At 71.8% G+C, this 55,394-nt stretch carries 53 protein-coding genes, 2 tRNA genes and 3 pseudogenes (1 of these 58 running past the window's edge); 26 read left to right on the plus strand and 32 right to left on the minus strand.

Annotated features, from left to right (window positions below; all coding sequences use genetic code 11):
* Positions 1-958, minus strand: a pseudogene (locus ACFPZN_RS34365) (hypothetical protein); the annotation flags it as partial.
* Between the two features lie 914 nt (positions 959-1,872).
* On the opposite strand from ACFPZN_RS34365, the gene ACFPZN_RS34370 reads away from it, so the two are divergent.
* Positions 1,873-3,888, plus strand: coding sequence for a protein kinase domain-containing protein (locus tag ACFPZN_RS34370; protein ID WP_378286489.1), 2,016 nt, complete (start codon positions 1,873-1,875; stop codon positions 3,886-3,888).
* A gap of 3 nt (positions 3,889-3,891) precedes the next feature.
* On the opposite strand, the gene ACFPZN_RS34375 is transcribed toward ACFPZN_RS34370, so the two are convergent.
* A complete protein-coding gene (locus ACFPZN_RS34375; protein WP_378286490.1) occupies positions 3,892-4,725 on the minus strand; it encodes an SDR family oxidoreductase in 834 nt (277 codons plus the stop codon).
* Between the two features lie 88 nt (positions 4,726-4,813).
* On the opposite strand from ACFPZN_RS34375, the gene ACFPZN_RS34380 reads away from it, so the two are divergent.
* Positions 4,814-5,407, plus strand: a complete 594-nt coding sequence (locus ACFPZN_RS34380; RefSeq protein ID WP_378286491.1) for a TetR/AcrR family transcriptional regulator — start codon at positions 4,814-4,816, stop codon at positions 5,405-5,407.
* A 36-nt stretch (positions 5,408-5,443) separates the two neighbouring features.
* Here the strand turns inward: ACFPZN_RS34380 and ACFPZN_RS34385 are convergent.
* Positions 5,444-5,611 (minus strand): annotated as a pseudogene (locus tag ACFPZN_RS34385) (encapsulin); the annotation flags it as partial.
* Here ACFPZN_RS34385 and ACFPZN_RS34390 point away from each other — a divergent pair.
* Positions 5,551-5,925, plus strand: coding sequence for an MmyB family transcriptional regulator (locus tag ACFPZN_RS34390; RefSeq protein ID WP_378286492.1), 375 nt, complete (start codon positions 5,551-5,553; stop codon positions 5,923-5,925). The pseudogene ACFPZN_RS34385 and the gene ACFPZN_RS34390 overlap by 61 nt on opposite strands.
* 8 nt (positions 5,926-5,933) lie before the next feature.
* On the opposite strand, the gene ACFPZN_RS34395 is transcribed toward ACFPZN_RS34390, so the two are convergent.
* Entirely contained in the window at positions 5,934-6,404 is a 471-nt protein-coding gene (locus ACFPZN_RS34395) for a MarR family winged helix-turn-helix transcriptional regulator (protein ID WP_378286493.1), read from the minus strand.
* Positions 6,405-6,537: 133 nt separating this feature from the next.
* Between ACFPZN_RS34395 and ACFPZN_RS34400 the strand changes: the two genes are divergently transcribed.
* Positions 6,538-8,775 carry an LLM class flavin-dependent oxidoreductase gene (locus tag ACFPZN_RS34400; protein ID WP_378286494.1) on the plus strand — a complete coding sequence of 746 codons (2,238 nt, stop codon included), beginning with the start codon at positions 6,538-6,540 and terminating at the stop codon, positions 8,773-8,775.
* A 501-nt stretch (positions 8,776-9,276) separates the two neighbouring features.
* Here ACFPZN_RS34400 and ACFPZN_RS34405 read toward each other — a convergent pair.
* Positions 9,277-9,359 (minus strand) — tRNA-Leu (locus ACFPZN_RS34405).
* 128 nt (positions 9,360-9,487) lie between these two features.
* On the opposite strand from ACFPZN_RS34405, the gene ACFPZN_RS34410 reads away from it, so the two are divergent.
* The 7 genes from ACFPZN_RS34410 (at position 9,488) to pknB (ending at position 19,227) form a co-directional block, all read left to right on the plus strand.
* Positions 9,488-10,240, plus strand: a complete 753-nt coding sequence (locus ACFPZN_RS34410) for an FhaA domain-containing protein (RefSeq protein WP_378286495.1) — start codon at positions 9,488-9,490, stop codon at positions 10,238-10,240.
* 11 nt (positions 10,241-10,251) lie between these two features.
* The gene (locus tag ACFPZN_RS34415; RefSeq protein WP_378286497.1) at positions 10,252-10,728 is read left to right on the plus strand and encodes an FHA domain-containing protein FhaB/FipA; all 477 of its coding nucleotides are present in this window, start codon (positions 10,252-10,254) and stop codon (positions 10,726-10,728) included.
* The gene (locus ACFPZN_RS34420) at positions 10,725-12,317 is read left to right on the plus strand and encodes a Stp1/IreP family PP2C-type Ser/Thr phosphatase (protein ID WP_378286499.1); all 1,593 of its coding nucleotides are present in this window, start codon (positions 10,725-10,727) and stop codon (positions 12,315-12,317) included. Before ACFPZN_RS34415 ends, ACFPZN_RS34420 begins: the two co-directional genes overlap by 4 nt.
* Before the next feature lie 4 nt (positions 12,318-12,321).
* Positions 12,322-13,908 (plus strand): FtsW/RodA/SpoVE family cell cycle protein, encoded by a 1,587-nt coding sequence (locus ACFPZN_RS34425; RefSeq protein ID WP_378286500.1) that lies wholly within the window; start codon positions 12,322-12,324, stop codon positions 13,906-13,908.
* Positions 13,909-14,037: 129 nt separating this feature from the next.
* Entirely contained in the window at positions 14,038-15,513 is a 1,476-nt protein-coding gene (locus ACFPZN_RS34430) for a peptidoglycan D,D-transpeptidase FtsI family protein (RefSeq protein WP_378286501.1), read from the plus strand.
* Positions 15,513-17,399, plus strand: coding sequence for a serine/threonine-protein kinase (locus ACFPZN_RS34435; RefSeq protein WP_378286502.1), 1,887 nt, complete (start codon positions 15,513-15,515; stop codon positions 17,397-17,399). The genes ACFPZN_RS34430 and ACFPZN_RS34435 overlap by 1 nt, the downstream gene beginning before the upstream one ends.
* Before the next feature lie 22 nt (positions 17,400-17,421).
* Positions 17,422-19,227 carry a Stk1 family PASTA domain-containing Ser/Thr kinase gene (pknB, locus tag ACFPZN_RS34440; protein WP_378286503.1) on the plus strand — a complete coding sequence of 602 codons (1,806 nt, stop codon included), beginning with the start codon at positions 17,422-17,424 and terminating at the stop codon, positions 19,225-19,227.
* Positions 19,228-19,475: 248 nt separating this feature from the next.
* Here the strand turns inward: pknB and ACFPZN_RS34445 are convergent, their stop codons facing one another.
* The 4 genes from ACFPZN_RS34445 to ACFPZN_RS34460 all read right to left on the minus strand — a co-directional run bounded on the left by ACFPZN_RS34445 (position 19,476) and on the right by ACFPZN_RS34460 (position 21,757).
* Positions 19,476-20,096 carry an anthranilate synthase component II gene (locus ACFPZN_RS34445; protein WP_378286504.1) on the minus strand — a complete coding sequence of 207 codons (621 nt, stop codon included), beginning with the start codon at positions 20,094-20,096 and terminating at the stop codon, positions 19,476-19,478.
* An 8-nt stretch (positions 20,097-20,104) separates the two neighbouring features.
* Positions 20,105-20,314, minus strand: coding sequence for a hypothetical protein (locus tag ACFPZN_RS34450; RefSeq protein ID WP_378286505.1), 210 nt, complete (start codon positions 20,312-20,314; stop codon positions 20,105-20,107).
* 41 nt (positions 20,315-20,355) lie between these two features.
* The gene (locus ACFPZN_RS34455) at positions 20,356-21,003 is read right to left on the minus strand and encodes a class E sortase (protein WP_378286506.1); all 648 of its coding nucleotides are present in this window, start codon (positions 21,001-21,003) and stop codon (positions 20,356-20,358) included.
* Positions 21,004-21,076: 73 nt separating this feature from the next.
* Entirely contained in the window at positions 21,077-21,757 is a 681-nt protein-coding gene (locus tag ACFPZN_RS34460; RefSeq protein ID WP_378286507.1) for a DUF881 domain-containing protein, read from the minus strand.
* 146 nt (positions 21,758-21,903) lie between these two features.
* Between ACFPZN_RS34460 and ACFPZN_RS34465 the strand changes: the two genes are divergently transcribed.
* Positions 21,904-22,161 carry a cell division protein CrgA gene (locus ACFPZN_RS34465; RefSeq protein ID WP_378286563.1) on the plus strand — a complete coding sequence of 86 codons (258 nt, stop codon included), beginning with the start codon at positions 21,904-21,906 and terminating at the stop codon, positions 22,159-22,161.
* Between the two features lie 365 nt (positions 22,162-22,526).
* Here ACFPZN_RS34465 and ACFPZN_RS34470 read toward each other — a convergent pair whose 3' ends face one another.
* On the minus strand, positions 22,527-23,429 hold the full coding sequence (locus tag ACFPZN_RS34470) for a rhomboid family intramembrane serine protease (RefSeq protein ID WP_378286508.1): 903 nt from the start codon (positions 23,427-23,429) through the stop codon (positions 22,527-22,529).
* A gap of 37 nt (positions 23,430-23,466) precedes the next feature.
* Entirely contained in the window at positions 23,467-23,997 is a 531-nt protein-coding gene (locus ACFPZN_RS34475) for a peptidylprolyl isomerase (RefSeq protein ID WP_378286509.1), read from the minus strand.
* Positions 23,998-24,155: 158 nt separating this feature from the next.
* On the opposite strand from ACFPZN_RS34475, the gene ACFPZN_RS34480 reads away from it, so the two are divergent.
* Together ACFPZN_RS34480 and ACFPZN_RS34485 are read left to right on the plus strand one after the other, a co-directional pair.
* Positions 24,156-24,608, plus strand: coding sequence for a hypothetical protein (locus tag ACFPZN_RS34480; protein WP_378286510.1), 453 nt, complete (start codon positions 24,156-24,158; stop codon positions 24,606-24,608).
* 143 nt (positions 24,609-24,751) lie between these two features.
* The gene (locus ACFPZN_RS34485; RefSeq protein ID WP_378286511.1) at positions 24,752-25,516 is read left to right on the plus strand and encodes an acyltransferase; all 765 of its coding nucleotides are present in this window, start codon (positions 24,752-24,754) and stop codon (positions 25,514-25,516) included.
* A 588-nt stretch (positions 25,517-26,104) separates the two neighbouring features.
* On the opposite strand, the gene ACFPZN_RS34490 is transcribed toward ACFPZN_RS34485, so the two are convergent.
* Together ACFPZN_RS34490 and ACFPZN_RS34495 are read right to left on the minus strand one after the other, a co-directional pair.
* Positions 26,105-27,637, minus strand: a complete 1,533-nt coding sequence (locus ACFPZN_RS34490; RefSeq protein WP_378286564.1) for a DEAD/DEAH box helicase — start codon at positions 27,635-27,637, stop codon at positions 26,105-26,107.
* A 360-nt stretch (positions 27,638-27,997) separates the two neighbouring features.
* On the minus strand, positions 27,998-28,459 hold the full coding sequence (locus ACFPZN_RS34495) for a rhodanese-like domain-containing protein (protein ID WP_378286512.1): 462 nt from the start codon (positions 28,457-28,459) through the stop codon (positions 27,998-28,000).
* Positions 28,460-28,530: 71 nt separating this feature from the next.
* Here ACFPZN_RS34495 and ACFPZN_RS34500 point away from each other — a divergent pair, with 71 nt between their 5' ends.
* The gene (locus tag ACFPZN_RS34500; RefSeq protein ID WP_378286514.1) at positions 28,531-29,535 is read left to right on the plus strand and encodes a helix-turn-helix domain-containing protein; all 1,005 of its coding nucleotides are present in this window, start codon (positions 28,531-28,533) and stop codon (positions 29,533-29,535) included.
* On the opposite strand, the gene ACFPZN_RS34505 is transcribed toward ACFPZN_RS34500, so the two are convergent.
* The 3 genes from ACFPZN_RS34505 to ACFPZN_RS34515 form a co-directional block, all read right to left on the minus strand.
* Positions 29,468-30,148: a hypothetical protein gene (locus tag ACFPZN_RS34505; protein WP_378286515.1), complete on the minus strand. Its 681-nt coding sequence runs from the start codon at positions 30,146-30,148 to the stop codon at positions 29,468-29,470. The genes ACFPZN_RS34500 and ACFPZN_RS34505 overlap by 68 nt on opposite strands.
* Before the next feature lie 208 nt (positions 30,149-30,356).
* Positions 30,357-30,977 carry a DUF1707 SHOCT-like domain-containing protein gene (locus ACFPZN_RS34510; RefSeq protein WP_378286516.1) on the minus strand — a complete coding sequence of 207 codons (621 nt, stop codon included), beginning with the start codon at positions 30,975-30,977 and terminating at the stop codon, positions 30,357-30,359.
* A gap of 44 nt (positions 30,978-31,021) precedes the next feature.
* Positions 31,022-32,023, minus strand: coding sequence for an adenylate/guanylate cyclase domain-containing protein (locus ACFPZN_RS34515; RefSeq protein ID WP_378286517.1), 1,002 nt, complete (start codon positions 32,021-32,023; stop codon positions 31,022-31,024).
* 33 nt (positions 32,024-32,056) lie between these two features.
* Here ACFPZN_RS34515 and ACFPZN_RS34520 point away from each other — a divergent pair, with 33 nt between their 5' ends.
* The gene (locus ACFPZN_RS34520) at positions 32,057-32,887 is read left to right on the plus strand and encodes a MerR family transcriptional regulator (protein WP_378286518.1); all 831 of its coding nucleotides are present in this window, start codon (positions 32,057-32,059) and stop codon (positions 32,885-32,887) included.
* Positions 32,888-32,902: 15 nt separating this feature from the next.
* On the opposite strand, the gene ACFPZN_RS34525 is transcribed toward ACFPZN_RS34520, so the two are convergent.
* From ACFPZN_RS34525 to ACFPZN_RS34535, 3 genes and pseudogenes are all read right to left on the minus strand, one after another.
* Entirely contained in the window at positions 32,903-34,828 is a 1,926-nt protein-coding gene (locus ACFPZN_RS34525; protein ID WP_378286519.1) for a sigma factor, read from the minus strand.
* Positions 34,829-35,046: 218 nt separating this feature from the next.
* A complete protein-coding gene (locus ACFPZN_RS34530; protein ID WP_378286520.1) occupies positions 35,047-36,657 on the minus strand; it encodes a long-chain fatty acid--CoA ligase in 1,611 nt (536 codons plus the stop codon).
* A 1,071-nt stretch (positions 36,658-37,728) separates the two neighbouring features.
* Positions 37,729-38,211, minus strand: a pseudogene (locus ACFPZN_RS34535) (SigE family RNA polymerase sigma factor); the annotation flags it as partial.
* Between the two features lie 315 nt (positions 38,212-38,526).
* Here ACFPZN_RS34535 and ACFPZN_RS34540 point away from each other — a divergent pair.
* Both ACFPZN_RS34540 and ACFPZN_RS34545 read left to right on the plus strand, forming a co-directional pair.
* Complete coding sequence (locus ACFPZN_RS34540) at positions 38,527-39,777, plus strand: hypothetical protein (RefSeq protein ID WP_378286521.1); 1,251 nt, start codon at positions 38,527-38,529, stop codon at positions 39,775-39,777.
* Positions 39,778-39,779: 2 nt separating this feature from the next.
* Positions 39,780-40,679 (plus strand): MauE/DoxX family redox-associated membrane protein, encoded by a 900-nt coding sequence (locus ACFPZN_RS34545; RefSeq protein ID WP_378286522.1) that lies wholly within the window; start codon positions 39,780-39,782, stop codon positions 40,677-40,679.
* A gap of 234 nt (positions 40,680-40,913) precedes the next feature.
* On the opposite strand, the gene ACFPZN_RS34550 is transcribed toward ACFPZN_RS34545, so the two are convergent.
* Positions 40,914-41,045: a hypothetical protein gene (locus ACFPZN_RS34550; protein ID WP_378286523.1), complete on the minus strand. Its 132-nt coding sequence runs from the start codon at positions 41,043-41,045 to the stop codon at positions 40,914-40,916.
* A gap of 115 nt (positions 41,046-41,160) precedes the next feature.
* On the opposite strand from ACFPZN_RS34550, the gene ACFPZN_RS34555 reads away from it, so the two are divergent.
* Positions 41,161-41,322, plus strand: a complete 162-nt coding sequence (locus tag ACFPZN_RS34555) for a hypothetical protein (RefSeq protein WP_378286525.1) — start codon at positions 41,161-41,163, stop codon at positions 41,320-41,322.
* A gap of 186 nt (positions 41,323-41,508) precedes the next feature.
* Here the strand turns inward: ACFPZN_RS34555 and ACFPZN_RS34560 are convergent, their stop codons facing one another.
* The 3 genes from ACFPZN_RS34560 to ACFPZN_RS34570 form a co-directional block, all read right to left on the minus strand.
* Entirely contained in the window at positions 41,509-41,808 is a 300-nt protein-coding gene (locus tag ACFPZN_RS34560) for a hypothetical protein (RefSeq protein WP_378286527.1), read from the minus strand.
* Between the two features lie 302 nt (positions 41,809-42,110).
* Entirely contained in the window at positions 42,111-43,298 is a 1,188-nt protein-coding gene (locus ACFPZN_RS34565) for an AAA family ATPase (RefSeq protein WP_464043904.1), read from the minus strand.
* 313 nt (positions 43,299-43,611) lie between these two features.
* Positions 43,612-44,622 (minus strand): pirin family protein, encoded by a 1,011-nt coding sequence (locus ACFPZN_RS34570; protein ID WP_378286529.1) that lies wholly within the window; start codon positions 44,620-44,622, stop codon positions 43,612-43,614.
* 143 nt (positions 44,623-44,765) lie between these two features.
* Between ACFPZN_RS34570 and ACFPZN_RS34575 the strand changes: the two genes are divergently transcribed.
* A complete protein-coding gene (locus tag ACFPZN_RS34575; protein ID WP_378286530.1) occupies positions 44,766-45,227 on the plus strand; it encodes a MarR family winged helix-turn-helix transcriptional regulator in 462 nt (153 codons plus the stop codon).
* Here ACFPZN_RS34575 and ACFPZN_RS34580 read toward each other — a convergent pair.
* A complete protein-coding gene (locus ACFPZN_RS34580; RefSeq protein WP_378286531.1) occupies positions 45,224-45,631 on the minus strand; it encodes a hypothetical protein in 408 nt (135 codons plus the stop codon). The two genes, ACFPZN_RS34575 and ACFPZN_RS34580, sit on opposite strands and share 4 nt — an antisense overlap.
* A gap of 164 nt (positions 45,632-45,795) precedes the next feature.
* Here ACFPZN_RS34580 and ACFPZN_RS34585 point away from each other — a divergent pair, with 164 nt between their 5' ends.
* Positions 45,796-46,524: a M15 family metallopeptidase gene (locus tag ACFPZN_RS34585; protein ID WP_378286532.1), complete on the plus strand. Its 729-nt coding sequence runs from the start codon at positions 45,796-45,798 to the stop codon at positions 46,522-46,524.
* A 1-nt stretch (position 46,525) separates the two neighbouring features.
* On the opposite strand, the gene ACFPZN_RS34590 is transcribed toward ACFPZN_RS34585, so the two are convergent.
* The gene (locus ACFPZN_RS34590) at positions 46,526-46,696 is read right to left on the minus strand and encodes a hypothetical protein (protein WP_378286533.1); all 171 of its coding nucleotides are present in this window, start codon (positions 46,694-46,696) and stop codon (positions 46,526-46,528) included.
* 108 nt (positions 46,697-46,804) lie between these two features.
* On the opposite strand from ACFPZN_RS34590, the gene ACFPZN_RS34595 reads away from it, so the two are divergent.
* Positions 46,805-46,897: transfer RNA gene (locus tag ACFPZN_RS34595), tRNA-Ser, on the plus strand.
* A 68-nt stretch (positions 46,898-46,965) separates the two neighbouring features.
* On the opposite strand, the gene ACFPZN_RS34600 is transcribed toward ACFPZN_RS34595, so the two are convergent.
* Positions 46,966-47,337 (minus strand): hypothetical protein, encoded by a 372-nt coding sequence (locus tag ACFPZN_RS34600; protein WP_378286535.1) that lies wholly within the window; start codon positions 47,335-47,337, stop codon positions 46,966-46,968.
* A gap of 24 nt (positions 47,338-47,361) precedes the next feature.
* Entirely contained in the window at positions 47,362-47,622 is a 261-nt protein-coding gene (locus ACFPZN_RS34605; RefSeq protein WP_378286536.1) for a hypothetical protein, read from the minus strand.
* 41 nt (positions 47,623-47,663) lie between these two features.
* Here ACFPZN_RS34605 and ACFPZN_RS34610 point away from each other — a divergent pair, with 41 nt between their 5' ends.
* Positions 47,664-47,945: a hypothetical protein gene (locus ACFPZN_RS34610; RefSeq protein WP_378286537.1), complete on the plus strand. Its 282-nt coding sequence runs from the start codon at positions 47,664-47,666 to the stop codon at positions 47,943-47,945.
* A 282-nt stretch (positions 47,946-48,227) separates the two neighbouring features.
* Here the strand turns inward: ACFPZN_RS34610 and ACFPZN_RS34615 are convergent, their stop codons facing one another.
* Together ACFPZN_RS34615 and ACFPZN_RS34620 are read right to left on the minus strand one after the other, a co-directional pair.
* On the minus strand, positions 48,228-49,607 hold the full coding sequence (locus ACFPZN_RS34615) for an alkaline phosphatase PhoX (protein WP_378286538.1): 1,380 nt from the start codon (positions 49,605-49,607) through the stop codon (positions 48,228-48,230).
* A gap of 1,146 nt (positions 49,608-50,753) precedes the next feature.
* Positions 50,754-51,206 (minus strand): DinB family protein, encoded by a 453-nt coding sequence (locus ACFPZN_RS34620; RefSeq protein ID WP_378286539.1) that lies wholly within the window; start codon positions 51,204-51,206, stop codon positions 50,754-50,756.
* Positions 51,207-51,498: 292 nt separating this feature from the next.
* On the opposite strand from ACFPZN_RS34620, the gene ACFPZN_RS34625 reads away from it, so the two are divergent.
* Positions 51,499-51,834, plus strand: a complete 336-nt coding sequence (locus ACFPZN_RS34625; protein WP_378286540.1) for a hypothetical protein — start codon at positions 51,499-51,501, stop codon at positions 51,832-51,834.
* A gap of 144 nt (positions 51,835-51,978) precedes the next feature.
* Here the strand turns inward: ACFPZN_RS34625 and ACFPZN_RS34630 are convergent, their stop codons facing one another.
* Entirely contained in the window at positions 51,979-52,389 is a 411-nt protein-coding gene (locus ACFPZN_RS34630) for a spore-associated protein A (protein WP_378286541.1), read from the minus strand.
* Positions 52,390-52,600: 211 nt separating this feature from the next.
* On the opposite strand from ACFPZN_RS34630, the gene ACFPZN_RS34635 reads away from it, so the two are divergent.
* On the plus strand, positions 52,601-53,341 hold the full coding sequence (locus ACFPZN_RS34635; protein ID WP_378286542.1) for an inositol monophosphatase family protein: 741 nt from the start codon (positions 52,601-52,603) through the stop codon (positions 53,339-53,341).
* On the opposite strand, the gene ACFPZN_RS34640 is transcribed toward ACFPZN_RS34635, so the two are convergent.
* A complete protein-coding gene (locus ACFPZN_RS34640; RefSeq protein ID WP_378286543.1) occupies positions 53,277-53,630 on the minus strand; it encodes a DUF6191 domain-containing protein in 354 nt (117 codons plus the stop codon). The genes ACFPZN_RS34635 and ACFPZN_RS34640 overlap by 65 nt on opposite strands.
* 23 nt (positions 53,631-53,653) lie before the next feature.
* Between ACFPZN_RS34640 and ACFPZN_RS34645 the strand changes: the two genes are divergently transcribed.
* Positions 53,654-54,439 (plus strand): metallophosphoesterase family protein, encoded by a 786-nt coding sequence (locus tag ACFPZN_RS34645; protein ID WP_378286544.1) that lies wholly within the window; start codon positions 53,654-53,656, stop codon positions 54,437-54,439.
* On the opposite strand, the gene ACFPZN_RS34650 is transcribed toward ACFPZN_RS34645, so the two are convergent.
* Positions 54,384-55,394 carry the 3' portion of a hypothetical protein gene (locus ACFPZN_RS34650; protein ID WP_378286545.1) on the minus strand. The gene runs 42 nt beyond the window's last position, so 1,011 of the gene's 1,053 nt are visible here — the last part of the coding sequence; its start codon lies off the right edge, out of view — the gene reads right to left on this strand; the stop codon is at positions 54,384-54,386. The genes ACFPZN_RS34645 and ACFPZN_RS34650 overlap by 56 nt on opposite strands.

Below are 55,394 nucleotides of genomic sequence, written 5' to 3' on the forward strand. Positions count from 1 at the left end.
CGGACGCCGCGAGCCCGGCGGGAAGCCCTTCGGGGCCGGGCCGCTCGTCCAGGCCGAGCAGGGACAGCACTCCGGCGGGCCGCTCCCCGGCGGACTCCGCGAGCCTGGCGCGGCCGGTGGTGCCGCGCGCGTCGCCCTGCCAGCCGGGCGTGGTCTGACCGGTCTGTGGGAGCCGGGCGCGGCCGGGCGTGGGGCGTGCGTTGCCCCGCCAGCCGGTCGAGGCGTCGCCGGCCGGCCGGGCGCCGGTGCGGCCGGGGGCGGGGCGTGCGTCGCCTCGCCATCCGTACCTGGTCTGGTCGGTCGGTGAAGTGCCGTTACGGCCGGGGGCGGGGAGGGTGCCGCGGGCAACTCCACGCCAGCCGGTGTCGGCGAAGGGCTGCCGGACGTTACCGGCTCGCGGAGCCGCCGAGCCGGGACGAGCCGAGTCCGCCCCGGCACCGAGCGTGGGCCACGCGCCTCGGCCACCGCCGGGAACCGGCCCGGACCGGGTGAAGCGGACCCCGCCTCGCTGTCCCTCACCGAACTGCCACCCGTGACCCCGGGACCACCGGGCCCGGTCGAGTTCCTCGGCCGCCGCGACGGACCGGTAGAAGTTCACTCGGGCCCGGGTCAGGCGGCGGTCGGCCGTCCTGCGTGCGACGGGGCCGTTGGCGCGTTGAGCCGCCGACTCCGCGGCCTGCACACGTTGCCAGCCCTCGGTCAGTCCCAGCCTGGTCCTGTCGACCTGAGTCTGGCGCTGCTGTGCCAGAGCACGGTTGGCCGCGACCAACTCGCGCTGCGCCATCTGCCGGGCCCAGGGGCTCATGTCCTGCGCTCGGATCACCTGTCGCTGGGCACTGGCGACGCGCTGTTCGGCACGCACGAACTGGCTGGCCTTGTACGTGTCCAACCATTCTTTGGCGAACTCCGCGGCCAACGTCGTGGACGTCCACCCGCTGCTGAAGCCGGGGCTGGTCACGAGGGAAGGCAGTGACCTTGCGAAGTGCAACGTCGTGTCACCGCCCACGAAGCTCGGGCTTGACGCGAGCCGGAGCTGGGTCAAGTAGTACGTCTGCTGTATCCGGTTCAAGCGCGGCTCGTCGCTCGGGCGCGGAGGCAGCGGCCGGGGCCGTGGACGTGGCGGGAGGGGGCGGCGCGGCGGTTCTCCGCCGGCCCGCGCTCGCTCACCGGGACGCGCGAGGCCGGGGGTTCGCGGCGCGGTGGTCGACCGCCCGTCGCCCTCGCCGGGAGTGGTCGAGACCGTCCGTCCCGGAATCGGGAGCACGGGCACGACGGGAAGCGGGGGGAGCCCCGGGGGCGGGGTCTCCGGCGGCATGGCAGGCGCGGGAGACACGGGAGCCTCGGGACGCCTGTCGCCGGGCCCCGGACTCTTCGGCTCGACCTGCCGGGGCGCGCGCGGCTTGGGCTTCGATCGTTCTGAGGATCGCGGCGCCTGGCGGGCCTTCGGCTTCGAGCGCGTCTTGGGTGCGGAGGATCGTGGCTCGGAGGAGCGGGGAGGCCGCGCGGACCCCTGCTCGTTGCGCGGCGGTGATGGCGCCTTCACCGGCGGCATCCAGTGATTCGGGTCGCAGAACTCCGGTGGGAACCAGGGCTGGTCCTGGCAGGCGGGCGGGGGCGCGTTGGCGGGTTGCGCCGCATAGGCCTCCTCGGCGGTGAACGTGTCATAGGCCATGCCGCCGAAAACGGCGAAGGACAGGCCCCCGACGGAGGTGAGGCCCATCCGGACGAGACGGATCATGGCGAACACAGTAAGACACCAGTGTCTATTTAAGGATTACGATCAGATACCCGATCAGTAAGCCGTCGGTCACCCCGTCTTCGGCGGCCGTTAACGGACGCGCCTCCCGCCCACGGCCAAGGCATGCTGAGCAGATGGAACCGCTGGGCCCCTCCGACCCACCCCGCGTCTCCACCTACACCCTCCTCAACCGATTGGGCTCCGGCGGCATGGGCCGGGTCTACCTGGCCCGCTCCCAGGGCGGCAGGCTCGCGGCCGTCAAGGTGATCCACGCCCACATCAGCGACGACCCCCGCTTCCGCCGCCGGTTCCGCCGTGAGATCGAGGCGGCCCGCACGGTCAGCGGCCACTACACCGCCCCGGTCATCGACGCCGACCCCGACGCCGACCCGCCGTGGCTGGCCACCGCCTTCATCGACGCCCCGGACCTGGGCGCCGTCGTCTCCGCCGAGGGCCCGCACCCTCCCGCCGCCGTCCTCGCCCTCGCCGCCGCCCTGGCCGAGGCCCTGGAGGCCATCCACGCCGCCGGCCTGGTCCACCGCGACCTGAAGCCGTCCAACATCCTCTGCGCCCCCGACGGCCCCCGCGTGATCGACTTCGGCATCGTCCGCGCCCCCGACCACACCGAGATCACCCAGGGCCTCCTCGGCACGCCCGCCTACATGTCCCCCGAACAGGCCGACGGCCGCCCCGCCGGCCCGCCCAGCGACATCTTCTCCCTGGGCGGCGTCCTCTACTTCGCCGCCACCGGCCGCCCCCCTTTCGGCACGGGCCCGTTACGCCCCCTCATGGCCCGCGTCGCGAACGCCGTCCCCGACCTGACCGACGTTTCCCCCGCCCTCCACACCCTCATCGGCACGTGCCTGGCCAAAGACCCCCAAGCCCGCCCCACCGCCACCACTCTCCTGAAAACCCTCGCCGCAGAACCAGAGCCGCCCCCCACCGCAGAACCGGAACCACCGATCACACGCCACCGCACCCGAAGATCGAGGGCGGCTCTGGCCGGCGTGATCGTCCTGGCGGCCGCCCTGGTCGTGATCGTCCTGGAGCGGCGGGACGACCCCTGGTCGGTCGATGACGTCCAGAGCAGTCCGGTCGTCGCCGGCGGGCTGGTGTACGTGAGCCACTCCGACGGGACGGCCGCCTATGACGCCCGCACCGGGCGCCGCCGCTGGTTCTCGCCCGGGGCCGACCAGTACGTGACCGCCGTCCGCGACGGCATGCTGATCGCAGGCGGCGCACGCTCCATGTCGGGCCTCCAGGCCACGACCGGCACACGCCGCTGGCACGTCCCCACAGCCGAGCGCTACTGCGGCCACCTGATCCCGGGCGGCCCGATCGTGCTGAAGGAACCGTCCGCCTCGGACCTCAAGGTGTCCGTTCTCAACCCGTCCACGGGCGCCCGCACCTGGACCAAGGTTCTCCCGAAGGCGAACTGTGCCGCCCAGGCCGGCGCCAACGACACGACCAGGGTCAACGTGCCCGACGAAACCGGGATGGTCTCCTACGCCCTCGCCTCGGGAAAGAGCTGGCGCTTCACCGAGGAGACCCAGAACGCCACCTCCGACGCCACGAACGTCTACATCCTCACCGAGAAGAACCGCCTGCACGCCAGGGACGCCGAGACGGGACGCCCGCGCTGGGAGGCCGCCCTCCCGTCCACCTCCACCACCGACCCCCATCCGTCCCTGACCGTGACCGGTTCCACCGTGTACGCCCTGGCCGAGGACGGCGTGCACGCCTTCGACACCGCCAGCGGCAAGCGCCGCTGGCGACTGCCTCTCCCCTGGGTGAGCGGCGGATTCATGCACCGGGACGGCACCACCGCCTACGTGGTCCAGCGAGGCGCGTACACCGTCTCGGCCGTCGACCTCAACACCGGCCGCCGGCTCTGGCACCGTCAATGGGAGATCGACACCGAGGTGATCGCGGCGGGCGAGACCCTCTACCTCACCTCCGAGGACGACCGCTTCCTGCGCCGTGACGTGCACCGGCTCACGGCCGTCGACCCCCGTACCGGCAAGGAGCGCTGGCGCGACGACATGGAGGTCAAGGGGCTGGCCACCACGGGCACCGCCGCCTACGCCGTCGACCAGAAGGGCACGCTCAAGGCCCTGGACGCCAACACCGGCCGACCCCTCACGGACTAATGATCACCCGCAGGAGAACGGAGAAGGATAGTGCGGACGGAGACCGGCCGCGAGGACGCGGTCGAGGAGCCGGTCGGGCAGTACCCGCGACAGGCGCGTGATCAGGGCCGCGTCACGGCCGACGGTGTAGCGGGTGCGAGGCCTTCCGGTGGTCACGGCCTCCGCGATCACCCGGGCCGCGTCGTCGGCGGGCCTGCCCCTTCGGGTGTGGGCGGCGGACTGCGCGTTGACCGCCCGGACCAGCCTTCCGTAGCGGTCGCGCTGTTCCGGTGACATGGCATCGGTCAGCCGTTCCGCGGTGGCGATCACCCGGTCCGCCATCTCCGTGCGGACCGCGCCGGGCTCGACGACGACCACCTGCACGCCCAGCGGCGCCAGTTCCCGCCGCAGCGAGTCGCTGACCGCTTCGAGGGCGAACTTCGTGCCCGCGTAGGGACCGTACGTGGCCATGGCGATCCGCCCGCCGACCGAGCTGACGTTGACCACCCGGCCCGAGTGGCGCAGCAGCGCGGGCAGCAGCGCCTGGGTGACGGCGATGTGGCCGAAGAGGTTGACCTCGAACTGCCGGCGCCACTCGCTCAACGGCAGGGTCTCGACAGGGGCGTTGATCTGGATGGCGGCGTTGTTCACCAGCGCCCGCAGCGGCTCATCGCCGAGGTGGGCGGCCAGCCGCGCGATGTGGTCCGGCTCGGTGATGTCGAGGATGACCGGCTCGATGCCGTCCGCGCGAAGCGCGTCGGCGTCACGCTCCCGGCGGACTCCGGCGATGACGTGGAACCCCCGGCGAGCCAGTTCGCGTGCGGACGCCGCGCCGATCCCGGTCGAGGCTCCCGTCACGACGACGCGTCCCCGGATTTCAGATGACATTGTCACCTGAAACAGGCTAGGTATCTCAGATGACACTGTCAACTGTAGGCTGGCCGGCATGGTCAGTCGCGTGGAATCGGCGGCCGCGACGCGCCGCGCCCTGCTGGATGCGGCCGCCGAGCTGCTGGACATCGGTGGCCCGGACGCGGTGACGCTGCGCGCCGTCGGGGCGCGAGCGGGCGTCAGCCGCGGCGCGCCGTACCGGCACTTCCCCGACAAGGACAGCCTGCTGACCACCATCGCGGCCGGGGCATTGGACCGGCTCGCGGATCAGGTGGAGGCCGTGCGCGCCGATCCGCGGATGCCCCCGACCGACAGGCTGCACCGCGCCCTGTCCGCGCTGATGACGGTCGGCCGCCGTCAGCCGCACCTGTACCGGCTGATGTTCGCGTCCCCGGTCGGCGACCCGGCCGCGATCCACGCGGCGACCCGGGCGGCCGAACGCGCCCAGGACGAGTTCCTCGCCATCGTCGGCGATCTGGTCGGCGCGCAGCATGCCGGCCGATTCGCCGCGCTGCTGTTGACCAGCGCGCACGGCATCACGGACATGGAGGTCAACGGGCACCTCTCCGCGGACAAGTGGCACGCCACGTCCGAGGAACTCGTCTCGACCCTGGTGACCATGATCGACATGCAGGCCCGGCCCGGGTAAGCGGTGCCGCGGACTGCCCTGGGTGGCCGACCCCTCGATCGCGGGCGCCCAGACGATGTCGCCGTCCAGGACCCCGGGCGATGTACTCGTGGCGTGGTCCGAGGTCTCGTTCACGGCGGTGTAGGCGTCGGCGCTGAGCACCAGTGCGTACGGGCCGGCGACGCCTGCCAGTCGCAGGGGGCACCGACTGGGACCTCGCGGCACGCGAAGCGATCGCCGTTCTCCGCCTCAACGCGGCCCGTCATCCGCGTGACCCGGCCTTGGCCGCGCTGCTGGACGCAGGGGGGAGCGCGGAGTTCCGCCGTATCTGGGACGCCCATGAGGTGGATGTCGGCAGAAGCGGCCGCCGCCGCTACCGCCACCCGGTCGCCGGCGAGATCGAGCTCCACAGTGAGCGTTTCGACAGCAGGGATGAGCCCGGTCAGGTGCTCTTCACCTACAGCGTGGTGCCGGGCTCAGCCTCCGATGCCGGCCTCCGCAGGCTCACCGATGCCGACACGGCCGGACGTCGCACGTAGCCGGGATCTCACGCGTCGTCGATGGAGCCGAGGCCCGCCACCACGCGTTCGGAGACCTTGATGAGGACGTCGCGTTCCTCCGGGGTCAGCAGGTCGAGGTAGTGCTCGCGGACGTACTGCGCATAGGGAGCGAAAGCGTCCTCGACCGTCGCGCGGCCCGCGGGCGTCAGGGCGAGCAGGGAGCTGCGGGCGTCGTCGGGGTTGGGTTCGCGGACGATGAGGCCGCGCTGCTCCATGCGCCGGACCTGATGGGACAGGCGGCTCTTCTCCCAGACCAGCGTGCGGCGGACCCGCAGGGAGGTCATGCGCCCGTCGGGCGAGGTCGCCAGCGCGGCGAGGATCTCGAAGTCGGCTCCGGACAGTCCGCTGTCGCGGGCGAGGCGGCGAGCGAGGCCGGCGCTCAGCAGGGCGTGCACGCGCAGGTGTGACCGCCAGGTCAGGCCCTCGTCAGGGGTGAGGTGGTCCGGTTCCAGCGGCATGCCTCCAGCGTAGTCGGCGGTTGACACGTCACCCGCAATCAGAGTGATGCACATCACCTAAAAGGTTGACATATCATCCAAAGCTCGCGGTGTTGAGACGGACATCGACCAGCACGTCCCGGAGGCACACCCCATGTCCCACTACGGTCACGATCTTCGATTCGGCGCCTTCCTCAACCCCACCGCCCACGATCCCGAGCAGGTCGTCGAGCTCGCCGTCCTCGCCGAGGAGTCCGGCCTCGACCTCGTCACCTTCCAGGACCACCCCTACCAGCCCGGCTTCCTCGACACCTGGACGCTCCTGACCTGGGTCGCGGCGCGCACCTCGCGGGTCGAGATCTCCGGCAACGTCCTGAACCTGCCGCTGCGCAACCCCGCCGTCCTGGCCCGTGCCGCGGCCTCCCTCGATCTGCTGTCCGGCGGACGGGCCGCACTCGGCATCGGCGCCGGCGCGTTCCTGAACGCCGTCACCGCGATGGGCGGCCCCGCCCTTACCCCGGGCCAGTCCGTGACCGCCCTGGGCGAGGCGGTGGAGATCATCCGCGGAATGTGGCAGACCGGCGACCGCACCTCGCTGCGCGTCCGCGGCGAGTTTCACCGCGTCGACGGCGCCAAGCGCGGCCCGGCCCCCGCGCACGACATCCCGCTCTGGCTCGGCGCCTACAAACCCAGAATGCTGCGGCTCGTCGGCGCCGTCGCCGACGGCTGGCTGCCCTCACTCAACTACATCGACACACCCACCCTGAAGGAGAGCAACGCCATCATCGACGAGGCCGCCCGCGAGGCCGGACGCGACCCGCGCGAGATCCGGCGGCTCCTGAACATCCTGACGAGCGAGCGCCTGTCCACACAGGAATGGGTTGACCGGCTCGTGCCGCTCGCCCTCCAGGACGGCGTCTCCACCTTCCTGCTAGGCAGCGACGACCCGGACGCCATCGCCGCGTTCGGCCGAGAGGTCGCCCCGGCCGTCCGCGAGGCCGTCGCCCGCGAACGCGCCCGCGCCGGCATGCCCACCGGCGCCGTCCGGCCCGCCGCCGCACTCGCCCTGCGCGAACCGGGGATCGACTACGACGCGGTCCCGCCGTCCCTGGCGGCCCGCGCCGTCGAGCCCGGCGACCGGGAGTACGAGGACCTGCGCTCGACCTACATCTGGAAGGGGACGCCCGGCCTGATCCTGCGGCCCGCCGATGAGGCGCAGGTCGCCGACGCGCTCGCGTTCGCCCGCGCGCAGGACGTCCCGCTCGCCGTCCGCAGCGGCGGGCACGGCCTCAGCGGCCGCGCCACCAACGACGGCGGCATCGTGCTGGACCTGTCGGCCCTCGACTCCGTCGAGGTCCTCGACCGCGACCGGCGCCTCGTCCGGGTCGGGGCCGGCGCCCGCTGGGGCGACGTCGCCGCCCGCCTGGCCCCGCACGGCCTGGCGATCAGCTCCGGCGACTACGGCGACGTCGGCGTCGGCGGGCTCGCCACCACCGCGGGACTCGGCCTGCTCGCCCGCTCCTACGGCCTGACCATCGACCACGTGAAGGCCGCCACCGTCGTCCTCGCCGACGGCCGCACCGTACGGGCCGACGCCGACCACCACCCGGACCTGCTGTGGGGGCTGCGCGGCGCGGGCGCCAACCTCGGCGCCGTCACCTCCCTGGAGATCGAGGCTGCCGGGGTCGGCGACGTCGTCCTCGCCGTCTTCCTCCACGACGCCGCCGACACCGCCGACTTCCTCCAGCGCTGGGGCGAACTGGTCGAAGGCAGCCCGCGGGAACTGACCGCGTTCCTCACCCTCACCCGCCAGGGCGGCACGATGGTGGCACAGACCCTCGCGATGTGGGCGGACGCCGACACCGACGCGGCCGTCACCGCCCTGCAGCCCTTCCTCGACCTGGCGCCCGTCCTGGACCAGCGGGCCCACCTCACCCCCTACGCCCAGGTCATGGCACGCGCCCACAACCCCCACCGGGGCCAGGGCTCCGGACCAGGCGAGCTGCACTCGCGCTCGGCGCTCGTCCCGCACCTTGACGACCGCACCGCCAAGGCGCTGGCCGCGATGTTCGACGACGGGTACACCGGGCTCGCGCAGATCCGCTCGATGGGCGGTGCCGTGGCCGACACCCCCGTCCAGGAGACGGCGTTCGCCCACCGCGACCGCGCGTTCGCCCTGTCGGCGGTGCTGCGCACGCGCCCGGGAGCGCAAGAGGCATGGGACGAGGTCGGCGACGATGCCATCTACCTCAGCTTCGAAACCCACGACCACGACGCGATGCTCGCCCGCGCGTTCCCACCCGCGACGCTGGAGCGGCTGCGGCAGGTGAAGCGGATCTACGACCCCGACAACGTGTTCCACGGCAACTTCACCGTCACTCCCGCCCCCTGAGCAACCGCCTTGCGCCCAGGGATCAGACAGCCTCTGAACGCAAGACTGATCAGCGCCGCCCAGCCCCTCCTGCCGCACAAGACAGCCGAGCCACCGGGCAGCTGGACACTCACCGGGCATATCGCCCCGCCCGGAGGCACCCACCAAGGCACTCTCCAGGCCCTGGACGAGACACCGGCCGACCCCTCACGGGGTGGCGATCACACGCACCAGGAGGGAGAGTAGGAGGAAAGCAAAAACCGAAGCCACCCAGGCCCCGAATGCAATGAGGGACCAACCCCGGCCCCGAACAATGCGATCAAGACCAACTGCCGCAGCCCCGCACCATTCCGGGGGTTCCAGGGGGTCGCCCCCCTGGGCGAACACGGCGAGGAGGAGCGGTCCGCGCTCTGCCGCGACCCCGCACCATTCCGGGGGTTCCAGGGGGTCGCCCCCCTGGGCGAACAAGACGAGGAGGAGCGGTCCGCGCTTTCCGCGGACACACTCCCCTTATCCTCCGAGTGGGCGAGGAGGGATTTGAACCCTCACGTCCTTGCGGACACACGGACCTGAACCGTGCGCGTCTGCCGTTCCGCCACCCGCCCGGGTGAGCGTCCCCTTGTCGGGGTGCTCGAAAAGGCTAGCACGGTCGTGGGAGTGGTTAGGTATCCAGATACTCCGAGCGAACCTTCGCACCGATACGATCGTCTACCAGTGGGGAAGGGAGGTGCCCGTGGGCGTCATTCAGCGCTTCGAGCGACGGCTCGAGGGCATGGTCGAAGGAGCCTTCGCCCGGGCCTTCAAGTCGGAGCTGCAGCCGGTCGAGGTGGCCAGTGCTGTGCAGCGCGAGATGGATGACCGGGCCGCGATCGTGGCACAGGGGAGGACCCTGGTGCCGAACGACTTCGTCGTCGAGATCTCCCAGCAGGATGGGGAGAGGCTGCAGGTGTACGCCGACAGCCTGAGCCAGGAGCTGGCGAACTTGGCGCGGGAGTACGCGAAGGAGCAGGGGTACTCCTTCGTGGGGCCGGTGCGTGTACGTTTCGAGAACGCCGGCGATCTGGCCACGGGCATGTTCCGTATCCGGTCCGGGGTGATCCGGGGCTCGACGGTCGAGGGCGGGGAGATCCGCAGACCGGTCAGTGACGTCCCGCAGGGGCGGGGCGGGGTGTTCGGCGGCCATCCGCGGCTGCTGGTCACCACGGCGGTGGAGGGGGGCGACGCCACCCAGCGCACCTATGAGATCAATACGCCGGTCACGCTGCTCGGCCGCGGTACGGACTGCGACCTGCGGCTTGTCGACCCGGGCGTATCCCGGCATCATGCCGAGATCCGTGTAGAAGGTCCCGAAATCGCTCTCGTCGATCTAGGGTCGACCAACGGCTCCTTCGTGAACGGTCAGCCGATCAGGCGGGTCACGCTCGTCGACGGCTCCCGCGTCACGATGGGCCGGACGACACTCGTGTTCCGCCGCGACAGGGAGTAACCCCGACTCCGATGACCCCACTCACCCTCACGCTCATCAAGCTGGCGTTCCTGGCGGTGCTCTGGCTCTTCGTCATCGCGGCCGTCGGCGTGATCAGGGCTGACATGTTCAGTTCGAAGGCCGCCGAGCGGGCGGCCCGGCCGCGTCCCGCGAAGGCGGCGAAACAGCCCAAGGCGCAGCGGACGCCGCAGCGCAACGTCCCGACCAAGCTGGTGGTGGTCCAGGGCGAGCGCACGGGGACCGTCATCGACCTCACGGGGGCCCCCATCACGGTCGGGCGGGCGAATGACTCCACGCTCGTCGTGACAGACGACTACGCTTCGACCCGGCATGCCCGACTTTTCGCGCAGGACGGTCAGTGGATCGTGGAAGATCTCGGCTCGACCAACGGGACGTTTCTGGGTCGTACCAAGGTGTCCCGCCCCATGCCGGTGCCTCCGGGGGTGCCGGTCCGTATCGGTAAGACCGTGATCGAGCTTCGCAAATGACTCTGGGAATCCGCTACGCCGCGCGCTCCGACGTCGGCATGCTGCGCGAGGGCAACGAGGACTCGGCGTACGCGGGGGCGCACCTGCTCGCGGTGGCCGACGGGATGGGCGGCCATGTCGGCGGCGAGATCGCCAGCGCGGCGGCGATCTCGGAGCTGCGGAAGCTGGACAAGGACCTGCCCGCGCCGGAGCTGCTGGCCGCGCTGGAGCACACGGTCAAGGCGGCCAACGACAACCTGCACCGGATCGTGGAGTCGGATCCGGCGCTGCAGGGCATGGGCACGACGCTGACGGCGATGCTGTGGGCGGGCAACCAGGTCGCGCTGGTGCACATCGGCGATTCCCGGGCGTACCTGCTGCGGGACGGCAGCCTGTTCCAGATCACCCACGACCACACGCTGGTGCAGTCGCTGGTGGACGAGGGGCGGATCAGCCCGGACGAGGCGGCCTCGCATCCGCAGCGGTCGCTGCTGCTGCGGGCGCTGGACGGGCGCGGCGAGGTCGATCCGGACCTGTCGCTGCGAGAGGCGAAGGTCGGCGACCGCTACCTGCTGTGCTCGGACGGCCTGTCCGGTGTGGTGACGGCCGAGACGATCTTCCAGGTGCTGACCGATGTGGACGATCCCGAGCAGGCCGTCCGGCAGCTGATCGATCTGGCGAACCGCGGCGGCGGCCCGGACAACATCACCTGCGTGGTCGCGGACGTGGTGGACCTGGGGCAGGCGCCGCCGGCGGCGGGTCCCGGGCACGCGGTGGGCGCGGCGGCGAACGCCCGCCCGCCGGAGGCCCCCGGTAATCCGGGCAATCCCGGTCCGCCTCCGCCGACGACGCCCGACACGCCGGCGGGGCGCGCGGCGCAGTTGCGCGACACGATGCCGCAGCCGCCGGTGGTGGTGGACGAGATGCCCGCCCCGGCTCCGGCGCCGATGCCGATGGGCGAGCCGCGGTCCGCTCCGCCGCAGGCCGGGCCGATGGCGCCGCCTCCGGCGGGCCGCCCGCGCGGCGGGGCCCGCAGGTGGGCGTGGCTGATCGGCGCGGCGGGGCTGGTGGTGGTCGGGGTGGCCGCGGTCGGGTTCGTGGCGCTGCAGAACGTCAAGGGCGGCTACTACATCGGCCAGGAGGGCGGCCAGGTCGTGCTGTTCCGCGGCACGACGCAGAAGGTGCCCGGGTTCGACCTGTCCCGGAAGGCCGACGCCAAGGACCAGCCCAATCCGCCGATCATGGTGGCGGATCTTCCGCAGGACAAGCAGCAGCAGGTGAAGGACACCTACTCGGTGAACGGCCCGGCCGGTGTCGAGGAGCTGCGGAAGATGGTCTGCAAGTACGTGCTCACCGACGAGGGCGGCAAGGTGGTCATCGTCAAGGGCCGCGGCCAGCAGGACTGCCAGCAGGCCAAGGTGAAGAACAGCGAGATCCCGCTGAGCGACCTGCCGGAGAGCGACGCCACCGCGGTGAAGCAGGGGAAGCGCGCCTACCCCGGGCTCGCGGCGGCGGAGGCCGAGCTGAACCGGCTGAACGGGCGGCGGGCCGAGTGCAAGTCGAACCGTCCGGCGATTCCGGACTGCCCGGCGTCCGGCGGGGGTGGATGAGTCGATGAGCTCGATCGGGGAGCAGATCCGGGCCCAGTTGCCGTACCAGCGCCGCAACGCGGCGTCGCTGATCCTGCTGATCTTCGCGATGGTGCTGACGCTGTCGGCGTTCGCGGAGGTGGGGCTGGCCCGTGACGGGAACATCCCGGCGGGCCTGTTCGGTTACGGCGGCGGCCTGGCCGTGCTGGCCTTCGCCGCGTACTTCGTGCAGATGAGGTTCGCGCCGTACGCCGATCCGCTGCTGCTGCCGCTGTCGGTGGCGCTGAACGGCATCGGGCTGGCGATGATCTACCGGCTCGACCTGGACACCAGCAAGGACAAGCTGGACGCGGTCGCGGCGGGGCAGAAGCTGGCCGAGGACGAGGCGTCCGCGTCCGGGCAGCTGATGTGGACGTTCGTGGGCATCGCGATGTTCGTCGCCGCGGTGATGATCATGCGGGACACCGACAAGACGGACGCGCCGCTGTCGTTCACGCCCAAGACCGCGCAGCGCTACACGTACCTGATCGGGCTGACCGCGATCATCCTGCTGCTGCTGCCGATCGTGCCGGGGCTGGGCGGCGAGGTGAACGGCGCCCGGGTGTGGATCTTCATCGGGCCGTTCTCGGTGCAGCCGGGCGAGTTCGCCAAGCTGCTGCTGGTCGCGTTCTTCGCGGGCTATCTGGTCAACAAGCGGCAGGCGATGTCGCTGATCGGCAAGAAGATCGGCCCGATGAGCCTGCCCCGGGCCCGCGACCTGGGCCCGATCGTGGTCATCTGGATCTTCTGCCTCGGCGTGCTGTTCATCCAGAAGGACCTGGGGACGGCGCTGCTGTACTTCGGCCTGTTCGTGTCGATGCTCTACATCGCCACGCAGCGGGTCTCGTGGGTGATGATCGGTGTGGGGCTGCTGGCGGTCGGCATCTTCGTCGCCACGCTGCTGCCGTTCATGGGGCACGTGAACCAGCGGATCGACATCTGGCAGAACCCCAAGCCGTACTTCGACGGCGGGTGCCTGCTGGAGGACGGCCGGGTCATCCCGGTCAACCCCGACACCGAGATCTACAAGAAGGAGCAGGCGGCGGGCAGCGCCGGGCCCGGGTTCACCGCGTGCGCGAAGATGGGCGGCGAGTACTCCGACAGCGGGCAGCTGATGAAGGGCCTGTACGCCCTCGGCCAGGGCGGGGTGCTCGGCACCGGCCTCGGCCAGGGCGAACCCTGGCGCACGCCGCTGTCGTTCAGCGACTTCATATTCGACTCGCTCGGTGAGGAACTGGGGCTCACCGGGCTGATGGTGCTGCTGCTGATATACGCGTTGATCGTGCAACGCGGTATGAAGACGGCCGTCGCGGCGCGGGACCCGTTCCTGAAGCTGTTCGCGGGCGGTGTGTCGTTCGTCCTGGCGCTCCAGGTGTTCGTCATCGTCGGAGGTGTCACCAAGCTGATCCCCCTCACGGGTCTGACGACGCCGTTCCTGTCCCAGGGCGGTTCCTCCCTCATGGCCAACTGGATCCTCATCGCGATCCTGGTGCGGATGAGCCACGACGCGCGCAAGCCCGCGCCGCAGGCCATCCAGGACGAGGGCATGACGCAGATCGTGAGTGTGAGGTGAGCTCGTCCCGATGACCATCGAGCACGCGCGGAGACGGACGGGCGGGCACGCTCCGGGTGGTTCCGGGGGGTCCGCGGCTGGCGGGGCAGGGTTGCGCGGGGGCGCCGAGCGCGAGCGGAGCGAGGCAACATGAACATGGACAAGCCGCTGCGGCGGGTCGCGATCTTCGCGCTGCTGCTGTTCTTCGGCCTGATGGCCCAGGTCAACTACGTCCAGGGCAGCCAGGCGGAGAGCCTGCAGAACGACGACAAGAACTCCCGGCAGTACGCCGAGGTGTTCAACAACCCGCGCGGGCAGATCACCGCGGGCGGGCAGGTGCTGGCCCAGTCGCAGGAGACGGGCAAGGACAACCCCAAGTACGGGCGTACCTACAAGGACGGTCTGATCTTCTCCCCGGCGACCGGTTTCTTCAACGGCGGCGCGTCCAAGGTGGAGATGGCCTACAACTCGCTGCTGGGCGGCAAGGACAAGCGGATCACCCAGCAGCGCTGGTTCGACACCTTCATCGGCAAGCCGGCCGAGGGCGCGAACGTCGAGCTGACGATCAACCCGCGGGCGCAGCAGGTCGCGTACTCGCGGCTGAAGGGCAGCACGTCCCGCCGCGCGGGCGCGGCCGTGATCGACATCAAGACCGGCGCGATCGTGGTGCTGGCGTCGTTCCCGTCGTTCGACCCGAACGAGGTGGCGCCGCAGCAGGGCCTCAAGGGCGGCCGGCGGCTGGAGCAGCTGGAGAACCAGCCCGGCGTGCTCAAGCCGCTGATCGACAACGCGATGAGCCAGACGTTCCCGCCGGGGTCGTCGTTCAAGACGGTGACGGCGGCGATCGCGATGGAGCAGCAGAACCTCAGCAGCGGCAGCGTCGTGCCGACCGGCCAGCTGGTCCTGCCCGAGTCGGGCCGGCCGCTGCCGAACTCGCACGACACCGGCAACTGCGCCGGGTCGGCGTCGCTGCGGGGCGCGTTCGCCGAGTCGTGCAACACCACCTTCGGCAAGATGGCCATGGACATGGGCATCGAGAGGCTGAACCAGGGCGCCAGCAAGTTCGGGTTCAACAAGAGGCTGGAGCTGGAGCCCGACCTGTTCGCGGCCGAGAGCGACGTCCCGGTGTCGGTCCGCAACGCGCAGACCGGCGAGACCATCCAGACCGGCAAGGACGGCACGGCCCGTTCCGGCATCGGCCAGGAGAACGTGCGGGCGACGCCGCTGCAGATGGCGATGACGGCCGCGGCCGTGGCCGACGGCGGCAAGATCATGCACCCGTACCTGGTGCAGAAGGTCCGGGCCAAGGACCAGAGCGAGCTGTACAGCGCCAACCCCAAGGAGTACTCGCAGGCGATGAAGGAGGGCACGGCCGAGCAGCTCGAGGACATGATGCGGGCCGTGGTCACCGAGGGCACCGCCAAGAACGCGGCGGCGTTCAACATCGCCGGCAAGACCGGCACCGCCGAGCAGGGGCCCGGCAACCCCAACGCCCGCTGGTTCGTCGGGTTCTCCCCGATGCAGAAGCCGCGGTACGCCTTCGCCGTGGTGACCGAGGGTTCGGGCAGCGGCGGTGAGGCGGCGGTGCCCGTGGCCGGGGCCATCATGCAGGCGGTGCTGCGGTAGTGGGTCATGACCTCGTCCTGAACGACCGGTACCGGCTGGTGGAGCGGCTGGCGACCGGCGGGATGGGCGAGGTCTGGCGGGCCGCCGACGAGGCGCTGGCCCGCGAGGTCGCGGTGAAGCTGCTGCGGCACGAGCTGATGTCGGACGTGTCGGCGTGCGAGCGGTTCCGCGCCGAGGGCCGGTTCGCGGCGTCGCTGCGGCACGGCGGGATCGCCCGGGTGTACGACGTGGGCACGGTCCGCGACGAGGAGCTCGGCGAGGGCCGCGCCTACCTGGTGATGGAGCTGGTGCGCGGCGAGCCGCTGGCGGAGATCATCGCGCGGGCGGGGGCGCTGCCGGCGGAGGCGGTGCTGGACGTGGTCGCCCAGGCCGGGCGGGCGCTGGCCGCCGCCCACGCCGCGGGGATCGTGCACCGCGACATCAAGCCGGCCAACCTGATGGTGACCGTGGACGGCACCGTCAAGATCACCGATTTCGGCATCGCGCGGCAGCTGGCGGCGGCGTCGCAGACCCAGACCGGGATGGTCATGGGCACCGCGTACTACATCGCGCCCGAGCAGGCGTCCGGGCAGGGGGTGACGCCGGCGGCCGACCTGTACTCGCTGGGCGTGGTGGCGTTCGAGTGCCTGGCCGGGCGGGTGCCGTTCGACGCGGCGACGCCGGTCGAGGTGGCGCTGCAGCATGTGCGGGACGCGCCGCCGCCGCTTCCGGAGCGGGTTCCGGTGCGGCTCCGGGAGCTGGTGGACGAGCTGCTGGCCAAGCGTCCGGCGGACCGTCCGGCGGACGCGGACGAGGTGGCCGACCGGGCGCTGGTGATCCGCGACGCCGCCGGGCTCTCGTCACCGGGGCTGAGCCGCTGGACGCGCTTCCCGGGAGGGCCCGGCAAGGCGCCTCCCGGCACGCCGCCGGGGCAGGTCTCGGGTGGGCCGGTCGCGGGATCCGGCGATCCGATCGCGGACACCCCGGACGGCCCGGACGCTCCGGGCCGTGCCGACGGCCGGGGCAGAACCACGGGACGGGTCGCCGGCCCGGCCGTTCCGGGTGAGGGCGGTCAGGCGGGGCCGGTCGGCGGGCCTGACGGCTTCGGGACGGGTTCTTTTTCCTTGCCCGCCGGTGAGGCGTGGCTGCCCGGCGGCAGGCCCGTACAGCGGGCGCGCGCGGAAGGGCACGCGGAAGGATGGACGGCGGCGGGCGGGCCCCCGCACGAGCCGTACGACTTCTTCGGAGCGAGCGGCGCCCACACCACCGCACAGGGCCCCCAGCACACCCCCGCACAGAGCAGCGGCCGGTACACCCCCGTACAGGAAGGCCCGTACGCCCCTGGAGCGAGCAGTTCGCACACCCCCCGGACAGGCGGCCTCCGCGCCCCTGGTACGTTTCCTCACCGGCCGGGTTTGCCGGAATTTGACGATGACCACACTCCGGATAGCCTCGGCCAAGGGCGAACGGCCGCGCGACGGCGCACGGCACTGACCTACGCCTCGGTCACCGCCGGGAGCCTGTTGCTCGGCGTCATCGTGGTGGGCACAATGTGGCGGGGGTTCGGTACGGCCGAGCCCCAACGGGAGAACCAGGAGAGGCTCCCGGCCGTACAACCGGGCGAGGGCGACCCCGCCCGGCATCTCCCGGCCGACCCGGCGACCCGCCTGCACGAACGCCGCGGCCAGGAGAGCAAGCCCTCCCCGTCCCGCGACCGACGTACGTCAACGCCCCGGTATCCACGCGCGTCCCCTTCACAGAAGCCAACCAGGAAACCGCCCCGGGCGACTTCCACCGCCCCAGATCCAACACCGCGACCGACGGACAGCACCACGACTCCGTCAACTCCGAGCCCGGATCCCTCACCTACCGAGAGCGGGGAGCTAGGTTCGGAGGACAAGGTGTAGAGGTACGAGGGAAAGTACACATATGAGCCAACCTCGGCTGCTCGGCGGTCGCTACGAGCTCGATACCGTCATCGGGCGCGGCGGCATGGCCGAGGTCTACCGTGCCAGAGACCTGCGCCTCGATCGCGTGGTCGCGGTCAAGACCCTGCGGTCGGACATGGCGCGCGACCCGACGTTCCAGGCCCGTTTCCGGCGGGAGGCGCAGTCCGCGGCCTCGCTCAACCACCCCTCGGTCATCGCCGTGTACGACACCGGCGAGGACGTCATCGGCGACACCCCGATCCCCTACATCGTCATGGAGTACGTCGACGGCAGCACGCTGCGCGACCTGCTCCGCGAGAACCGCGCGCTGCTGCCCGAGAAGGCCCTGGAGATCACCGACGGGATCCTGCGGGCGCTGGACTACAGCCACCGCGGCGGCATCGTGCACCGTGACATCAAGCCCGCCAACGTGATGCTGACCCGCGGCCACGAGGTCAAGGTCATGGACTTCGGCATCGCCCGGGCCATGGCCGACTCGGCGGCCACGATGACGCAGACCGCGCAGGTGATCGGCACGGCCCAGTACCTGTCGCCGGAGCAGGCCCGCGGGGAGCGGGTGGACGCGCGCAGCGACATCTACTCCACCGGCTGCGTGCTGTACGAGCTGCTGACGGGCAGGCCGCCGTTCACCGGCGACTCGCCGGTCGCGATCGCCTACCAGCACGTCCGGGAGGAGCCGGTCCCGCCGTCGCAGGTGGATCCGGACATCCCGCACTGGGCGGACGCCATGGTGCTGAAGGCGATGGCGAAGGACGCCGACCACCGCTACCAGAACGCCAACGAGTTCCGGCAGGAGATCCAGCGGGTCCTGCAGGGGCAGCCGGTGTCGTCCACGGCGGCCTCGACGATGCTGATGGGCGCGCAGCCGCAGGGCACCCAGGTGATGGGGGCCGTTCCGGGCGGCGGTCCGGCCCGCACGCAGGTGCAGCGGCCGGGCGGGCACACCGGCTACGACCTGCCGCCCGTCCACTACGACGACCGGCATCCCGAGCGCGCCGGCGCCGGCAAGAAGGTGGCGCTGTGGCTGGCGCTGGCCGCGGTGTTCATCGGCGGCGCGGGGCTGATCGGCTGGGCGGTGACGCGCGACGGCGAGCCCGACACGGTGGCGGTGCCGAGCGCGATCGTGAACGTGTCGCAGGCCGACGCCAAGGCCCAGCTGGTGAAGGCCGGCCTGGAGGTAGGCGAGGTCAAGGAAGACTGGAACAGCGAGGTCAAGAAGGACCACGTCATCAGCACCACACCGGCGCCCGGGGCGAACGTGGAGAAGGGCTCGGCGGTCAGCCTGGTGGTCTCCAAGGGCAGGAGGCCGCCCGCGCTGGTCGAGGTCCCCGACGTCGCGAACAAGCCGTACGTCGTGGCCAAGCAGCTGCTGGAGAGCAAGGGCTTCGACATCGAGCGGAAGATCGCCACGAACGACTCGGTGCCGCGCAACAGCGTGATCCGCAGCGACCCCGGCGGGGGCCAGCGGGTGCCCAAGGGCGAGACGGTCACGCTCTACGTCTCGGCGGGGCCGAGCAACATCAAGGTGCCCAACCTGTTCAACGCCAGCCAGCGGTCGGCGTGCGGCCAGCTGGCGCAGCTCGGGCTGAAGTGCAAGACGGTCGTCGAGCCCGCGCCGCCGGACAAGCAGGTGGCGCCGGGGCAGGTGTTCGCGCACGAGCCCGGCCCGGACGCGACCGTGGCGCCGGGTGACACGATCACCATCCATGTCGCGGCGCGGCCGTCGCCGTCGCCGTCGGAGCCGGGGCCGTCGATCCCGGTCCCGGGGAACGGGGGCGACGAGTGAGGGCCGTCCGGCCGTCCTGAGCCCGTTCTGAACCGGTCCTGAACGCGGACACGGGCCCCGCTCCTCCAGTGCGGAGGGGCGGGGCCCGTGGCGTTGGCAGGCGATCTCCGATGCGGTGAGCCCGGAGAAAAGGAGAGAGCTTCCGCCACTCGGGGGCAATGGCGGAAGCTCTCATCTTGAACTTCGGAGGATGGCGCCTGGATGTTACGGGTTTCTCCGACTTTTTTCTGATTCGACCGGAGACCGGGTCACGGAGGGCCGGGCCGTGCGGCGGATCCGCAGGTCCGGAGCCAGTTTCCGAGGAGGCGGTGGCCCTGCTCGGACAGCACGGACTCGGGGTGGAACTGGACGCCCTCCACCGGCCGGGCGCGGTGGCGCAGGCCCATCACCACCCCGTCCGGGGTGCGGGCGGTGACCTCCAGCGCCCGCCCGGCGGCGGTGGCGGGCGCGATCGTCTCCGGGGCGACGGCGAGGGAGTGGTAGCGCGTCGCGGCGAACGGGTCCGGCAGCCCCTCGAAGACGCCGCGCCCGTCGTGGTGGACGGGACTGGTGTAGCCGTGGACGAGTTCGGGGGCGCGGGCCACGGTCGCCCCGTGCACGTGCGCGATCACCTGGTGGCCGAGGCAGACGCCGAGGAGGGGCAGGCGGTGCCGTTCGGCGTGCCGGACGAGGTCGAGGCAGATCCCGGCGTCGGCCGGGTGGCCGGGGCCGGGGCTCAGCAGCACCCCGTCCACGCCGTCCGCGTCGCCGAGGGCGGCGTGCGACCGGTCGAGCACACGGCAGTCGGCGCCCAGCTCGCGCAGGTACTGGACGATGTTGAAGACGAAGCTGTCGTGGTTGTCCACGACCAGGACGCGGGGTGCGGGCACGGCGGCGCTCAGGGGCGTCCGGTGGTGGTGGCCGGGGCGGGGCCGGGGGAGGCGGGCGCGCCGTGCTCGACGACGCCCCGGTCGAACTGGATCTTGGGTTCCACCCAGGGGAACACCGCGAACCAGAGGACGAGGCAGACGGCCAGGACGAGCCCGAGCGCGACGGCGGTCTTGGTCTGCCACCGGCCGGGCAGGTGCCGCCAGATCCAGGCGTACATCGCTGCTCGCTCCTTCTCCTTTCCCGTGCGGGGCGGCCGGGCTAGCGGCCGCCCTGGGCGGACGCCACCGGCGCGGCCCGGCGCATCTCCGACACCAGCTCACCGAAGATGATCATCCGCTCGGCGGCGGAGTACTTCGGATGGCAGGTGGTGAGCGTGATCAGTTTCTTGGTCGGCCGCTCCTTGGGACGGCCCGGGACGGGCGCGGTGACCTCCACCGCGGTCGGCTTGACGATCCGGCGCCCGGTCACGTGGTAGACGAACTGGCGGTCGCGGGTGTCGATGAGGATCCGGTCGCCCTTGCGCAGCTCGCCGGCGCGGTTGAAGGGCGCCGAGTAGGTGGTGCGGTGCCCGGAGACGACGAAGTTGCCGACCTGCCCGGGCAGCGCGCTGCCGGGGTAGTGGCCGGGCCCCTTGCGCAGGTCGGACTGCTTGACGCCCTCGACGATCACGTACCGGAACTTCGCGCCGAACCGCGGGATGCGGATCATCGCCAGGCCCTCGCCCAGCTTGACCTGCTCCCGGGTGACCTGCGCGGCCCGCCAGGAGTCCATGAGCTCCCGGCCGAGCCGGTCCTGCTGGCCCTGGGTGTAGCGGCCGGTGCCCCACAGCTGGTAGGTCACGAACAGCAGCACGATCAGCCCCGCGGTGATGCACAGCTCGCCCAGCCCACGGATGATCACCCGCACCGCGCATCCCCTTCCGCCGCCCGGCCCGTCCCGGCCGTCCCGTTCGGTCCCGTTCGGTCCCGTTCGGTCCCGGTCAGTTCCGGCCCGGATCGGACGGCACCGTCGCATGCCGCATCGTCACGTTCCCGGTGTACGCGGGCAGCGCCGCGTGCCGCGCGGTGCGCACCGCGTAGCCCAGGCCGTACTCGCGCACATACCTTTTATAGATCTTTACCTCGGGGGAGGCGTCCAGCGCGGCGCGCAGCCGGGCGGGATCGCCGACGGCCGTGATCCGGAACGGCGGCGAGTACACGACCCCCTGGAGGATGAGGGTATTGCCCACGCAGCGCACGGCGCTCGTCGAGATCACCCGCTGGTCCATGATCTGCATCCCGAGCGCTCCGCCCGCCCACAGGGCGTTCACGACGCCCTGGACGTCCGATTCGTGCACGACGAGGTCGTCGGGACCGGCCCCGCGGGGGTAGTCTCCGGTGTGCGGGGCGTCGTCCAGGGTGACGCGCACTCCGGGGCCCGTCAGCGGGGCGAAGCCGGAGCGCGCGGCCAGCCGGTCGGCGCGGGCCCGGGCGTCCTCGACACGGGCGTCGTCGCGGCCCGCGAGACGGGACAGGGCGTCGACCTCGTGCCGCAGCCGCCGGTAGTCGGTGCGGGCCTGGCGGGTGCGGCGCTGCTCGGCGCCGATCAGTTCGGTGATGCGGGTGCGCCCGTCCTCGCGCAGGTCGGTGCCGCGGGACGTGCTCGCGCCGGCCGCGAACAAGGTTCCCGCAAGAAGCGTGAGGGCTGGGATGATGCTTCCCCACGCTGGACGTCGTACGCTGCTCACCAGCGACTACGCTAACCGACAATCCACACATGTGCGGTCCGGCGCTCCGGCCGCCGCCGCCCGAGGAGATCGAAGCCACCGTGGCCAAGTCCAAAGTGCGCAAGAAGGCCGTCTACACTCCGCCGCAGAAGTCCCAGGCGCCGCAGGTCAGCCCGCGCTGGCTGGTCCCGACGATGATCGGCCTGTGGTTGGTCGGCCTGGCCTGGATCGCCACGTTCTACGTGACGGCCAGCACCGGGACCAACGTGCCGTTCATGAGCGATCTGGGCAACTGGAACCTCGGGATCGGCTTCACCGCGATCATTCTGGGCGTCGTGCTGTCCACACGCTGGCGCTGATCGGGTGAACGGCGGCTGGACGGGACGGGGCGTCCCGGGTGCCCGGACCGGTCCCCGGGGTGTCGGACGGCGCCCGGCGGCCGCGGGTACCCGCTTTCCGGCCGGCTAATCCACGATTGTTATCCACAGGCTGGGGATGAGTGCACACGTTATCCCCAGGTTTTCCACAGGTGCGCGGGCCGTGCCGCCCGGGGTGTGGGGTAGCGCCCGGATCGCGCCCTGAGCGCGGAGGGGGCGTGCCGCCCCGCTCCCACGCGACGGCACTCCCCCTGCAGCCCGCTTGTAGCCCGGAGACCGCCGGCCCCTGCCCGTGATCAGGGCGGCCGTGGCGCCGGAGGCATTCCGGTCGGCCGCGGGGCCGCCGGTCAGGACACGCCCGACATCAGCTCGGACGTCTTCACCAGCACCAGCGCCACGAGCAGCACCAGCACGGCCGCGGACGCCGCGACGTGCACCAGTTGCCGCCGGGCCTTCGGCGCGTACGCGTACGCCACGGCCAGCACCGCCCCGGTGGCCAGCCCGCCGATGTGCCCCTCCCAGGAGATGCTCGGCACCGCGAACGTGATCACCAGGTTGAGCACCAGCAGGAACACGATCGGCCCGACCTGCCCGCCCAGCTTCCGGCCGATGACGAAGTACGCCGCGAACAGGCCGAAGATGGCCCCCGAGGCGCCCACCGCCGCGTCGAACGGATCGACCAGGTAGAGCAGCACCGAGCCGCCCAGCCCCGACAGCATGTAGAGCGCCAGGAAGCGCCAGCGCCCCAGCAGCTGCTCCAGCTGCGGGCCGATCGCCCACAGCGCCCACATGTTGAACAGGATGTGGGTGAGGCCGAACCCTCCGCTCTGCGGCGGCTGGTGCAGGAACATCGAGGTGAGCAGGCGGTACCACTCGCCCTCGGCCACCCCGACCAGCGTCCCGCCCTGCATCGCGCCCAGGCCGAGCATCATGAACTCGCGCACGACCTGCTCGGAGGCCACCTCGCCCAGGTAGGCCAGGACGCACAGGCCGATGAGGGTGTAGGTCACCACCGGCGTCTGCGACCCGGAGGCGCGCGCGCCGAGCACCGTGCGCGCCTGGCGGACGCCCTTCTGGCCCTCCGCCACGCACTCCACGCACTGGTGTCCCACCGCCGCGTCCCGCATGCACTCCGGGCAGATGTAGCGATCGCACCGGGTGCAGCGGACGTAGGTCTCCCGGCCCGGGTGCCGGTAGCAGGACGGCACCGGGGTGTCGGGCCCGGGGGCGGGACTGGGATCTGTGCTCATGCGGCGCTCCGTCGGACTTGCGGGGTCTCTCTCAGTATTACGACTGGCGCCGCTCGATCGTCACCGACTCGATGACGACATCGTTCACGGGACGGTCGCCCCGGCCCTTCTGCACGGCCGAGATCGCGTCCACCACGTTGGTGCCCTCGATCACCTTGCCGAAGATGGTGTGCCGGCCGGTGAGGTGCGCGGTGGCCGCGACGTTGGTGGTGATGAAGAACTGCGAGCCGTTGGTGCCGGGCCCGGCGTTGGCCATGGCCAGCAGGTACGGCCGGTCGAACTTCAGGTCCGGGTGGAACTCGTCCTGGAACTCGTAGCCCGGGCCGCCGGTGCCGCGGCCGATCGGGTCGCCGCCCTGGATCATGAAGTTGTCGATGACCCGGTGGAAGATCGTCCCGTTGTAGAGCGGCTCCTGCTTCTTCTCGCCGGTGGCCGGGTGGGTCCAGACCCGGGTGCCCTCCGCCAGGGAGACGAAGTTGTCCACCGTGATCGGGGTCTTGTCCGGGTAGAGCTGCACGACGATCTTGCCGTGGTTGGTGTTGAGCGTCGCAAAGAGTTGTTCAGCCACTGCTGGCCGCCCTCCTCGTCGTCGAATGTGCGCCGTCTCCGGCATGTCTCCCGCACCACCGAGGGTGTTCGTGTGGTAACGCTCCCGATGTTTACCTCCCGCTCGCCGGGAAGGCTGCTGTGCAGGACCTCGCAAACAGGGAGGTTAGCGTGTCCCTAATGATGAGTATCCGCCGGAAGCCGCACGAGGAGGCCCTGACCAGGCTGGGCCGTATGCAGGCGGCGTGCCGCCAGGGCGCGTCGGGCGCGGCCGGGCGGGTCGGGCCGGCGGCGCGGAGCACCCGTGACGTGGCCGCCGGACGTGTTCTGGTCGCCCGCGGCTGGAGTGCGCCGAGATTGCGCAAGGCCGGCACCTACGTCGAGACCGAGCTGGGCCCGCGGATGGGGGCGATGCTGTCGAACGCCGCCCGCCGCGTGGAACCGCCGCATCCCGTCCGCAAGGGCAGGAACGTCGCGATGACGATGGTGGCGGCAGCCTCCGCCGTGGGGCTGGCCGGGGCGCTGCTGACACGACGCAGTGGTGCCCAGGAGCCGGCCGGCCAGGAGTCCGGGCGGTCGTCGGCCACGACGACGGCTCCGGCCGACGCCGACGGCCAGGTACGGACGCCGTAGCCACTGGCGTGAGGGAGGGTCCGGCCGCACGGCCGGGCCTTCTCCCTGTTCGGGACCCTGAAGGGGATTCCGGTCGGGTTCGTTGTTGGTTGTCGGTAATGGGGCGGTTATCCGGCTTGCCTACCAACCGGTACGGTAACGCCATGTCGCCGAAGACCAGCTCGATACGGCAGCGCTTGGCCGCACAGGCCCGCCGTGGCCTGCACTCCGCCGCGCACCGCGGCTGGGAGTGGATCCAGCGGCACGGCGAGATCACCCCCCAGACGCACGGCCGCCGCAGGTTCGCCCACCTGGGCGAGGGCGCCTGCATCGGCTTCCCGGTAGGCGCCATCTACGGCGAGCCGTGGATCTCCATCGGCGACCACACGCTCGTCGGCACGCACTGCACCATCTCCGCCGGGTTCGTGCCCGGCCTGGACCTCGGACCCGACGTCATCATCCGGATCGGCCGCTCCTGCTCACTCGGCCGGGGCACGCACGTCGTGGGCCACCAGTCGATCGAGATCGGCGACGACGTCTTCACCGGCCCCAACGTCTACATCACCGACCAGAACCACTCCTACGGCGACCCCGGCACCCCGATCGGGCGGCAGTGGCCGGAGAACAACCCGGTGGTGATCGGCGACGGCTGCTGGATCGGCACCGGCGCGATCATCCTGCCGGGCACCCGGCTGGGCCGGAACGTGGCGGTCGCGGGCGGCGCCGTCGTCCGCGGCGAGTTCCCCGACCACGCCGTCATCGGCGGCGTCCCGGCCAAGGTGCTGCGCAGCTACGACGCCGAGCTCGGCTGGCAGCCGCCGCTGCGCAACGAGACGATCGTCTCCCTGGAGGAGCTCGCCAAGCTGTCGGAGGACGGCCTCCAGGACCTCCAGATCCTCCAGGACAAACTCCGCGAAGAAGCAGGCTGAGGCAGGCGGGCAGCGACCCTCGCACGGCCCGGCTGACACCAAGGCCGGACTCGAACCCGCCCAGCCCCCGAACCAGGTGGCCGGCTGCGGCGAGCACCGGAGTCGCGGTCGGACGCCGGGGCGGATCGAGGTGGACGAGCCGTACCTTGCGCGCCGGGTCGGGGCGGGCGCGCGGTCGCGGTGAGCACCGGGGGCGTGGTTGGGCGTTGAGCCGGGGCGGATTGAGGTGGATGAGCCGTACCTTGCGCGCCGGGCTGGCGCGGGTCGGGTCGGGCGCGGTCGCTGTGAGCACCGGGGGCGTGGTTGGGCGTTAAGCCGGGCTGAGGTGGGCGACGCGCAGCTCTGCCCAGGCCGGACTCCGGGCCTGGAAGGGCCTGTCTCGTCGTGGCTCGGGTACCGCCCGAGCGCGTTACCTGGCCGGTGAGGCGACGCCGAAGGCGAACCTCACCGGCCAGATCGCGAAGCGATGCCGCGCTTGCCAAAGGCCCGGTTAGGGGCGAGCCGCCAGGCGAGTCCCGTAGGCCGGGACTTCGAAAACACAGCCGCCAGGCGAGCGCCGTAGGCCGGGACTTTGAGACACAGCGTGGGTCAGCTGTAGCGGGCCGGGCTGCGGTCGGTGCCGTCGCGGCGCTTGCCGCCGCCGCCACCGCCGCCGTACGAGCCGCCGCGCCTGCCGCCGTGCGGTCCGCCGCCGCCGCGGCGCACGCCGTACGGGGCGCCACCGCGGCGCTCGCCGCCGAGACCGCCCTCGTGGCGGCCGCCGTACGAGCCTTCCCGCCGGTTGCCGTACGAGGAGCCGTCGCCGCCGGCGTCGTCGCGGCGCGGGGCGCGTTCGGCGCCGTCCTGACGGTCGTACGAGCGCGGCCCGCGCCCGCCGAAGCCGCGTCCGCCGCCGCCCCGCCGGCCACCGCCCGGACGGCCGCCACGGCCGTTCTCGCGGCGCGGGCGGTCGGGGATGATCGGGCCCTCGATCGGCACGCCGGACGGGGTCCGCGCGCCGGTGAGGCGGATCAGCTCGTCGTCGCCGACCGCGACCCGGGTGCGGGGCGCGTTGATGCCGGCGCGGCGGGTCATGGCGGAGGTGGAGCGGACCTGGTGCGGCAGCACCAGCGTCACGACGGTGCCGCGCTCGCCCGCGCGCGCCGTACGGCCCGCGCGGTGCATGTAGTCCTTGTGGTCGGCGGGCGGGTCGACGTGCATGACCAGGGTGACGTCGTCGACGTGGATGCCGCGGGCGGCGACGTCGGTGGCGACCAGCACGCTGATGGAGCCCTCACGGAACTCGGCCAGCGTGCGGGTGCGCAGCCCCTGGCTCTTGCCGCCGTGCAGCCCGGCCGCGCGCACGCCGACCTGGACGAGCTGCTTGGCCAGCCGGTCGACGCCGTGCTTGGTGCGGGCGAACAGGATCGTCCGGCCCTCGCGGTTGGCGATCTCGGCGGTGATGGCGCCCTTCTCCTTGGGCGCCACCAGCAGCAGGTGGTGCTCCATGGTGTCGACCGACTCGTCGACCGGGCCGATCGCGTGCGTGACCGGGTCGTTCAGGTACCGCTTCACCAGGACGTCGACGTCGCGGTCCAGGGTCGCGGAGAACAGCAGCCGCTGCCCGCCGGGACGGGCCTGGTCGAGGATGTCGGTGACGTCGGGCAGGAAGCCCATGTCGGCCATGTGGTCGGCCTCGTCCAGCACCGCGATCTCGATGTCGGACAGGTCGCAGGCGCCCTGCCGCATCAGGTCCTTGAGCCGCCCGGGGGTGGCGACCAGCACCTCGACGCCGCGGCGCAGCGCGTCGATCTGCTTGAACATCGAGGTCTGCCCGATGACGGTCTTGAAGTGCAGGCCGAGGGCGCGGCCGAGCGGCTCCAGGTTCTGCTGGACCTGCTGGGCGAGCTCCCGGGTCGGGACGAGGATCAGGCCGAGGGGGCGCCTGGGCGCCGCGCGGCGGCCGGCCAGGCGGGCCAGCAGGGGGAGCCCGAAGGCGAGGGTCTTGCCGGACCCGGTCTTGCCGCGGCCGAGGACGTCGCGTCCGGCCATGACGTCCGGGATCGCGGCGGCCTGGATCGGGAACGGCGACTCGATGCCCTGGCGCGCGAGCGCGGTCACGAGGGAGTGGGGGAGCCCCAGCTCGGCGAACGTCGGGACGGCTTCGGCGGCGTCCTCGACGGCGGCGGCGGGAGCGGGTGCCGCGGCGGCGGCGGGGGGGAGGTTCTCCGAGGGGAGGTCGGTCGCGGGCAGGGAACTACCAGCAGGCACAGAGGTCACGCATTACCTTCCGAGAGGGGGGCACGTCTCGGGAGGCACCGCGAAGAGATCTGGAGAGATCCGTGGCCTGCAAGGACGAGCCTGACGCGTTCGGCGTCGAGAGTGATTGCCTCAGTCTAACGTTGCCGACGTACCTGCTTATGCCCGTGTCCCGGTGGTCAAACCTGAAATACCCGAGTCTCCCACGTCTCAGCGCCCCCGCTGGTGATCCACATCACCTGGTCAGCACGCGCAGGCGACGCCCGGGGCGGGCGCGGTGAGCGGGTCGGGGGAACGGTGCACGGGCCTTCCGTCGCCGGTCTCGACGGGGTGTCCCTCGCGGGCCCAGTACTCGAATCCGCCGAGCATCTCCTTGACCGGGTGGCCGAGCCGGGCGAACTCCAGCGCCGCCCTTGTGGCCCCGTTGCAGCCGGGTCCCCAGCAGTAGACGACCACGGTGGCGCCCGGCGGCACCACGGCGGCGGCCCGTCCGGCGATCTCGGCGGTCGGCAGGTGGACGGCGCCCGCGACGTGCCCCTGCTCCCAGCCCGCCGCGCCGCGCGAGTCCACGACCACGAGGCCGGGGGCGCCGCTCGCGAGGTCGGCGGCGACGTCGGCGGCGTCGGTCTCGAACGCGAGCCGGGCGGAGAAGTGGGCGATGGCCTCGGCCGGGGCGGCGGCGGGCGTCCGTGTCGTCGCTGTCATGCCCTGATCGTCCCGTTGTAGGGGTGAGTGCCGGAAGTGGCGTGAACGCCGACCATCGCTAGCATCACGCCATGCCCTTCGACCTCCCCCTCCGCGACGGCGGCGCGGGACGGCGCCACACGGTGTCGGTCCTCGCCTTCGACGGCATGGCCCCGTTCGAGCTCGGCTCGGTCGTGGAGGTGTTCGGCCTGCCCCGGCCCGAACTCGGCGTGCCGTCCTGGTACGACCTGCGCGTCTGCTCGCTCGAACGCGGCCCGATGCGGGCGGTCGGCGGCTTCACCGTGACCGCCGGGCATGACCTGGACGACTTCGCCGCCGCCGACACCGTCATGGTGGTGGCCGTGCCGGACGTGCGCGGCGACGTGCCGGAGCCGGTCCTGGACGCGCTGCGCGCCGCCCACGGCCGCGGCGCCCGCGTCGTGTCGATCTGCTCGGGCGCGTTCGCGCTCGCCGCCGCCGGGCTGCTGGACGGCCGCGAGGCCACCACCCACTGGCGTTACGCCGACCTGCTGCGCCTCCGCCACCCGCGCGTCCGGGTGAACCCCGGCGTCCTGTACGTGGACGGCGACGACGTGCTCACCGGCGCGGGCAGCGCCGCCGGGCTCGACCTGTGCCTGCACCTGGTGCGCAAGGACCACGGCGCCCGGGTCGCCAACGCGGTGGCGCGGCGGCTGGTCGTCCCGCCGCACCGGGACGGCGGGCAGGCGCAGTTCGTGGAGGCCGCCGTCCCGGAGCCGGACGCCGACGACCCGGTGGCGCGCAGCATGGCGTGGGCGCTGGAGCATCTCGCCGAGCCGATCACCGTCGCGGAGCTGGCCCGGCGGGCCCGGCTGGCGCCGCGCACGTTCATCCGGCACTTCGCGCGGCAGACCGGGACCAGCCCGCTGCGCTGGGTGATCCACCAGCGGGTGCTCGCCAGTCTGCCGCTGCTGGAGGAGGGGACCGTGCCGGTCGAACGGGTCGGGGCGCTGGTCGGCTTCGAGAGCCCGGCCACCTTCCGCCGCCACTTCACCCGGGCGATGAGGACCTCGCCGTCGGCGTACCGGCGGACGTTCCGGACGGCCCTCGCCTCCTAGCCGTCCCGTCGATGGAGGCCATCCCCAGCCAGATGAGCGCGGCCGCGACCGGCAGCAGGTCGAGCTCGACGGTGATGGCCAGGAAGCCGAAGGCGATCAGCGCCAACGACCACCACGACACGCGCTGCGGGCGTCCCAGGGCGAGGTGCAGGAGGAGGGCGAACAGGCCGAGCTCGAAGAACAGCGGGCCGATGTCGTAGAGCAACTTGGGCAGTACGTCGGGGGCGTCGGCGTACAGCCGGGCCAGCGCGCGCTTCTCGGTGGCGTCGGCGGCGCGCAGCCCGACGACGATGTCGACGACGGCGACGCGGACGAAGGTCAGCAGCCCGGCGAGCCCGACGACGGCCGCGACCGCCGCGGCCGCCCGCCCGGCCCGTCCACCGGTGGGCACGGTGCGGTACAGGCCGGCGATGACCACTCCGAGCAGGAGCAGCGCGGCCAGGAAGAAGACGTGCCCGACGGTCCAGGCCAAGCCCGGGCCGTACTGCCCGTCGCGCCCGTCGAAGACGCGGACGACGCCGTACACCAGCATGCAGGCCGGCGCGGCATGGAAGGCGAAACGGGTCGGCGTTTCGAGGGGGCCGACGCGGCGGCCTGGAAGTGCGGTGTCCACGGACGTCTCTCCTGGGGGCCGATGAGATGCCCTGATCCTCCCGGCGGGCGACGCGGACGGGGATCGCCGCCGGGAGCGGTTCCCGATCTCCCCCGCACGTCTCGCATTGGCCCGCCGGTCTCCCTCAAAGGAGTGATGACCTGCGGATTCGCTGAGCTTGTCGGGCCTGGCGGGACAATACGGTCAGCCCCAGTGACGCCGCGCCCTCTCAGGGGGCCGGGGTCTGGACGGTCACGCCGCCCAGGAGTGAGAACACCCGTATCCGGAGGGTGGGCGCGTCCGGCGCAGCGTCTCCGCGACCTTCGTCCTGCCCGCCGGCGAAGAGGGCTGGGAGGCCGAGCAGGCTGCGCCCTTCCAGGATCACGCGCACGCCGCGCGGCACGCAGACCGTCACCTGGCCGAGCAGGGAGACCTTGGTCAGGGTGACCTCGGGCGCCGCCAGTTCGGCGTTCCGGAGGTCGAGGTGGGTGCCGCCGATGACGGTCAGGGAGACCAGGTGCCGGTCCATGTGCCAGTGCCCGTGCCGGCGCAGCCCGCCCACGGGCGCCACGTGCCACTCGGTGCGGACCTCCGGCGTCTCGGGGGCTCCGGGGTCGGCGGCGGGGATGTCGTCGACGAGCCGGTCCAGTTCGGCGCGCGTCCGGACGAGCTCCGCCTCGTGCAGCCGCTCGCTGTACTCCGCCAGGCTCAGCAGCCCCTCGCCGCAGGCCCGGTTGAGGCGGGTGACGACGGCGTGCCGCTCCGCCTCCGAGACGTCCCCGCGGTTGCCGCCTTTGGCGCGGTCCAGGCGGGTCGGGTGCGCCGGGGCCTTCTCCCAGTTGTCGGCCATGCCCGCATCCGTACCCCCGAAGACCAAGATCGACCGGACGGGGCTCAGGTGGTGCGGGGGCGGCGGAGGAGGCGCGGCCGGACGCGTCCCAGCCCCTGGAGGGGCCGGGGGCGCAGGGAGGAGATGTCGTACGCGCCGGACGGCAGCGCGGCGGCGAGGTCGCCGTCGGCCAGGACCGTGCCGGGGTACGCGGTGGCGGTGAGCCGTGCGGCCATGTTGACCGGGGTGCCGAAGACGTCCCCCAGGCGGAGGACCACCTCGCCGTAGGCCATCCCGACCCGGACGCGCGGGAAGCCGGGGTCGTCCTCGCAGCGCCCGGCGACGCCGAGACCGATCTCGGCGGCCGCGGCGGGGTCGTCGGCGACGAACAGGACCTCGTCTCCGAGCGTCTTGATGATCCGGCCGCCGTGCTCGGCGACGATCTCGGTGACGGTGGTCTCGAAGCGTTCCACGAACTCGGCGAGCTCGCCGCCCTCCATCCGCCGGCTCATCCGGGTGAAGGACACGATGTCGGCGAAGCCGGTCGCGAGCCGGGCGACGCCCGCGGCCGGGTCGGCGGTCGCGGTGGCGGTGGCGCCGGCGGCGCGCAGGCCCGCGGCGGCCAGCTGGCGGCGCCAGCCGTGCATCAGCAGCCGCTCGAACGCGGGCCGCAACTCCTCGGTGGCCTCCAGGGCGGCGATGACGGCCTCCTCGGTGACCGGCTCGTCCGGCGGGAGCCGTTCGCTGAACCGCTGCAGCCAGACGTCGCCCAGCCAGCTGGCGAGCCGTCCCATGGTCTGCCCGACCGCGCGGGACAGCCGCAGCACCATGTCCTCGTCCACCAGGTCGTGCGCGAGCAGTTCCTTGATCTCGCGGAGCGCGAGCAGGTCGCCCTCGGTGAAGGCGACCTCGTCGTCGGGCGGGACGGGGAAGCCGAGCGCCCGCCAGATGGCGCGGGCCTGCTCCTCGGGGATCCCGGAACGCTCTTCGACCTGCTCGCGGGTGTAACGCGTCGGACCGCCGAGGAGCTTCTCCTCGATATCCTGGGCCTCCTGGGGACCCGCCATGACCACCTCTATGTGTCATCGATCGATGTCACAATGGTGGCGCGTAAGATCAAGGCGGTCAAGGAATCCGAGACCGGCGGGCGGGGCATGGCCGAGTACCGAATCGACGAGTTGGCCCAGGCGGCGGGCGGCACCGTCCGCAACATCCGGGCCTACCAGGACCGGGGGCTGCTGCCCCCACCGCGCCTGGAGGGCCGGGTCGGCATCTACGACGACTCCCATCTGGCCCGGCTGCGCCTGATCGGCAAGCTGCTCGGCCGCGGCTACACCTTCGCGATCATCAAGGACCTGCTGTCGGCCTGGGAGACCGGCAAGGACGTCGGCGAGGTCCTGGGCCTGGAGAAGGTGCTCACCGATCCGTGGTCGGACGAGATCCCCGGCACCACCACGCTGGAGGAGCTGCGGTCCGCCTTCGGGCCCGACCTGGACCCCGCCGAGATCGCCCGGATGCTCGACCGCACCGTCCGGCTCGGCCTGGTCGAGCCCGCCGGCGGCGACCACTACCGGGTGCCGAGCCCGCGGCTGCTGCACGTGGGCGCCGAACTGGTCGCCGCCGGGATCCCGCTGGAGTCGGTGCTCGACATCGCCGAGCAGATCCGCGACGACTGCGACGTGATCGCCGGCCGGTTCGTCAACCTGGTGCGCGAGCACGTCTTCCAGCGCGACACCGACGAGTCCGTGCCGGGCGGCGACGACGTCGCGGAGATCGCGGCGATGGTGCGGCGGATGCGGCCGCTGGTGAAGATGGTCGTCGACCCGTTCATCGCCCGCGCCATGGAGACCCGCGTGCAGGCCGCCCTCGGCACCCAGCTGGAGGAGATCCGCGACCACATGGCCGCGGCCGCGGACGCCTCCCGGAGCTGAGCACCCGGGGCGGGGTCAGAGCAGGGACGCGCCCCAGACGACCGTGACCTGGCGCGAGTCGCCGGTCGTGGGGTCGATGAACGTGACCGTCGCCTCGCCCGGCAGGTTGATCAGCCCGGTGCTCAGCGTGATCGTGAGATCGGCGGTCCCGTCCCGATCCAGGTCGCCGCGCGGCTGCGACACGCTCACCTGCTCGGACGACGACACCGCGTTCCACTCCACCGGACCGCGCAGCGCGCTCACCCGCACGCTCCCCGTCTTGGTGCCGTACAGCTCCACCTTCGCCGGGCTGACCGCGAGCGTGCCCGGCCTGGGCGGCGCGGGCGGGGCCGGCACCGTCGGCGACGGCCGCGGTGTCTCCCGCTCGTTGGATTGCGGGTTCAGCGGCGGCCGGGCACCCGGCGCGGACGGCGCCTGCGCCTGCGGGGGACGCCGCTGGTCGCGTTCGTGGCCCTGCGCCCCCGGCGACTGCTCGGTGATGGACGGCTGCGGGCGGGTGTGGAACGGCGGCCAGTAGATCGTCGGGTTGCCCAGCCCCGGACCCATCATCAGCGCGGCCAGCACCGCCGTCACCAGAGCCCCGGCCATGCCGCCGCCCGCGAACAGCCACCGCTTGGTGAACGGCGACGGCATGTCCGGCTGGCTCGGCAGTCCCGCCGGGGTCAGCCCGCCGCCGCGGGCCGCGATGTCGGCCCGGTAGCCGGCCAGCTCGGGATCGGTGGCGGTGTGGACGACCCGGTGCCGCAGCGCGGCGGGCAGCACGGGCGAGGGCGCCAGCGCGAGCAGCGCGGCCGGGTAGACGGCGGCGCGGCGGTCGCAGTCGTCGCACGCGTGGTCGTCGAACGCCGCGCCGCCCGGGGGCTGCTGAGTGCGCCGCCCGGCCGCGCGCTTCGCCCCGCCGGGGCCGCCGCTGGACGGCGCGTTCCCACGCTGGGGCGGACGGCGCGAGGGCGGCGCGGAACGGCGCGCGCGGCCGGGCAGGACGCCCGCGGCGGTCCGCCGCGAGGCCGGGCCGCGGCGCCGTTCGGATCGCTCCTGCGCGGCTTGGCCGTCTTCGTCGTCGCCCTCGGTGTCGTCCGGCTCGGGGACGGGCGGCTTCTTCGCGGCCGCTCCGCCGACAACGGTGCTCGCCTGCTCGTCCTCCGCGCGGCCCTGCACGGACTCGGTACGGGCGAGCAGCTCCGCCTCCGCGTCCGCGACCTCCACGGCCGGCGGGGTGCGCCGTTCGGCGACGCAGCGTTCGGTCAGCAGCATCAGCTCGGTCTCGTACGCGGACTCCAGCGCGGACCGGGAGCGTGCCACGCGCGCGGCGGCGCGGCGCGAGGAGATGCCCAGCACGATGCCGATCTCGGAGGGGAGCAGCCCGTGCCGCACGGCCAGCAGCAGCGCCTCCTGGTCGCCCGGATCCAGGCGGCCCAGCGACGCGTCCAGGAGCCTGCGCAGCTCGGCGGACGGCGGCAGCTCCGGTTCCTCGGCCGCGGGAATCTCCGTCCGCGCGGACCCGCCGTCCTCCTTCGGCCTGCGGCGGGGCAGCGGCGGGCCGCCCGGACGGCGGCCCAGCCCCCTCGCGTTCCCGCCCGCGCCGGCCCGGGCCGGCTCCGCGGCCATCAGCGCGGGCGGCTCACCGAACTCGACATCGGGCTCCCAGAACAGCGCCCGCGGCCGGCCCCGCAGGACGCACCGGCGGCGGGCCGCCCCGTACAGCCAGGACCGCAGGTGCACGTGGTCGCGCATCCGCGGCGCGCGGCGGCAGGCGTCGATGAACGTGTCGTGCACGATGTCCGCCGCGATCTTGTATTCGCCGGACAGGGACAAAACGTAGTCGTACAGGCGCTCAGCGTACCCGTCGTAGAGAGCGGCCAGCGCGCCATCGTCGCCTTCGTTCAGCCTGTGGACCAACCGTCGGTCGGCCGCGGTGTCGAAGGAGGACCACCTGGGCATTCGCGCTCCCGGCACCGGCATGTGGGAGACCCGCCCTCGCGGGGCCGTCTGGGTATTCGGCCCACCCTGCATACACCCGTCTGCCCCATCCGCACCACTTGATCCCTTGAAATGACAATGAGGTGGCCATGGGGTGACACCGACCGTTCCCTTTGTATCTGCGGGGATGTCAGGGTGTACCCGTTCCGTAACGCCGCGCGAACGCCGTCCCGCCGGGGTCAGCCGAAGTGCCGCACGGTGAGCTCCCCGTCCGCGTACCGCCGCCGCAGCACCTTCTTGTCGAACTTGCCGACCGAGGTCTTGGGCACGGATTCGATGAACGACCAGCGCTCGGGGAGCTGCCACTTGGGGATCCGGTCGCCGAGGAACCCCCGCAGCTCCTCGGCGGTCAGCACGGCGCCGTCCCGTACCACCACCGACGCCAGCGGGCGCTCCTGCCAGCGCTCGTCGGGGACGCCGACCACCGCCGCCTCCAGCACGTCGGGATGCGCCATGAGGTGGTTCTCCAGCTCCACCGAGGAGATCCACTCCCCGCCGGACTTGATCACGTCCTTGGCCCGGTCGGTGAGGATCAGGTAGCCGTCGGCGGACAGCGTGCCGACATCGCCGGTGCGCAGCCAGCCGTCGTTGAACCGGGACGGGTCCTCGTCCAGGTGGTACGCGCCGGTGATCCACGGGCCGCGGATCTCCACCTCGCCGACCGACACGCCGTCGTGCGGCAGCACCACGTCGCCGTCGCCGACGATCCGCATCTCCAGCCCGGCCAGGACGCGGCCCTGCGACACCCGGGCCCGCCAGGCGTCCTCGCCGCCGGAGCCGACCGGCGGGTGCGCCATCGTGGCCACCGGCGAGGTCTCGGTCATCCCCCACGCCTGGACGATCGTCACGCCGAGGTCGTCGAACCCGCGCATCAGCGACTCCGGCACCGCCGAACCGCCGCACGGCACCAGCCGCAGCGAGCTGAGGTCGGCGCCGTGCTCCCTGGTGTGCCGCAGCACGTCCGCCCAGATCGTCGGCACCGCCCCCGCGATGGTGGGGCGCTCCGCCTCGATCAGCCGGACCAGCGGCTCGGCCTGCAGGAACCGGTCCGGCATGACCAGCGACGCCCCCGCCATGATCGCCGCGTACGGCAGGCCCCAGGCGTTGGCGTGGAACATCGGCACCACCGGAAGCACCCGGTCGGACGCGTTCATCCCCATCGCGTTGCCCGTCGCGATCGACATCGAGTGCAGGTACGCCGAGCGGTGCGAGTACACCACGCCCTTGGGATTGCCCGTGGTGCCGCTGGTGTAGCACATGGCGGCCGCCGCACGCTCGTCGATCTCCGGCCAGTCGAACTCGGCGGGCGCCGCGGCGAGCAGCTCCTCGTAGGAGTGCAGCACCTTGCCCGCCCCCTCCAGCGGCCCGGTGTCGCCCTCGCCGACCACGATCACGTCCCGGATCGTCTTCAGCTGCGGCAGCACGGGCGCCAGCAGCGGGATCAGCGAGCCGTCCACGATGACGACCCGGTCCTCGGCGTGGTTGGCGATGTAGACGAGCTGGTCGGGGAAGAGCCGCAGGTTCAGGGTGTGGAGCACGGCACCCATGGAGGGGATCGCCAGGTACGCCTCGAGATGTTCGGCGTTGTTCCACATGAAGGTGGCCACGCGCTGGTCGCCGTCCACGCCCAGCCCGCGCAGCGCCCCGGCCAGCCGCGCGGCGCGCTCGCCGAGCCGCGCGTAGGTCTCCCGGCGGGTCCCGTCACCGGTCCAGGTGATCACCTCGCTCCCGCCGAAGACGCCGGTGCCGAAGCGCATGATCGAGGTGATGGTCAGCGGAAAGTCCTGCATCGTGCTCCACACGGCGCACCTCCAGCTCGGTGGATCCCAGAACCCGGATTCTTGCCCGAAGTATCGGCCGATGTCAGCACCCGCCCGCAGTTTTCTCCGTATCCCCTCCAGACACGCACCGCGATAGCGGCTTCGCGGCACCCGCCGCGCCGACGCCTCGCGGCCGACGCGCCGCGCTTCTAAGGGCCCGCATCGCGGTTGTGCGGAGACGCGTCATGGCTCCAGGGCGGCACGTCCCGGCTCTGGGGCGGCGCGTCGCGGTTTGGCTGGCTCGGCGGGAACGAGCCAGCTCCGGGACAGCGTGTCGCGGTTTCGCGGAGACGCGTTGCGGTTTTGCGGAGGTGCGTTGCGGCTCTGGGACGACGCGTCCTGGCCCTGGCGCGAGGGACCGCGCTTCTGCGGGAGCGAGGCGGCTCTGGGGCGGCGCGTCGCGGTCTTGTTGGGGCGCGTCGCGCTTCTGCGCGGGCGCGTTGCGGTGTTGCGGAGGCCCGTCGTGGCTCCGGGGCGGCGCGTCGTGGTCCTGGGACGGCGGGCGGATCGCGCTTCTGCAGGAACGAGTCGTGGCTCTGGCGGCGCGTCGCGGTCTTGCGGGGGCGTGTCGCCGTTCTGCGCGGGCGCGTTCCGGCTCTGGACGACGCGTCCTGGGCCTGGCGCGGCGGGCCGCGCCTGCGGGGACGAGTCGCGGTTCTGGGGCGGGGTGTCGCGGTCTTGCGGGGGCGTGTCGCCGTTCCGCGCGGGCGCGTTCCGGCTCTGGACGACGCGTCCTGGGCCTGGCGCGGCGGGCCGCGCCTGCGGGGACGAGTCGCGGTTCTAGGGAGGCGCGTCGCGGTCTTGCGGCGGCGTGTCGCGGTTCTGCGCGGCTGCGTCCTGGCTCTCGGGCGGCGCGTCGTGGCTTTGCGGGGGCGTGTCGCGGTTCTGTGAGGGCGCGGGGCGGCTTTGGGGCGGCGCGTCGTGGTCCTGGGACGGCGTGTCGCGGTTTGGCGGGGGTGTGTCGTGGTTCTCGGGCGGGGTGTCGCGGTTCTGGGGTGGGACGCCGGGTTCCGGGGACGGGATCTTGGGGAAGTCGGCCTCGAGGCCGGCGTCGTCCCGGAGCTTGGCCATAGCGCGGGAAACGGTGCTCTTGACGGTGCCGATGCTGACTCCGAGAACCTCGGCGATTTCGGCCTCGGCCATGTCCTCGTAGTAGCGGAGCATGACCGCCATGCGCTGCCGCTCGGGCAGGCGATCCAGGGCGCGGCCGAGGGCGTCGTGCAATTCGCTCCGCCGGGTATGATCATCTACCGGCTGGTCGGGCAGTTCGTCGGTGGGGTAGATGTCCAGCTTGCGCCGGCGCCACCAGGAGATCTGGGTGTTGACCATGGCGCGGCGCACGTAACCGTCGACCGAGGCGCGGTCCTGGATGCGGTCCCAGGCCAGGTAGGTCTTGGCGAGGGCGGCCTGCAGGAGGTCCTCGGCCTCGGCGCGATCACTGGTGAGCTGCAGCGCGGCGCGCAGCAGCGCGGGCCCGCGGGCCGCGACGTAGTCGCGGAACTCCTCGTGCCGCGTGCTGTTCACGTCACCACCGAGCCAGGGGTTGGGAGCCTGCGGTCGACCCGTACCGACGAGCTGATCGTGAGGCATCGGAGCGTGATCCCGACCCCTCGACGATGGCACGAAGATCGTAATTCCGGGTCATCTGAAAAGACATATTAGGGTCAACCAGGGGATAATAATCAACCGGGGTAAAAAGAACCTCAACCCCTGCATGACTTATCGCGACAAATCCGTCGACAGTCCGGCCCCCGCGGGTGAGTCTTGACACGCTGTCCTAACAGCCCTGGACACGAGTTTGAAGATCGCCGAAGTCAAGATCGACGCCGGAGTGTCGCCATGCCGCTTCCACCCCGATGCCGTGGCGGAGAGCGCCGCAGATACCGGGAGCTCGTCCTGGGAGGGTCCGAGCCGCCCGGTACCGCCCCGGGTCCGCGCCGTCCCCCGCGCGTCCTGGCAGGGACCGTCCTCGACGCGAGCCCGCACCTGCTGGTGCTGCGCGGGTCCGGCGGCGAGGTGCGGCTGCCCATGACCTCCGCCACCTCGGTCTGGCATGGCGGGCGCGGGGGCCTCGCCGCGCTGCTGCCGGGACGGGAGGTGATCGTCCGCTCCACCCCGGACGGTCTCGGCGCCGACCGGATCTGGGTGGACATCGGCCGGGTGACCGGCACGATCCTGGCGCGCGGCAGGGACGCCGTGGAGGTGGACATGGGTCCGCATCGCGGGCGCACCCATGTGGTGATCCCCCCGCACGCCCTGGGCCGGGTCCTCGTCCGGCACCCCAGGCTCGAACCGGGCTTCCTGATCGACGTCATCTGCGTGCGCTCCCCGGCGGGGCCGCAGGCGGTCCGGCCCGGGACGTCCCAGCCGGGCCACCGCGCGGCCGACCTCGCCGCGCCCGAGCCGGACGTGTCGGTGCCCCAGGTGCTCCAGGGGACGGCGACCTGGTTCGGCGGCGCCACCTACGAGGTCCCCGCGCCGCGGGCGGAGCCGGACACGGCCCGTCCGGACGGCGACGGTGCACCGCTCGGCCGGACGAGCCCGGGCGCCGAGGCGCTTCCGCACATCGACGGCGCCGTCGTCCCGACCCGCGCGGAGTCAGGACGGGGACGATGCGGGCCCCGGCACGCCTCGTCCACCCGCAGGCGCGGCCCGGCCCGTCCCACGCGCCGCCGCCCCGAGGCCGGTGTCCCGGAGGCGCGGCCCGACGCGCGGGCGGCGGGTCCGGATTTCCGTCTCAGCGGGGGCGCGGCCGGGGCCGCCTACCCGGCGCTCGACCCCGAAGGACAGGGCGGCGGTTGCCCCGACGCCCCGCCGCCCGGGTGCGCGGCGCTGCCCTACCTCTCCCTTGGCAGTGAACTGGTCGTCCGGAACGAGTGCGCGGACCTGACCGCGACGCTGCCGGTGATCGAGTGCGGCTGCGTCGCGGCGGGCTACTGCGACCGGTGCGTCGAATGCGGCACCTCCCCGCGCGGGCGCCTGGTCGAACTCACCCCCGCGGCGTTCGTCGGCCTCGGCGGCGACCTGGACGCGGGCTGCTTCAACACCGTCCTGCGGCACGGCGCGCCCGGAGCGGCGGCGGGAGTCTGACGATGCTGGACGACATCCAGAACACCCAGGTCCTGCTGCTGGCCACCGTCCTGCTGGCCGCCTGCCTGGCCAAGTTGATCATCCTTCCGCCGGCGTCCGCCGCCGCCGAGCACGTGCACGGCGTGCCGCTCCCGGAACGGCTGCGCCGGGCGACCGGGCTGGGGCAGAGCCGCGTGATCAACGTCGGTCTCGGGCTGACCGAGGGCACGCTCGCCCTCGCCCTGCTCGTCACCTCCCACATGTCGGTGCGGGTGGCCACGACCGTGGCGTTCGCCGCCGCCACCTGGGCGGTGGGGGAACTGCGGGTGCACCGGCCGGACGCGGGCTGCGGCTGCTTCGGCGGGCTGAGCACCGAACGCGTCCGCCGCCGCGGCGTGCTGCGCGCGATGCTGCTGACCGCGGCCGCCGTCCTGTCGCTCGGGGCGCCGCTCGCGGGCGTCCAGGTGCTGCGCGAGGTCCCGGCGCAGGTGGCGCTGGTGTTCGCGGTCGAGCTGGCACTGTTCGCCGCGCTCTCGCCCGAACTGGCGGCGATCGCCCGGCGTCGCGTCCGGCTGCGGCGGCGCCGTCCCGCGACGCCGTGCGAGCGGCGCCGCAGCCCGCTGGCCGAGACGTACGCGACGCTGTACGGGAGCGCCGCCTGGACGGAGGCGGAGAACTCGGTCACCAGCGCCGTCCCGGTGGACGTGTGGCGGGAGGGCTGCTGGCGGTTCGTGGTCTTCCCGGCACGCGTGGACGGCCACGACACCGAGATCGTCTTCGCCGTCTCCACCGCCGAACGCCGCCGCACCGTACGCGCCGCGCCCGTCCCGCCCCCCGCCGAACCCGAACCCGATTCGACGCTCGACCACGAACCCGTCCGAGCGGAGGTGGGCCCCGCAGAGGTGTGCACCGCCTCCAGCTGACTCTTCGCCTCTCTAGCCGTCTCTTGGGTCATTGCTAGAACCTCTTAGAAAACCCTCACCCCAGAAGCCTCGACGCAACCGACAACCCCCTGTTCTCCAAGGTCACCGGAACCCGAGGACACCGGGCGTGCGGCTTGGCGCCGTCCACCGATCAGCGCGTTGGCCCAGGGCGAGGGTGATCGTGGGACCCGCGTGCCTTTCGTGCAGGCGGGGCTCGTGGCCGGGGGGTGCGGGTTAGCGGAGGCGGGTGATTCGGACGGCGATGCGGTTGCCCTCCGGGGGACTGGTGTCGATGCTGAGGGCGTTGTTGATCTCGATGCCGCCGTTGGCGGTGGTGGTCATGCCCGAGTCGAGGGCGAAGGTCACCCCTCGGCGCCGACGGCGAGGACGGTGAGGGCCTGGATCCGGGGCTCGGCCTTGACCTTGGGGCCGAAGCGCAGCACGTCACCCGCCTTGACCATAGACCTCACAGTCGCCGTCCTTGCAGGCCGACAGCTTCCTGCCGTCCGCCGCCGTGGACGGGGAGAGCGGCTTGGCGGAGGGCGAGGCGGACGACGGGGAGGCGGCGGTGCCGGTGCCCTCGTCGCCGCCGCAGGACGTGAGCAGTGTCAGGACGGGACGGCGGGCACCAGTGCGGCCGTGACGAGAGGCGGCTTCCGGTCCATGGTCTTCCTGCTGGTGGGAGCCGCGCCATCGTGGTACGGAGCACCTGAGAGGGGTCCCGGAAACAGGCGAGGCCGCGTCCGCTGGATGGGTACGGACGCGGCCTCGAACCACTGGTGAAGGGGCCACCGATGATGATGGTCTCACCGGTGGGCGTCTTTGGGTATTACCAGTTGCCCTCTTCCGGCCGCATCATGCGCTCGTCCTGCTCGCGGCCGCGCTCGTCGGCGCGGCGGGACGAGAACATGCCTTGGTCCTCCTGGGCCGCCATGCTCTGGTCGTCGCGGTCCGCCGAATGCTCGTTCTGGGCGCCGGCGGGCATCTTCTGACGCGCCTCCTGGGCGGAGGGGTGGCGGGCGGCGCCGGAGCCCCGCCGCGACGCGGCCATCTCGTCGCGGTTCCGCTGCGCGGACGACTGCTGGCCCTCGTTGCGGGGCTTGCTCCGGCGACCTTCGCGATTGTTCATGTCTCCCCCTGACTTGGACAGTGCGCCCTCAATGACGCAAACACCCCGCGTTATACCCCGAATGCGGTGAGTAACCGACTTTTGTTCCTCGGCTTCGATACGACTCTCTAGCCCCCTCTAGCGATCCGCCTAGAGCGGCTTAGAGAGCGCGAGATGCGAAGGCTCGGCGACTATGCGGCTATCTAGCGTCAGGGCTAGAAAGCCGTAGAGAGTGCTGACGTCGCCGGTCGATGCGGTTTTCTAGGGGTCTCTACGCCGTCCCCTAGACAGGGGTAGAGGACGGTCGAGAGTGCTTGCCGGGTTCAGGCGGGCTGGGAGCGCAGGAACTTGCCGAAGTGCGGGACGGTGAACGCGACAAGACCGCGCTCGGCGCTGTAGATCAGGCCTTTCTTGATGAGGCCGTCGCGTGCGGGTGACAGGCTGGAGGGCTTGCGGCCGAGTTCTTCGGCGACGGCGGAGGTGAGGACGGGGTCGTCGCCCAGCATCGCCATCGCCCGCATGTAGTCGCGCTCGGCCGGGGTGGCGCGGTCGTAGCGGCTGCCGAAGAAGCCGACCGCCAGCTCGCTCTCCGCCTCCGGCGCCGCGACCTTGATGTCGTCGGCCGTGATCGGGGTGTCGGGGGCCACGTCCCAGACGACCTTGGCGTACGCCTGGACGAAGTAGGGGTAGCCGTCGGCCGCGCCGTACAGCGCGTCGAGGGCCTCGGGGGTGAAGGTCACGTGCTCGCGCTCGGCGGGGGCCATCAGCGCGAAGTCGGCCGACTCGCGGTCGAGCCGGTCGATGCGGGCGTACCGGAACAGCCGCTCGGAGTAGGACTTGCTCGCCGACAGCACCGCGGGCAGGTGGGGCAGCCCCGCGCCGACCACGATCAGCGGGCCGCCGACCTGGGACAGCTCGTGGCAGGCGGCGCACAGCGCGGAGACATCGTCGGCCGGGATGTCCTGCATCTCGTCCACGAACAGCGCGATGCCGGCGCCGACGTCGGTGGCGACCGAGGCGGCGTCCACGAACAGCTCGGTGAGGTCGATCTCCAGATCGCCGGAGTCGGCCCGGCCGCGCGCGGCGGGCACGTCGATCCCCGGCTGCCAGCGGTGCGCGCGGGCCTTGCCGCGCCCGGTGCCCGGCTCCTCGCCCGCCTGGGCGAACGCCTTGAGCACGCCGAGGAACTCCTCGATCCGGTCGGGGGCGCGGTGCCGCGGCGCCAGCTCCCGCACCGCCATGTGCAGGGCGGAGGCCACCGGCCGCCGGATCGACTGGTCGGGCCGCGCCTCGATCTTGCCGGTGCCCCACAGCTTCTGGATGGCCATCGAACGGAACGCGTTCAGCAGCACGGTCTTGCCGACGCCGCGCAGCCCCGTGATGACCATGCTGCGCTCGGGACGGCCGCGCGCGACGCGTTCGAGGACCACCTCGAACTGCCGGAGCTCGCGGTCGCGGCCGGCCAGCTCCGGAGGGCGCTGCCCGGCGCCGGGAGCGTAGGGATTGCGCACGGGGTCCACGCTCTCGGACTCTATGAGGCGATATAGCTGAGGCCGTAGATTTGCGTAGAAACTCGTACGGCGTGTCGCGCGGGATTCCCGGCGCCCGGCGCAGCGCGGCGCCGCGTCCAGGCCGATCGGTGCCACCGTCGCAGCCATGTGCCACCTCCCCGGGCGCGCTTGCGTGCGAACGAGCTGGTCGAACCTCTGTTCGACTCGTTCGAACACAGTAGCGCATGCCGTCCCGTCCGTCATCCGGAACACGGCGAACGGCCGCGCGCCCTTTCTCTCGGGCCCGCGGCCGTTCGCCGCTCGGAATCGCAGGTCAGGACAGGTTCTCGTCCGCGCTGGACAGGTGCGGGACGTGCTCGGCCGGGATCGTTCCCATGCGTCCGGCCTGGAAGTCCTCGAACGCCTGGACGATCTCCTCGCGCGTGTTCATCACGAACGGCCCGTACCGCGCGACCGGCTCCCGGATCGGCAGCCCGCCCAGCACGAGGATCTCCCAGCCGTTCGGGCTCGAGGCCGGCTGGGCGCCGGCGGCCCGCAGCACGATCCCGTCGCCGTCGCCCTTGTGGTGGGACCCGGCGAAGACGGCCATCTGGCCCTCGTCCACCGCGACCTCCTCGACCCCGGCGGTGCCGCGGCCGGACAGCACGTACACGAGGGCGTTGAACTCGCGCGGCCACGGCAGGGTGAGCCGCGCGCCGGGCGCGACGGTCGCGTGCAGGTAGTTGATCGGCGTGTACGTGTCGCCGGGCCCGTCGTGCCCGGCGAGCGATCCGGCGATCACCCGTACGAGCGAGGACCCGTCGTCGGCGGCGAGCAGCTTCACGTCGCGCGCCTCGATGTCCTGGTAGCGCGGCTTGACCCACTTCTGGGCGCGGGGCAGGTTCACCCACAGCTGCACGCCGTGGAACAGCCCGCCCTTGGCGACCAGCTCGGGCGGCGGCTGCTCGATGTGCTGGATCCCGGACGCGGCGGTCATCCACTGGGTGCCGCCGTCGGAGATGAGGCCGCCCCCGCCCGTCGTGTCCTGGTGCTGGAACGCGCCGTCGATGATGTAGGTGACGGTCTCGAACCCCCGGTGCGGATGCCACGGGGTCCCCTTGGCCTCGCCCGGGGCGTACTCCACGGCGCCCATGTGGTCGAGCAGGAGGAACGGGTCGGCCAGCGCGAGATCCACCCCTGGGAACGGGCGCCGCACTTGGAAGCCCTCCCCTTCGAGGTGTCGCTGGGCGGTGATGACCTTGGCGACGCGGCGCCAGTCCGTACCGTCCTCGGGGAGACGGGGCAGACGGGGCAGCGTGAGCGGGTCGGCCATGACGGCGGGCATGGGACTCTCCTCTACACTCTCGGGCCGCCCCCGGTCGCCGGATCGTCCGCCTTCCCGGGGAGCGCTGTGCGCGGTACAACCTGGTTGAAAGATAAACTATTCCAGTATTAGTTGAAACTTCAACATGACCGTATACTGGCGGCATGAGCGAACCACGCTGGCTCGATGCCGCCCAACAGCACGACTGGCGGGCCTACGTGGACGGCAGCGTCAGGCTCAACGAGATCATGGACCGCGACCTGAAGACCAAGCACGGCCTCTCGGTCTCAGAATACGAGATCCTGGTCCGGCTCTCGGAGGCGCCCGACCGCCGTCTGCGAATGGCCGAACTGGCCGCGCACGCCAGCCAGTCCCGCAGCCGCCTGTCCCACACCTGCTCCCGCCTGGAGGCCAAGGGCCTGGTCAAGCGGGACAACTGCCCCAACGACAAGCGCGGCGTGTTCGCCCACCTCACCGACGAGGGCTTCGCCGCACTGGAACGCGCCGCCCGCGACCACGTCGAGACCGTCCGCGACTTCTTCATCGACGTGATCGAACCGGAGGACCTGGCCGCCATCGGCCGCGCCTTCACCGCCGTCAACAAGCGCATCGGCGACAACCGCTAGAGGGGAAGGCCCGTCAGGAAACCCACCGACACCAGGGTCAGGAACACCCAGCCCAGCATCATCCCGAACCCGTACGGCCGCCACGGCCCCCGCACCTTCCACGCCAGCAGCCCGCCGAGCCCGAACGCCAGCACCAGCAGCGTCACCATCTGCGGCATCAGGCTCGGCCGGCGGCTCATCATCAGCGGCCCCCACATCATGACCGCGTCCACGAACGCGAACGTCAGGAACCCCGCCGCCGCCAGCCCGATCTCCCGCCGCGGCGGCACCGCCACCGGACTCCGCCGCAGCCGGATCAGCGGCTCGGCGCGCGAGGCGTCCTCCACCTCCACGGACGAGGCCACCGCGAAGATCTCGTCCTCCAGGCTGGCGCCGTCCGGGTCCTTCTCGTCGTGCTCGCCCATGCCGGCTCCCGGCCGGGGACGCCGGGTCGGCCCCGGCTGGGGGGTGAACGTATCTGCCACGGCGTGCTCGCCCCCGTCCCCTGTCACGACGGGCACGCCCTCAGACGCACCGTAGCGAATCCCCGGTCCCACGCGAAGGCACCGCGACGTGTCATCCTGCTGTTATGCCTGGTAGCCGCCTCGTGTACGCAACAGCACTGGTGACGGCACTCGCCGTCACGGCGACCGGATGTGGCCGCGGCTCCGAGGAGCCGGCCGGCGCCCCGGCCGCACCGCCGACCGCGCCCGCCACCCCGCCGCAGGCCGCGCCCTCCCCGAGTCCCACGGCCTTCCAGTCCCAGATCAAGAAGGTCACCGCCGGGGACCTCGAACACTCCTGGCGGCAGGGCTGCCCGGTCGGCCCGTCCGGGCTCCGGATGATCGAGATGACCTACTGGGGGATGGACAAGAAGCCGCACACCGGCGGTCGCCTGGTCGTCAACGCCGACGCCGCGAACGACCTGGTCAAGGTGTTCCGCAAGCTGTACGACATGCGCTACCCGATCGCCCGCATGGAGCCCGTGGACGCCTACAAGGGCAGCGACTTCGACTCGATCGAGGCCAACAACACCTCGGCGTTCAACTGCCGCCGGGCCACCGGGTCGAGCAACTGGTCACAGCACGCCCTCGGGCTGGCCATCGACATCAACCCGTGCGAGAACCCGTACGTCTCGGCCGACGGCACCGTCGCCCACAAGAACTGCGTCAAGTTCAAGAACCGCGAGCGCCGCGACCCCGGCGTCATCCACGCCGGCGACCGCGTCGTCAGGGCGTTCGCCTCGATCGGCTGGGGCTGGGGCGGCGACTGGGGCGGCCCCTGGGACTACCAGCACTTCTCCAGCACCGGCCGCTGACTCACATCATCATCGCGACCGCGATCGCCACGACCACGACGAGGGCCACCACGAGCACCGCGCCCACGATGAGCCCGGTGTTGACCTGCTTGGACTTCTCGGCCGGCCGCTGCGCGGCGAAGTTCTGGAACTGGTGGGTCGTCCCGGCCGGATCTTGGGGCTTTTCAGACATGCCGACGAGCGTAACGGAAGTCTTCCCCCAAGCTCAGGCCCTCCACCACACCCCGAAAGCCCGGTGAACGCCCCCGCCCCGACCCGCTATCGTGGTGCCTGCTCCACGGGAGGCTTCGCATAGTGGACGAGTGCGGCGGTCTTGAAAACCGCTGGGCCGGTATCCCCGGTCCCGTGGGTTCGAATCCCACAGCCTCCGCCAACCAGCACCCGTGATCGCCGGCCCCCGACCGCGCACCGAAAGCCGCCGGTCACCCGTCGTCGCAGCGGTCACGTGGCGGGTGGCAAGTAGGCGTCGTACTGCGCATAGTGGATGATCGCCGCGCACGCCTCCTCTGTGGTCGGCCGCGCACCTGCTCGCCAGCTACTCCAAACATCCAGCACCTCGCGGATCAGGACGACTTCCAGGAGGTAGGGCAGGTCCACCGGCGAGAGACCGTCCCCATGTTTCGCCGCCACCACCCGCGAGCCTGCTGTCCAGGGCTCCTCTGCGTACACGGTCAAGCCGTCGGCCACCCTGGCCAGCTGATCCACCAACTCGGCAAGCGTCAAGAGGAACTCCTCAGCCACGGGGGCGCGCCAATGCCCGACCATCAGGCGGGCCCGTGGCGCCGCTGTCTGTCGCACCATCTCGACGTTCACGCGCGGAAGGGGACCTCGTGGTGGTCATCGCGTGGCCGCTTGCCGTTCCTCGATGATCTGGATCGCCCGGCTGAGGTGATCGAGGAAGGTCCGTGCGTGCGGCAGCGTCAGCAGCAGGGACACATCGAGGCCGAGGCCGTCATCCCATGCATCGATCTGGACCATGTCACGCTCGTCGTCCGTCTCCACACTCACGACCGTGGAGTCGTCGCACGTCTCTTGATCGTCCACTGCGTGACCGTCCAAGGCGGGGATGGGCGTGCCGATGGGGCTGTCGCTGTGCATGTCCCCAGCCTCGCAGTGGGCTGCCGCTTTACGCTCATCACGTGTTCGCTCAATCGTCCGGTTTGCCGGCGGAACTCAAAGCCGCACTGCGAGAGCTGCGCCGGGTACGCGCCCAGCGTCCCGAGAGGGCGAGCGACCCCCTCGGCTTCGCGAACTGGCGCGAGGACATAGCAGGCGTCCTGGAGACCCTCTCCCGGCTTCTCCTCTTCGAAGAGGACCGCACCAAGGCAGTCGGCGAAGCCGCCCAGGCGCGAGAAGAGGCCGCACGCATCCGTGCCGAAGTTCGACGCGAGGCCGATAAGGGTTCCGGCGGGGGGCTCTGACTCTGGGCGCTCAGCGCCTGTCTGCGTCCCAGGGCCCGATCACCTGCGCGTCTTCGCCGGGGAGCAGGCGGTCCCTTCTCTTCGGCGGACGCCGCGGGCCGATCCCTCGTCCGGGCTCGTGGGCGTGACGATCTTGCGGTTCTCGGCGGCGCATCAGGCGATCAAGTCGCGGCCGCTCCTTGTCCGGTGCTGGTTCCGGATGACGAGACACGGGCGGGCCGGCCTTCAAAGGACCGGCCCGCTTGCTTCGTGGTGGTACGTGTACTTCAGGCCAGGGTTTCGCTACAGGGAACCGCGCCGCCAGGGGCCGGTGATGGCGAAAGTGATGCCGGGGCTCTGCGCGTTGGCGAACAGCCAGTTGCCGTTCTTCGGCTCGAAGGCCGACCCGCACCACTCCGATCCGGTGTAGTCGCCGGGTGCGACCGACTTGCCGGGAACGCCACCGGCCGGGATCACGACCTTGTTCTCCGAGAACGGGAAGATCTCCCCGTCGGTGGTCAGGCCGTGCAGGTACTCGCTGTCACTCCCGTCCTCGCAGAGGACGATGCCGCCCCGCGGGCTCACGCAGATGTTGTCCGGGTTGTTGAGCACGGACGCGTCCGGAGAGGCGAACAGCACCCGCATCCGCTCCGCCTTGGGGTCGTACTCGAAGACCTGGCCCTGCCCCTTGGGGCCGCCGCTCGTCGACACCAGGTAGATCCGTTCGTTGCCGTACCACGCACCCTCGCCCCGCCGGACCACCGCGGCACCGAGCGCGGCCCCCTGCTCCGCCGGACGCTTCTCGCCCGGCGCATAGTCGGGGTTGGGAATCGTGACCCACGATGTCCGGTACTCGACTCCCGTGGCATCGGCGTAGGTCGAGTACGAGGAGCCGTCGGGCGTCTCGATGACCATCATCTGCAGCTCGCCGCCGGCGGCCAGCTCGCCCGGCTTGCTGGGCAGGAACCGGTAGAAGCCGGACGGAGTGGCGTCCTCGGTCAGGTACACGATGCCCGTACGCGGGTCCACCGCGACGGCCTCGTGGCTGAACCGTCCCATCGCCTTCAACGGCCGCGGGTCGCCCTTGCCGTCAAAGGGAACCTCGAAGACGTACCCGTGCCGAGTGCCGTCGGGGCCGACCTCGGTGGTCTCCTCACAGGTCAGCCAGGTACCCCACGGCGTCGGCCCACCGGCGCAGTTCCGGATCGTGCCGGACAGGCTGCCCCAAGATTCGAGGAACTTCCCCGCCTTCGGATCGAACACGAGATTGGTGGTGCCGCCACGGGCCGCCGGGTTGTAGGCCGGTGTGGTGAACGCCCCGGTGAAACCGCTGCGCTCGTGGTTCCGAACCAGAGCGATCTTGCCGTCCGGGCGGTGGAACGCGGCCATGCCGTCGTGTGAACTCGGCGTGGGAGTTCCGTCGGACATGACGTCGCCCGTCCACCCGTAGGTCAGGTACTCGAATCCCTTCGGCAGGGCGAGGAGTTCGAGACCTGTGGTGTGGTCCTTGACCGGGTAGAGCGGTCCGTAATCCGGACTGGACGGCTGCTTGCCCATCGGTGCCGCGCCGGCGGTACGGGCGCCGAGGGCCTCCAAGGGAGCGATCGCGGCCACGGCGGCGGCTGTGGTGAGCCCGCCTTTAAGGAACTTGCGACGTGCGAAGCCGTCTGCACGGTCTGTCATTGATTCCTCCTGATGTCATTTGACGGAGGCAAGCTATCGGCCGCCAATAGCGCTCCTTTGAAACGGTCCAAAAATCCTGGATGAATAGTTGTGATTTGATCGGTCAAAGTGGCGGATCGGGGAGCATTCTCATGGACCATCGCCGAATGGTCCCCGGTTCAGGTCGATTTCCGCGGGGCCGGCCAGGCCACCGCGCGAACTGCCGGTGATCGGCCGTGCTCGTGCTGTGGTCGTGGTGCCCGCCGTCCGGAGGGGCTCGTCGGAGCGCCGCGGCCACGTTCGCCGTCGAGGCGTTCTACGAGGACAACCCCACATTTCGAACTCCGTACGCCCACGGGAACCGGGACCTTCGGCAAAGCGGCTGCGGCTGTGCTGAACGACCAGAGCTGCTGGGGCAGGCGAGGCGTGGCACGGTTCTCATCAATCGGATGAAACAAGGATTTCGCGCTTTGGGGTGTGCCTTTGGCGATGGCTTGATTTCCTTCCGGATACTCCTGTACGAGGTGGTCTGCGATGAGCTTTGTCGGCTGGTGGTGAAGTCGTTTTCTGTGGGTGTGGTGGAGGGAATCCTGGAGGGGAAGATGGACCACGATCCTGCTGCGCCGACTGGTGCTCAACGCCCTCGACTCCGACCACGCCGTCATGCCCAACCGCCAACCGGGGAAGCGAGACCGGCAGACGCCTGATCCCGACCGCGTTGAGCCGCATCCGTGCCTGGTGGCGAGCAGGCGGGCGCCAGGACCAGGTGACCGACGGAACCGGCGGCGAGCGCGACAGGGCCCCGGGCGCCCGTTGATGGCTTTCAGGTGAAAGAGCGGCGGCCGCTCATGGTCCCGGGGAAAGGGGCCGTTCTGGAGGCCAGGGTGCTCTGCTCCCCGCGCACGCGGGGAATGGTTCCTGGACCGGGTCGCTGGGCGACTCCCCCCGCCTCTACTCCCCGCGCACGCGGGGATGGGTCTCCACCCGCCCGGGCCGCGCCGCACGGGCTGTCCGGGTCCCCGCGTGCCCCCGACCCAGCTGGCGCAGCAGAGCTCCCGGCACTGGGTCCCGCGCGGGGTTAGCGCGCTCTTGTCTGGGGTGGGACGTCGGCAGACGGGAGGATCGGGCGGGTGGTTGCTGGGCGTCGTTTCGCACCCTCGCGGGGACTTACTCTCCGGTTGCGCCGTCGATGCGCTCGCGGAGCAGGTCGGCGTGGCCGTTGTGCCGCGCGTACTCCTCGATCATGTGGACGAGGACCCAGCGGAGCGAGACCTCCCTTTCGCGGTGACGTCCGGTGATGTCGAGGGACGCAGCGGCTCGAACGATGTCACGTGACCGTGCACACTCCTCGTCCCAGGCAGCGAACGCCTCGTCGGGGTCGGCCCTGTCGATCTGGAAGTCGATGTCGTCCTCGGGTCGCCGCTTCCACCGGTACGAGATGTCCTCGCCGCGCAGCCTGATTCGGAACCAGACCCGCTCGACCTCGGCCATGTGCCGGACCAGTCCCAGCAATGACATGGCCGACGGCGGTACGGACCTCTGCTTGAGCTGCTCGGCGGTCAGCCCCGCGCATTTCATGGCCAGTGTCTCGCGCTGGTACTGGAGAAAGCCTGCCAACATGGTGTGCTCTTCGGCCACCAGAGATGGTTCGGTCCGCCCTTGATCGTCCACTGGGGCAGTGTGGCACGGCCTGGACAACCACTCGGTGTGGACCTGCAACGCCATGGCCGCCGTACAGGCTTGGCAGCACGTCGTGATCGGGATGAGCGCGTGAGGTGGGGGAAGAACAGCGGTTCCGCTGCACGGCTGAGCGGTACTCGCGCCATGTGATGGCCGTCTGCCCGCCGCTCGCGCTCGCCGGGCCGACCTCGCCCGGCGCTTGACAGGCCGTCGCCGTGCCATGATCCGAATTGTGATCCAGTCAGCCCGAGTCATCTTCTTCCGGCCCGGCGCGGGTCTTCGCGATTCGTTCCGAGCCTACACGTTGCTGATCGACGGCGTTCCGTGCGGGAATATCAGGGTCGGGGAGCAGCTCAGCCTCGACGTTCACCCTGGGACGCACTGGGCGCGGGCTCGGATGGACTGGTTCAGCAGCCGGGAAACCTACTTCGACGCGGTGCCAGGGCATGCGGTTTGGATACGCGTTGAGCCTGCGGGCGGCGCGCTCCAGGCGCTGTGGCAACGCTTCAGCGACCCCAAGGGCAGCATCGTGCTCACGCCGTCCACCCCCCAACCGCTTTCCTGGTAAACCGGCCAAGCTGCCGGGCGCTGCGCTTCGCGTTTCCGTACCGCTCGCCCGGTGACGGCGGGGCGGGCGGTACGGCGCGGGCGCGCGGCTCAGGCGCCTCCGGCCCGTCACGCCGGAGGCCGCTCCGCTCGGCCGAGGCGCCGGTCAGCCGCAGTGCTCCCAGGGGGAGTACCACCCTTCGTTGGGGTTGCTGCCATAGCTACCGCCCCACTGGATGCATTGCCCTGCGGCATTGACCTTCACCGGGCCGGCGTAGGTCCGGTAGTTGCCGCCGTCGGACTTCCAAGAACCGCCGGGCTTCCGGATCTGGGCCGAGACGTACGTGGTGGTGCCGGGGCTGTTCTTCCAGGTGACCACGCAGTTGGTGGTGCCGTTGTACAGCAGGTAGATGATGGCCTTGCCCACGTACTCCTTGTCGATCACGTGGTATGAGCCGCCGCCGCACGCCGCGATCGGTGATGAGGCCGCCATCGCCGGGCTGCTGGTGAAGATGGAGCCGGCGATGGCGGCCGCGCTGGCCAGGGCCAGCGCAGCGCCCTTCTTGAAGTTGCGCACGGTACGTTTCCCGCTTAGGTGAGAGGGGCGAATCTTCTGACACTTGTATTCGTCCGCGCACGTGCCCGAAGCGCAACCTTCGGCTTGCGTCGCGTCGGGGCTCTCGTTGGATAGGTTCGTGGGGGTTTGATCACGGGAGTGGGGGCTTATGGCTGACGTGGGTGCGTTGCTGGGTGTGGCGTTGGGCGCGGCTGAGGTCGCGGGGGAGATCATGCGTACGCGCGGGCCCGGGGTGGTGACGGCCAAGGGGGAGCGCGACATGGCCACCGAGGTCGACTACGCCGTGGAGCGGGAGGTGCGCGCCTACCTGCGGGAGCGTACGCCGGACATCGCCATTCTCGGGGAGGAGGAGGGGATGAGCGGCGACGCCCGGAGCGAGCTGGTCTGGGCGGTCGATCCTGTGGACGGGACGGCGAACTTCGCCCGCGGCATTCCGCTCTGCGGGTTCTCGCTGGGGTTGCTGGAGCGGGGGCGTTCCGTGGTGGGGGTCATCGATCTGCCGTTCCTGGGGGCCCGGTATCACGCCGCCGAGGGGGCGGGGGCGTTCGATGGGGAGCGCCGTGTCCGGGCGAGTGCGACGACCACGCTCAAGGAGGTCATCGTTTCCCTGGGCGACTACTCGGTGGGGGACGAGCCGGAGTTCAAGAACCGGGTCCGGCTGGATCTGACCGAGCGGCTGGCGGCGAGCGTGCAGCGGATCAGGATGCTGGGGTCGGCGGCGATCGACCTGGCCTGGGTGGCGGACGGCAAGCTGGATGCCTGCGTGATCCTGTCGAACAAGCCGTGGGACACCTCGGCGGGTGTCGCCATCGCGCGTGAGGCGGGGGCGCGGGTGGTCGACCAGGACGGCAGCGACCACAGGGTCGACTCGGCGGCGACGATCGCGGTCACTCCCGCGTTCGCGGAGGAGATCGGCGGGCTGGTGCGGGAGTCGTGCGAACGGTTCGGATGACGGCGGTTCCGGCGTCCAGGTCGAGCCTGTTGTCTCCCTCCTCGTCCCGCATGACGAGGGAGCTCTGGCGCTGGTCGACCTCGTGGCGTTTGGACGAGGCGTAGAGGGACTGCAGTTCCTCGAAGCCGGTCGCGGCCAGGGGGCGGCCGTCGGCGGCCTTCCGCCAGGGCAGGCGGAGCCTGCTGCTGTTGGCCGCGTGCCCGACGCGGTCGATGACCGCGAGGGCGAAGAGCAGGAGGACCAGGCCGGGCAGCGACACGATCACCATGACGGTCAGGGCGGCGGGCACGACGCTTCAACGGTGCGGGGGCGGTGATGGTTCCGGAGACGATCGCGGCGGTGCCCTATTCGAGGGCGCGCCGTGGCGGCGGGACGGAGTCGGCGGTGCTTCCCGTCCAGCGGATCGGGGCCGGGCCGCTGCCGGACGGCTGCGAGGCGCTCGTGGTGGCGGGGGATCTGCAGGGTGTCGCCGCGTCGCCGTGGGGCGGTGATCCCGTGCTGCTGGGGGTCGCGGTCGCGGATCACCTGGGCGTGTGGGCCGAGCAGGGCCTGATTCCGGCGGTGGAGCGGGTCGGGGTGGTGCTGACGGGTGATCTGTACTCGGCGGACCGGAGGGGTGCGACGGGGCGTGTCGGGGACGTGTGGCTGGCGTTCGCGGTGCTCGGCTGCCCGCTGGTGGTGGGGGTCGCGGGCAACCACGACGTCGTTTCCGCGGAGGAGGTCGCCGAGTTCGGCGGCGTGTTGCTGGACGGCGGTTCGGTGGTACGGGGCGGAGTGCGTTTCGCGGGGGTCGGGGGGATCGTCGGCGACCCGCGGCGGCCTGGGCGGAGGCGGCCGGAGGATTTCGCCGGGCGGCTCGACCGGGTGCTGGACGAGGAGCCGGCCGTGCTGGTCCTGCATGAGGGGCCGCACGGGGACGCACCAGGGCAGGCGGGTAGTGCCCTGGTGCGAGAGCGGATCGCGTCGCGTCCCCCGGCGCTCACGTTGTGCGGGCACGTGCACTGGGAACGGCCCGTGTCGCCCCTGGGGGGCGGTCACATCATCAATGTGGACGCGCGTGTGGCCGTCCTGACCGGGCGGTCTTCTCCCAGACGTTGAGGAGGCGCGCGGTGGAGCCGCCGATGGGGCCGACGGCGTCGGCGATCGTCGAGCGGGGCGGGAGTTCGGCGTCCGCGACCGCCTGGACGGCCTGGCCCGGGTCGTCGATCGTGCTGGAGCAGACCGCCAGCAGGTGGGCGGGGACGGTCAGGGCCGGGTCGGTGCAGCCGACCAGCGGCGTCCCGACGGCGGTGACCAGCGGGAAGATCGTGCCGGGGATGCCGATGGCCGCCTCGGCGCGCGCGGATGCCTGCAGGGAGGGGACGGCGCTGATCTCGTACCGGTCCCAGAGCGTGCGGTCCTCGCGGGGGTGCAGGCCGACGAGGATGCGCCTGCCGGAGGCGCGCAGCCGCTCGGCGGCGGCGAGGAGCAGTTCGGTGCCGGGCGCGGCCTCGCCGGTTTCGTCCGGGTGGGTGACGCTGGTGAGGACCAGGACGAGACCGGGTTCGGGGGCGCGTACGGGCAGGGTGTCGGTCTGCGGTGAGCCGACGACGTCGATGGGACGGCGCGTGCCGAGGTAGCCGCCGAACGAGCGGGCGTCCGCAGGTGAGGGGGCGGTGATGGCGCGGAGCCGGGGGCGGAGGCGGCGGGCGCCGGGGGCCTCGGCGGGTCCGAGGTAGGCGAGCGCGCTGGCGGCGAGGGGAAGTTTCCGGAAGCGGTCGGCGCATTCGAGGGGCCAGTCGCCGGCGCCGGTGACGACGATGAGGTCGGCGGGCGGCGCCTGGCCGGGGGTGGTGACCGGTACGGGGTCGTCCGGCGCGATCTGCGCCGGGTCGGGGACGAGCTGGGTGAGCCGCCAGCCGCGGCGGGCGGCCTCGGTGAGCAGCGGCCTGACGTGGTAGGTGCCCCAGGGTTCGTTGGTCGCGATCAGTGCGCGGAGCGGGCGGCGCGGGCGGGCGTCGGCGGTGCCGGTGGTGGCGGCGAGGGCCGGCGCGGTGAGGGCGGCGGTCAGGAG

This window comes from Actinomadura rugatobispora (assembly GCF_042656285.1).
GTDB classification, from domain to species: Bacteria; Actinomycetota; Actinomycetes; order Streptosporangiales; family Streptosporangiaceae; genus Spirillospora; species Spirillospora rugatobispora.

Bases quoted from the DNA above. Each gene is read 5' to 3' on its own strand.
- ACFPZN_RS34370 (WP_378286489.1), top strand. From the start codon at position 1,873: ATGGAACCGCTGGGCCCCTCCGACCCACCCCGCGTCTCCACCTACACC.
- ACFPZN_RS34580 (WP_378286531.1), bottom strand. From the start codon at position 45,631: ATGGGCGAGCACGACGAGAAGGACCCGGACGGCGCCAGCCTGGAGGAC.
- ACFPZN_RS34450 (WP_378286505.1), bottom strand. From the start codon at position 20,314: ATGTACGCCTGGATCTGGCGGCACCTGCCCGGCCGGTGGCAGACCAAG.
- ACFPZN_RS34545 (WP_378286522.1), top strand. From the start codon at position 39,780: ATGCTGGACGACATCCAGAACACCCAGGTCCTGCTGCTGGCCACCGTC.
- ACFPZN_RS34500 (WP_378286514.1), top strand. From the start codon at position 28,531: ATGCCCTTCGACCTCCCCCTCCGCGACGGCGGCGCGGGACGGCGCCAC.
- ACFPZN_RS34585 (WP_378286532.1), top strand. From the start codon at position 45,796: ATGCCTGGTAGCCGCCTCGTGTACGCAACAGCACTGGTGACGGCACTC.
- ACFPZN_RS34420 (WP_378286499.1), top strand. From the start codon at position 10,725: ATGACTCTGGGAATCCGCTACGCCGCGCGCTCCGACGTCGGCATGCTG.
- ACFPZN_RS34620 (WP_378286539.1), bottom strand. From the start codon at position 51,206: ATGTTGGCAGGCTTTCTCCAGTACCAGCGCGAGACACTGGCCATGAAA.
- ACFPZN_RS34525 (WP_378286519.1), bottom strand. From the start codon at position 34,828: ATGCCCAGGTGGTCCTCCTTCGACACCGCGGCCGACCGACGGTTGGTC.
- ACFPZN_RS34575 (WP_378286530.1), top strand. From the start codon at position 44,766: ATGAGCGAACCACGCTGGCTCGATGCCGCCCAACAGCACGACTGGCGG.
- ACFPZN_RS34495 (WP_378286512.1), bottom strand. From the start codon at position 28,459: ATGACAGCGACGACACGGACGCCCGCCGCCGCCCCGGCCGAGGCCATC.
- ACFPZN_RS34425 (WP_378286500.1), top strand. From the start codon at position 12,322: ATGAGCTCGATCGGGGAGCAGATCCGGGCCCAGTTGCCGTACCAGCGC.
- ACFPZN_RS34515 (WP_378286517.1), bottom strand. From the start codon at position 32,023: ATGGCGGGTCCCCAGGAGGCCCAGGATATCGAGGAGAAGCTCCTCGGC.
- ACFPZN_RS34635 (WP_378286542.1), top strand. From the start codon at position 52,601: ATGCGTACGCGCGGGCCCGGGGTGGTGACGGCCAAGGGGGAGCGCGAC.
- ACFPZN_RS34400 (WP_378286494.1), top strand. From the start codon at position 6,538: ATGTCCCACTACGGTCACGATCTTCGATTCGGCGCCTTCCTCAACCCC.
- ACFPZN_RS34615 (WP_378286538.1), bottom strand. From the start codon at position 49,607: ATGACAGACCGTGCAGACGGCTTCGCACGTCGCAAGTTCCTTAAAGGC.
- ACFPZN_RS34380 (WP_378286491.1), top strand. From the start codon at position 4,814: ATGGTCAGTCGCGTGGAATCGGCGGCCGCGACGCGCCGCGCCCTGCTG.
- ACFPZN_RS34485 (WP_378286511.1), top strand. From the start codon at position 24,752: ATGTCGCCGAAGACCAGCTCGATACGGCAGCGCTTGGCCGCACAGGCC.
- pknB (WP_378286503.1), top strand. From the start codon at position 17,422: ATGAGCCAACCTCGGCTGCTCGGCGGTCGCTACGAGCTCGATACCGTC.
- ACFPZN_RS34480 (WP_378286510.1), top strand. From the start codon at position 24,156: ATGATGAGTATCCGCCGGAAGCCGCACGAGGAGGCCCTGACCAGGCTG.
- ACFPZN_RS34415 (WP_378286497.1), top strand. From the start codon at position 10,252: ATGACCCCACTCACCCTCACGCTCATCAAGCTGGCGTTCCTGGCGGTG.
- ACFPZN_RS34590 (WP_378286533.1), bottom strand. From the start codon at position 46,696: ATGTCTGAAAAGCCCCAAGATCCGGCCGGGACGACCCACCAGTTCCAG.
- ACFPZN_RS34540 (WP_378286521.1), top strand. From the start codon at position 38,527: ATGCCGCTTCCACCCCGATGCCGTGGCGGAGAGCGCCGCAGATACCGG.
- ACFPZN_RS34470 (WP_378286508.1), bottom strand. From the start codon at position 23,429: ATGAGCACAGATCCCAGTCCCGCCCCCGGGCCCGACACCCCGGTGCCG.
- ACFPZN_RS34570 (WP_378286529.1), bottom strand. From the start codon at position 44,622: ATGCCCGCCGTCATGGCCGACCCGCTCACGCTGCCCCGTCTGCCCCGT.
- ACFPZN_RS34510 (WP_378286516.1), bottom strand. From the start codon at position 30,977: ATGGCCGACAACTGGGAGAAGGCCCCGGCGCACCCGACCCGCCTGGAC.
- ACFPZN_RS34520 (WP_378286518.1), top strand. From the start codon at position 32,057: ATGGTGGCGCGTAAGATCAAGGCGGTCAAGGAATCCGAGACCGGCGGG.
- ACFPZN_RS34605 (WP_378286536.1), bottom strand. From the start codon at position 47,622: ATGCACAGCGACAGCCCCATCGGCACGCCCATCCCCGCCTTGGACGGT.
- ACFPZN_RS34530 (WP_378286520.1), bottom strand. From the start codon at position 36,657: ATGCAGGACTTTCCGCTGACCATCACCTCGATCATGCGCTTCGGCACC.
- ACFPZN_RS34560 (WP_378286527.1), bottom strand. From the start codon at position 41,808: ATGAACAATCGCGAAGGTCGCCGGAGCAAGCCCCGCAACGAGGGCCAG.
- ACFPZN_RS34430 (WP_378286501.1), top strand. From the start codon at position 14,038: ATGAACATGGACAAGCCGCTGCGGCGGGTCGCGATCTTCGCGCTGCTG.
- ACFPZN_RS34395 (WP_378286493.1), bottom strand. From the start codon at position 6,404: ATGCCGCTGGAACCGGACCACCTCACCCCTGACGAGGGCCTGACCTGG.